General features: G+C 57.8%; 51 protein-coding genes and 7 pseudogenes (1 of these 58 cut by a window edge). 30 read left to right on the top strand and 28 right to left on the bottom strand.

The genetic code is table 11. The annotated features are described in order from the left end of the window. The 4 genes from NDI76_RS20545 to NDI76_RS20530 form a co-directional block, all read left to right on the top strand. On the top strand, positions 1-405 hold the end of the coding sequence (locus tag NDI76_RS20545) for a phage tail protein (protein WP_310926040.1). 1,986 nt of this gene lie to the left of the window's left edge; only the last 405 of its 2,391 coding nucleotides appear in the window; the start codon falls outside the window, past its left edge; the stop codon is at positions 403-405. A gap of 43 nt (positions 406-448) precedes the next feature. Beyond that, the gene (gene cis13, locus NDI76_RS20540) at positions 449-1,753 is read left to right on the top strand and encodes a CIS13 family contractile injection system protein (RefSeq protein ID WP_310926039.1); all 1,305 of its coding nucleotides are present in this window, start codon (positions 449-451) and stop codon (positions 1,751-1,753) included. 57 nt (positions 1,754-1,810) lie between these two features. After that, complete coding sequence (locus NDI76_RS20535) at positions 1,811-2,578, top strand: lamin tail domain-containing protein (protein WP_310926038.1); 768 nt, start codon at positions 1,811-1,813, stop codon at positions 2,576-2,578. A 168-nt stretch (positions 2,579-2,746) separates the two neighbouring features. Then, a complete protein-coding gene (locus NDI76_RS20530) occupies positions 2,747-4,867 on the top strand; it encodes a PKD domain-containing protein (protein ID WP_310926037.1) in 2,121 nt (706 codons plus the stop codon). Positions 4,868-5,653: 786 nt separating this feature from the next. On the opposite strand, the gene NDI76_RS20525 is transcribed toward NDI76_RS20530, so the two are convergent. Beyond that, the gene (locus NDI76_RS20525; RefSeq protein WP_310926036.1) at positions 5,654-6,490 is read right to left on the bottom strand and encodes a CPBP family intramembrane glutamic endopeptidase; all 837 of its coding nucleotides are present in this window, start codon (positions 6,488-6,490) and stop codon (positions 5,654-5,656) included. 664 nt (positions 6,491-7,154) lie between these two features. Between NDI76_RS20525 and NDI76_RS20520 the strand changes: the two genes are divergently transcribed. The 3 genes from NDI76_RS20520 (at position 7,155) to NDI76_RS20510 (ending at position 10,578) form a co-directional block, all read left to right on the top strand. Then, positions 7,155-8,768, top strand: coding sequence for a dockerin type I domain-containing protein (locus NDI76_RS20520; RefSeq protein WP_310926035.1), 1,614 nt, complete (start codon positions 7,155-7,157; stop codon positions 8,766-8,768). A gap of 558 nt (positions 8,769-9,326) precedes the next feature. Next, complete coding sequence (locus NDI76_RS20515) at positions 9,327-9,944, top strand: plastocyanin/azurin family copper-binding protein (RefSeq protein ID WP_310926033.1); 618 nt, start codon at positions 9,327-9,329, stop codon at positions 9,942-9,944. A 256-nt stretch (positions 9,945-10,200) separates the two neighbouring features. Continuing rightward, the gene (locus NDI76_RS20510) at positions 10,201-10,578 is read left to right on the top strand and encodes a CBS domain-containing protein (protein ID WP_310926032.1); all 378 of its coding nucleotides are present in this window, start codon (positions 10,201-10,203) and stop codon (positions 10,576-10,578) included. Between the two features lie 192 nt (positions 10,579-10,770). Here NDI76_RS20510 and NDI76_RS20505 read toward each other — a convergent pair whose 3' ends face one another. From NDI76_RS20505 to NDI76_RS20490, 4 genes are all read right to left on the bottom strand, one after another. Beyond that, on the bottom strand, positions 10,771-11,145 hold the full coding sequence (locus NDI76_RS20505; RefSeq protein ID WP_310926110.1) for a PIN domain-containing protein: 375 nt from the start codon (positions 11,143-11,145) through the stop codon (positions 10,771-10,773). A gap of 24 nt (positions 11,146-11,169) precedes the next feature. Further along, positions 11,170-11,385 carry a hypothetical protein gene (locus NDI76_RS20500; RefSeq protein WP_310926030.1) on the bottom strand — a complete coding sequence of 72 codons (216 nt, stop codon included), beginning with the start codon at positions 11,383-11,385 and terminating at the stop codon, positions 11,170-11,172. Between the two features lie 391 nt (positions 11,386-11,776). Then, entirely contained in the window at positions 11,777-12,400 is a 624-nt protein-coding gene (locus NDI76_RS20495) for a hypothetical protein (protein WP_310926029.1), read from the bottom strand. A 240-nt stretch (positions 12,401-12,640) separates the two neighbouring features. After that, positions 12,641-13,246 (bottom strand): monooxygenase family protein, encoded by a 606-nt coding sequence (locus NDI76_RS20490; RefSeq protein WP_310926028.1) that lies wholly within the window; start codon positions 13,244-13,246, stop codon positions 12,641-12,643. A 143-nt stretch (positions 13,247-13,389) separates the two neighbouring features. Here NDI76_RS20490 and NDI76_RS20485 point away from each other — a divergent pair, with 143 nt between their 5' ends. Both NDI76_RS20485 and NDI76_RS20480 read left to right on the top strand, forming a co-directional pair. Then, the gene (locus NDI76_RS20485) at positions 13,390-14,304 is read left to right on the top strand and encodes an alpha/beta fold hydrolase (RefSeq protein ID WP_310926027.1); all 915 of its coding nucleotides are present in this window, start codon (positions 13,390-13,392) and stop codon (positions 14,302-14,304) included. A gap of 112 nt (positions 14,305-14,416) precedes the next feature. After that, positions 14,417-15,664, top strand: a complete 1,248-nt coding sequence (locus NDI76_RS20480; RefSeq protein WP_310926026.1) for a serine hydrolase domain-containing protein — start codon at positions 14,417-14,419, stop codon at positions 15,662-15,664. 433 nt (positions 15,665-16,097) lie between these two features. Here NDI76_RS20480 and NDI76_RS20475 read toward each other — a convergent pair whose 3' ends face one another. Beyond that, entirely contained in the window at positions 16,098-18,035 is a 1,938-nt protein-coding gene (locus NDI76_RS20475; RefSeq protein WP_310926025.1) for a PKD domain-containing protein, read from the bottom strand. Between the two features lie 668 nt (positions 18,036-18,703). After that, positions 18,704-19,096, bottom strand: a pseudogene (locus tag NDI76_RS22730) (type II toxin-antitoxin system VapC family toxin). A gap of 423 nt (positions 19,097-19,519) precedes the next feature. On the opposite strand from NDI76_RS22730, the gene NDI76_RS20465 reads away from it, so the two are divergent. The 4 genes from NDI76_RS20465 (at position 19,520) to NDI76_RS20450 (ending at position 24,078) form a co-directional block, all read left to right on the top strand. Further along, positions 19,520-20,017, top strand: a complete 498-nt coding sequence (locus NDI76_RS20465; RefSeq protein WP_310926023.1) for a DUF6326 family protein — start codon at positions 19,520-19,522, stop codon at positions 20,015-20,017. Between the two features lie 872 nt (positions 20,018-20,889). After that, positions 20,890-21,174, top strand: coding sequence for a hypothetical protein (locus NDI76_RS20460; protein ID WP_310926022.1), 285 nt, complete (start codon positions 20,890-20,892; stop codon positions 21,172-21,174). 207 nt (positions 21,175-21,381) lie between these two features. Next, the gene (locus NDI76_RS20455; RefSeq protein WP_310926021.1) at positions 21,382-21,810 is read left to right on the top strand and encodes a DUF7539 family protein; all 429 of its coding nucleotides are present in this window, start codon (positions 21,382-21,384) and stop codon (positions 21,808-21,810) included. 489 nt (positions 21,811-22,299) lie between these two features. Next, positions 22,300-24,078 carry an eCIS core domain-containing protein gene (locus tag NDI76_RS20450; RefSeq protein WP_310926020.1) on the top strand — a complete coding sequence of 593 codons (1,779 nt, stop codon included), beginning with the start codon at positions 22,300-22,302 and terminating at the stop codon, positions 24,076-24,078. A gap of 216 nt (positions 24,079-24,294) precedes the next feature. Here the strand turns inward: NDI76_RS20450 and NDI76_RS20445 are convergent, their stop codons facing one another. The 3 genes from NDI76_RS20445 to NDI76_RS20435 all read right to left on the bottom strand — a co-directional run bounded on the left by NDI76_RS20445 (position 24,295) and on the right by NDI76_RS20435 (position 25,778). Continuing rightward, positions 24,295-24,417, bottom strand: coding sequence for a hypothetical protein (locus NDI76_RS20445; RefSeq protein WP_310926019.1), 123 nt, complete (start codon positions 24,415-24,417; stop codon positions 24,295-24,297). A gap of 173 nt (positions 24,418-24,590) precedes the next feature. Next, a complete protein-coding gene (locus NDI76_RS20440) occupies positions 24,591-24,764 on the bottom strand; it encodes a glycine zipper domain-containing protein (RefSeq protein ID WP_310926018.1) in 174 nt (57 codons plus the stop codon). A 348-nt stretch (positions 24,765-25,112) separates the two neighbouring features. Beyond that, positions 25,113-25,778, bottom strand: a complete 666-nt coding sequence (locus NDI76_RS20435; RefSeq protein ID WP_310926017.1) for a hypothetical protein — start codon at positions 25,776-25,778, stop codon at positions 25,113-25,115. Between the two features lie 491 nt (positions 25,779-26,269). On the opposite strand from NDI76_RS20435, the gene NDI76_RS20430 reads away from it, so the two are divergent. Next, positions 26,270-26,536 (top strand): tyrosine-type recombinase/integrase, encoded by a 267-nt coding sequence (locus NDI76_RS20430; RefSeq protein WP_310926016.1) that lies wholly within the window; start codon positions 26,270-26,272, stop codon positions 26,534-26,536. A gap of 154 nt (positions 26,537-26,690) precedes the next feature. Here the strand turns inward: NDI76_RS20430 and NDI76_RS20425 are convergent, their stop codons facing one another. The 4 genes from NDI76_RS20425 to NDI76_RS20410 form a co-directional block, all read right to left on the bottom strand. Next, positions 26,691-27,419 carry an alpha/beta fold hydrolase gene (locus tag NDI76_RS20425; protein ID WP_310926015.1) on the bottom strand — a complete coding sequence of 243 codons (729 nt, stop codon included), beginning with the start codon at positions 27,417-27,419 and terminating at the stop codon, positions 26,691-26,693. Between the two features lie 264 nt (positions 27,420-27,683). Continuing rightward, positions 27,684-28,610, bottom strand: a complete 927-nt coding sequence (locus NDI76_RS20420; RefSeq protein ID WP_310926014.1) for a DUF3267 domain-containing protein — start codon at positions 28,608-28,610, stop codon at positions 27,684-27,686. A 245-nt stretch (positions 28,611-28,855) separates the two neighbouring features. Beyond that, positions 28,856-29,650, bottom strand: a complete 795-nt coding sequence (locus tag NDI76_RS20415) for an alpha/beta fold hydrolase (RefSeq protein WP_310926013.1) — start codon at positions 29,648-29,650, stop codon at positions 28,856-28,858. A gap of 320 nt (positions 29,651-29,970) precedes the next feature. Then, complete coding sequence (locus NDI76_RS20410) at positions 29,971-31,146, bottom strand: MFS transporter (protein ID WP_310926012.1); 1,176 nt, start codon at positions 31,144-31,146, stop codon at positions 29,971-29,973. A gap of 309 nt (positions 31,147-31,455) precedes the next feature. Between NDI76_RS20410 and NDI76_RS20405 the strand changes: the two genes are divergently transcribed. The 4 genes from NDI76_RS20405 to NDI76_RS20390 all read left to right on the top strand — a co-directional run bounded on the left by NDI76_RS20405 (position 31,456) and on the right by NDI76_RS20390 (position 35,597). After that, complete coding sequence (locus NDI76_RS20405; protein ID WP_310926011.1) at positions 31,456-32,661, top strand: CBS domain-containing protein; 1,206 nt, start codon at positions 31,456-31,458, stop codon at positions 32,659-32,661. A gap of 264 nt (positions 32,662-32,925) precedes the next feature. Further along, positions 32,926-33,735 carry a mechanosensitive ion channel family protein gene (locus NDI76_RS20400; RefSeq protein WP_310926010.1) on the top strand — a complete coding sequence of 270 codons (810 nt, stop codon included), beginning with the start codon at positions 32,926-32,928 and terminating at the stop codon, positions 33,733-33,735. 274 nt (positions 33,736-34,009) lie between these two features. Next, positions 34,010-34,315 (top strand): DUF5789 family protein, encoded by a 306-nt coding sequence (locus NDI76_RS20395; protein ID WP_310926009.1) that lies wholly within the window; start codon positions 34,010-34,012, stop codon positions 34,313-34,315. Positions 34,316-34,502: 187 nt separating this feature from the next. Continuing rightward, positions 34,503-35,597: an SPFH domain-containing protein gene (locus NDI76_RS20390; RefSeq protein ID WP_310926008.1), complete on the top strand. Its 1,095-nt coding sequence runs from the start codon at positions 34,503-34,505 to the stop codon at positions 35,595-35,597. A gap of 45 nt (positions 35,598-35,642) precedes the next feature. On the opposite strand, the gene NDI76_RS20385 is transcribed toward NDI76_RS20390, so the two are convergent. Next, positions 35,643-35,957, bottom strand: a complete 315-nt coding sequence (locus NDI76_RS20385; RefSeq protein WP_310926007.1) for a DUF5789 family protein — start codon at positions 35,955-35,957, stop codon at positions 35,643-35,645. Positions 35,958-36,391: 434 nt separating this feature from the next. Further along, the gene (locus NDI76_RS20380; RefSeq protein ID WP_310926006.1) at positions 36,392-36,976 is read right to left on the bottom strand and encodes a diadenylate cyclase; all 585 of its coding nucleotides are present in this window, start codon (positions 36,974-36,976) and stop codon (positions 36,392-36,394) included. 296 nt (positions 36,977-37,272) lie between these two features. Between NDI76_RS20380 and NDI76_RS20375 the strand changes: the two genes are divergently transcribed. From NDI76_RS20375 to NDI76_RS20365, 3 genes are all read left to right on the top strand, one after another. Beyond that, the gene (locus tag NDI76_RS20375; RefSeq protein WP_310926005.1) at positions 37,273-37,452 is read left to right on the top strand and encodes a hypothetical protein; all 180 of its coding nucleotides are present in this window, start codon (positions 37,273-37,275) and stop codon (positions 37,450-37,452) included. A 295-nt stretch (positions 37,453-37,747) separates the two neighbouring features. Continuing rightward, positions 37,748-38,086 (top strand): DUF7344 domain-containing protein, encoded by a 339-nt coding sequence (locus NDI76_RS20370; protein ID WP_310926004.1) that lies wholly within the window; start codon positions 37,748-37,750, stop codon positions 38,084-38,086. 276 nt (positions 38,087-38,362) lie between these two features. After that, positions 38,363-39,166, top strand: a complete 804-nt coding sequence (locus NDI76_RS20365) for a TrmB family transcriptional regulator (protein ID WP_310926109.1) — start codon at positions 38,363-38,365, stop codon at positions 39,164-39,166. 15 nt (positions 39,167-39,181) lie between these two features. On the opposite strand, the gene NDI76_RS20360 is transcribed toward NDI76_RS20365, so the two are convergent. From NDI76_RS20360 to NDI76_RS20350, 4 genes are all read right to left on the bottom strand, one after another. Beyond that, positions 39,182-39,487 (bottom strand): HalOD1 output domain-containing protein, encoded by a 306-nt coding sequence (locus tag NDI76_RS20360; protein ID WP_310926003.1) that lies wholly within the window; start codon positions 39,485-39,487, stop codon positions 39,182-39,184. 500 nt (positions 39,488-39,987) lie between these two features. Next, entirely contained in the window at positions 39,988-40,356 is a 369-nt protein-coding gene (locus NDI76_RS20355) for a CAP domain-containing protein (protein WP_310926002.1), read from the bottom strand. 304 nt (positions 40,357-40,660) lie between these two features. Beyond that, entirely contained in the window at positions 40,661-41,101 is a 441-nt protein-coding gene (locus NDI76_RS22725) for an AN1-type zinc finger domain-containing protein (RefSeq protein WP_425498396.1), read from the bottom strand. A gap of 560 nt (positions 41,102-41,661) precedes the next feature. Beyond that, positions 41,662-42,174 (bottom strand): DUF7342 family protein, encoded by a 513-nt coding sequence (locus NDI76_RS20350; protein WP_310926001.1) that lies wholly within the window; start codon positions 42,172-42,174, stop codon positions 41,662-41,664. Between the two features lie 425 nt (positions 42,175-42,599). Here NDI76_RS20350 and NDI76_RS20345 point away from each other — a divergent pair, with 425 nt between their 5' ends. Together NDI76_RS20345 and NDI76_RS20340 are read left to right on the top strand one after the other, a co-directional pair. Then, positions 42,600-42,968: a hypothetical protein gene (locus NDI76_RS20345; RefSeq protein WP_310926000.1), complete on the top strand. Its 369-nt coding sequence runs from the start codon at positions 42,600-42,602 to the stop codon at positions 42,966-42,968. Further along, positions 42,965-43,534, top strand: coding sequence for a hypothetical protein (locus NDI76_RS20340; protein WP_310925999.1), 570 nt, complete (start codon positions 42,965-42,967; stop codon positions 43,532-43,534). The genes NDI76_RS20345 and NDI76_RS20340 overlap by 4 nt, the downstream gene beginning before the upstream one ends. 279 nt (positions 43,535-43,813) lie before the next feature. Here the strand turns inward: NDI76_RS20340 and NDI76_RS20335 are convergent. The 4 genes and pseudogenes from NDI76_RS20335 to NDI76_RS20315 all read right to left on the bottom strand — a co-directional run. Then, positions 43,814-43,909, bottom strand: a pseudogene (locus NDI76_RS20335) (IS6 family transposase); the annotation flags it as partial. 433 nt (positions 43,910-44,342) lie between these two features. Next, positions 44,343-45,539, bottom strand: a complete 1,197-nt coding sequence (locus NDI76_RS20330) for a Cdc6/Cdc18 family protein (protein ID WP_310925998.1) — start codon at positions 45,537-45,539, stop codon at positions 44,343-44,345. A gap of 707 nt (positions 45,540-46,246) precedes the next feature. Continuing rightward, positions 46,247-47,071: an RNA-guided endonuclease TnpB family protein gene (locus tag NDI76_RS20325; RefSeq protein ID WP_425498399.1), complete on the bottom strand. Its 825-nt coding sequence runs from the start codon at positions 47,069-47,071 to the stop codon at positions 46,247-46,249. Between the two features lie 95 nt (positions 47,072-47,166). Then, a pseudogene (locus tag NDI76_RS20315) lies at positions 47,167-48,780 on the bottom strand (BCCT family transporter). A 240-nt stretch (positions 48,781-49,020) separates the two neighbouring features. Between NDI76_RS20315 and NDI76_RS22720 the strand changes: the two are divergent. The 6 genes and pseudogenes from NDI76_RS22720 to NDI76_RS20290 all read left to right on the top strand — a co-directional run. Then, positions 49,021-49,286 (top strand): annotated as a pseudogene (locus NDI76_RS22720) (RNA-guided endonuclease TnpB family protein); the annotation flags it as partial. 480 nt (positions 49,287-49,766) lie between these two features. After that, positions 49,767-49,892 (top strand): hypothetical protein, encoded by a 126-nt coding sequence (locus tag NDI76_RS20310; RefSeq protein ID WP_310926108.1) that lies wholly within the window; start codon positions 49,767-49,769, stop codon positions 49,890-49,892. Then, positions 49,893-50,343, top strand: a pseudogene (locus tag NDI76_RS22715) (PIN domain-containing protein). Between the two features lie 709 nt (positions 50,344-51,052). Next, positions 51,053-52,435: an FAD-binding oxidoreductase gene (locus NDI76_RS20300; protein WP_310925994.1), complete on the top strand. Its 1,383-nt coding sequence runs from the start codon at positions 51,053-51,055 to the stop codon at positions 52,433-52,435. Between the two features lie 190 nt (positions 52,436-52,625). Further along, positions 52,626-52,811, top strand: a pseudogene (locus NDI76_RS20295) (DNA/RNA nuclease SfsA); the annotation flags it as partial. A gap of 512 nt (positions 52,812-53,323) precedes the next feature. Continuing rightward, positions 53,324-54,336 (top strand): annotated as a pseudogene (locus NDI76_RS20290) (heavy metal translocating P-type ATPase); the annotation flags it as partial. A 366-nt stretch (positions 54,337-54,702) separates the two neighbouring features. Here the strand turns inward: NDI76_RS20290 and NDI76_RS20285 are convergent. Both NDI76_RS20285 and NDI76_RS20280 read right to left on the bottom strand, forming a co-directional pair. After that, on the bottom strand, positions 54,703-54,990 hold the full coding sequence (locus tag NDI76_RS20285) for a DUF7521 family protein (RefSeq protein WP_310925991.1): 288 nt from the start codon (positions 54,988-54,990) through the stop codon (positions 54,703-54,705). Continuing rightward, positions 54,987-55,346: a helix-turn-helix domain-containing protein gene (locus NDI76_RS20280; RefSeq protein WP_310925990.1), complete on the bottom strand. Its 360-nt coding sequence runs from the start codon at positions 55,344-55,346 to the stop codon at positions 54,987-54,989. Before NDI76_RS20280 ends, NDI76_RS20285 begins: the two co-directional genes overlap by 4 nt. Before the next feature lie 169 nt (positions 55,347-55,515). Between NDI76_RS20280 and NDI76_RS20275 the strand changes: the two genes are divergently transcribed. Continuing rightward, complete coding sequence (locus tag NDI76_RS20275) at positions 55,516-55,968, top strand: hypothetical protein (protein ID WP_049916827.1); 453 nt, start codon at positions 55,516-55,518, stop codon at positions 55,966-55,968. Between the two features lie 295 nt (positions 55,969-56,263). On the opposite strand, the gene NDI76_RS20270 is transcribed toward NDI76_RS20275, so the two are convergent. Both NDI76_RS20270 and NDI76_RS20265 read right to left on the bottom strand, forming a co-directional pair. Next, positions 56,264-56,815 carry a hypothetical protein gene (locus NDI76_RS20270; RefSeq protein ID WP_310925989.1) on the bottom strand — a complete coding sequence of 184 codons (552 nt, stop codon included), beginning with the start codon at positions 56,813-56,815 and terminating at the stop codon, positions 56,264-56,266. Next, positions 56,812-57,549: a DsbA family protein gene (locus NDI76_RS20265; protein ID WP_310925988.1), complete on the bottom strand. Its 738-nt coding sequence runs from the start codon at positions 57,547-57,549 to the stop codon at positions 56,812-56,814. The genes NDI76_RS20270 and NDI76_RS20265 overlap by 4 nt, the downstream gene beginning before the upstream one ends. Positions 57,550-57,671: the final 122 nt, after the last annotated feature.

Genomic DNA, 57,671 nt, shown 5'->3' with positions numbered 1-57,671 from the left:
GGGGGGACCGACGACGGACGGGATGACGGTCCCTTGGCGCCTGCGGCCGTCGCGGCGGAACTGTCGAGAGTGCTCGCGCTCTGGGAACACGCGGACCTCGATCCTATCGAACGACCGGCCGCCCGCGAGCCGTACGGACGCCTCGTGAACTCGCCCGTCGGATTCGTGGTGCTGGTGGGACCGGACGTCACCGACGAGGAGGTGACCGCCCTCGACCGACTCGTCCGGGCGGAAACGCCGATTCACGCCGTCGGCCGGGTCGTACGACTGACGCCGTGGATACGGTTGGGCGGGCACTCCTACCTCGGGCTCAACACCTCGCTCGCAACCCGGGAGTTCGTCCTTGACCGCTCGCTCCTCGGCGTTGACTCCACAGTCTTGGACTATCCCGGTGTGGGGCGATGAGAGTTATCTTGATACGCTGAGAGGTCGTAGCTCGTGTAAGCCCATGAGTGCTAATGCCGAACGAGAGCGCACGGCGAGCCGTGGCGACCTGCCGTCGCTCGAACGGAACCGCTTCTTCTACGGGAAGCTGATGACGCCGCGCGACATGCACGACGAGCAGGAGTTCCATCGCGTCCGGTTCGATACGCTCGCCCGACACGTCGCGGGCGTGGGCATCGTCGACGGACTCGAGACGAACGAGATTCACGAGCGTCGCGACCGCGACGGCCAAGAGACCGAACTCGAAGTGACGGTCCAGCCGGGTGTCGCCATCGACGCCGCGGGTCGATTACTCGTCGTCGAAAACACCGTCCGTCAGGAGTTCACCGCACCTGATAACGACGACACCGTGGTTCACGTCTACCTCCGATACCGAGAGACCGAGACCGAGCGAGTTCCGACGCCGGACCTCGGGAGCGCCGTCACCGAGGGCTGTGAGTTCAACCGGATCGTGGAGTCACCCGAGATCGTCTGTCGGTACTACTCGGACGGCGCGACGGAGACTCAGGGGGTCTCCAAACCGGTACCGACGCTCGATGTCGATATCTCCCTCGACACCGGCGAGACGCTCGCCCCGACAGACACCCGACTGGGCGAACTGGCCCGCGGCTACCGTGCGGCGACCGCCGACCTGCCGTTTCCCGACGAATCGGCCGTTTTCCTCGGCGCGTTCGAACGGTCCGAGGGGGCGTGGCGGGCGACCGGAGCGGAGCGCCGACCGTTAGTGTACTCGAACGACATGCTCTACGGCGCACTGGTCCGCCACGTCTTCGACCACGACAACCCCCACCGCGTGACCGGCGGTGGCGGCGAGACGGGCGTGCCGACGGAACTCCGCGAGCGCGTCGCCGACCTCGAGACGGCGGTTTCGGAGCTTCGTGACCGCGTCGAACACGACGAGGCCACGATATCGACGCTCGAAGGCTACGTGATAGATCGGTCGCTCGAAGAGGCCGTACAGGCGTTCGAGGCGGTCACCGAGGAGTTCGAGAGCGAGGCCGCTCACGACATCGCTAAGACGCTCCGCGAACGGATTGAGGACGACCCGTTCGTCGGCCCCGAGAAGTACTTCGAACTCGTCGGCGAACTCGTGGAGCTGGCTACCGAATTGCGGAGCGAAATCCGCGACGAAGCGACCGAGGAGAGCCTCGAACGCTACCGGCGGGCCGTCGATCGACTTGACGAAGTCTGGAGCGAGGAGCGCGACAAGGAGGAGACTGACCGGGATATCCTCCGAGTCGTACTCGCGCAGGACCGGGTGAGCGAGACGGCATCCTGGCTTCTCATTAAACTCGCCGTCTACCGATAGGCTGACTCCGGCGCCGATACCGGTACAAATGTTTATGACGGCATGACACGTATCCACATGGTATCGGACGAACGCCGGCCCCACCGGGGTTTCGTGCGGCGTTTTCCCGAACAGAGGAATAAGAAACGTGTCAGCCAGAGATATCAGAGAGCAATGAGCCGCAGTGACCGATCGGACGACGGCGAGCGACCCGAGAAGCGCCGAGCTGGCGGTGGGTTCGCCGCCTCGCTACAGCGTGACCTGACCGAGCTAGTGATGCTCATCGTCAAGGGTGTGTTCACTTTCTTCGCGTTTCTTGTCCTCTTCTTCCTCGTCCGAGGATTCGTCAACAACTTCCTCTTTCTGGGTTTCGTCAGCAGGTTCTTTCTGACGGTGCTGCTCTCGCTGGTTATTCTCGTCGCTGGACGTCGGCTGTACCGTCGCATCCGCGGAAAGCCGGCGAACGATCCTGAGAGGCTAGAGTCCGACCCCGATCCGGAAGTGGACCCAGAGCCAGTCGAAAAGCCTGAACCGGAATCAGAACCGTGGCAGGACGTCGTCGTCGTCGAAGTCGAGGACCGTCGGAACCGCAAGGACCTCGTCTTGCAGAATACCAGCGACGACCCCTGGGATCTCTCGGGAGCTATCCTCGTTGACGACCGAGGAGAGGAGTTCACGTTCCGCGATGGGTTAGTCATCAATCCCGGGGACCGGGAGTCGCTGCCCGTCGAGAAGCATCTCGACGTCACCTACGGGGCGCCTGTCACGCTCCGGACGAAATCGGGAGAACAGTACGAACTGCCGTGGCTGAGCGTTGTCCGCGAGCGGCGGTCGAACGACCAGTGATGGCACAGACGTAGCTCAACGACGAAACGGCAGGTCCGACCGTCGGGAACGTATCGAGTACCAAATTCTTATATAACTAAAGTTTATGACATTTGGGAGCGTACATCACGTGAACTAGTCGGAGAGATGAGTCCGCGCTAGTGAGCGACCGGTTTCGGAGAGAGATCCATGTTCACGATATCCACACAAAGAAAAGAAACTCGACGCGGAACATCGACGCTCGGATCGAAAGCGAGACGGTTCACCGTACTGGCAGTGGTGTTCGTTACCATCGTCGCCGGTGCCGTTCCGTCCGTCGCGACGGCGACGGAGCAGACGGAGGTAACGTACGACTTCGAGGACGGCGACGTCGGTGAGACGGTCACCGAGTACGGCGAACGCGTTGAGTTCGACGGTGGTGTCGTGATAGCGTCCGCAACGGAGACGTCTCGCGGCGGCGGTGTCGTCGTCGAGAGTCGTTCGGACGGTGAGTCGATCGAGATTATGTTCTCGGAACCGCAGGAGGAGGTCAGGTTCTCGGTTCGCGGCGGTGATCAGGACCCGCCCCAGGTATCGCTCTTTGGTCCGACGTACATCGCTGAATACACTGATATCGAGGTTACTGCGTACGATAAGGGCAATGCGGTGGTCGCCTCGTACAGCGAGACGCAGCTACTGTACTACTGGAACGAAGTGACGCTAAACACGTCCGGCTCTGACCGTCTCTCGCGCGTCGTAGTATCGTACTCCGACGGAGAACCGGATTTCTGCTTCGATGGAGACGACTGCTCGTTCCCCATCGTCGCGCAACTCGACGATCTTTCGTTCACTGCTAGTGGTCCAGAGATAGGCCTCATCGATGTGTCTGACTCTGTCGGTGTCAACTCCGACGTTACGTTCGAGACCACCGGAACGCAAACGGCCGGAACGATCGTCAGCACGGAGTGGGACTTCGACGACGGAGAAACATCAACCGGCAGCTCGCCGACGCACCGGTTCGCCTCACCTGGTGAGAAAGTGGTCAGGCTCACCGTCACTGACGAACTGGGCCTCCAGGACACCGTGACGACCCGCGTAATCGTCGCAGGAGATCTGGATGCCGTCTTCACGTTCGATCCCAACATTCCCGACGAGAAAGAGATCGTCAGATTCGACGCGTCGGGGACGGATGCAGACGGAATCATCGAACGCTTCGAGTGGGAGTTCGGAGACGGGATGAAAGGCACGGGTGAGTTCCCTCAGCATGCCTATGAGGAGGGCGGAACGTACACGGTCGTTCTTACCGTCACCGACAGTTACGGACAGACCGGAACCGACAGCCGACCGATCATGGTGAACGCGCCCCCGGAGGGAAACTTCACCGCGAACTCCCCGTCCGAGCGGATATTCCTCGGGGATAGGGTCACCTTCGACGCCTCGGGGGCGACCGACGAATCCGCATCGAGGCTCACCTACGCGTGGAACTTCGGCGATGGAGGCGACGCATCGGGCGTCCGACCGACGCACGTGTACGACGAAGCTGGAACCTACGCGGTGACGCTCATCCTCACTGACGCTCGCGGTGCCTCGACCATCGTGACCGACGAGGTGCGAGTTCTCGCACCCCCGACGGCAGGTCTGGTCGCCTCGGGTGCTGACCTCGCGACCGACGAAGAGGTCACGTTCGATGCCTCCGGGTCGAACGACCCAGATGGACGAATCGCGGAGTACCGGTGGGATTTCGGCGATGAAACCACGACGGTGACCGACGGGCCGTCGGCGACGCACATCTACGATGAACCCGGAACGTACACGGCGACGGTGACCGTCGTTGACGACGACGGTCTCAGCGACTCGACCCAACTGACCGTTCAGATCGCTTCACCCTTCCCGCTGGAACTCCTGTTAGCTGCGGGCGGACTGCTCGTCGCGGCCGCTCTCGCCTACCTGCTGTACCGATGGTATAGCAACCGCGAGTCTGGAGAATCTAAGCCGGATCCCGGCTTAGGATCCGGCCTGGGGTCCGACGAGGAGGTCTGGCGGGACATCCTCATCGAGTCTGTCGACGAACGACGCGATAGCAAGCGGTTGGTATTACGGAACACCAGTGAGAAGACGTACGACCTGTCGGGTGCAGCCATCCTCGATGACGACGGTGAACGCTTCACCTTCAAGGAGGGACTGCGCCTTGAACCTAGCGAGCGCAAATCGCTCCCCGTCGCCGAGAGCATGACGCTCACGCCTGGGAGAGTGGTGCTACTGCAAACCGACGACGAGCGATACGAACTCCTCTGGCAGGACTTCCCCGGCGGCCGCGGGTCGGGCAGCTGAACCTCCGAAGTCTCGTTTTAGCTGAGTGTTTCTCTCTTCGGATGCGAACCGGTGGCTGACTGTCCTCATCTTCATATATCATACTAGATACTATCCCGGGCCTGAAAACGTGGGTATCTCTCTCCGTTATAAGAATAACGTCATACAGATGTCATCTGTTTTCATTGAATCTAAGAATCCATGAATCAGTGATTCACTAATTGGTATCTCGATCAGTGTGATTGCAGTACTAACTCTCAAAAATCGATAAAATGGAGGTTTAAACGAGGGAGATTCCACCAGAGGTCGTCAGTGGTGGGGCACCCGATTATTTTCATCGGTCCAAACCTTGCCCTGTGATGCTCTTTCGTACGAGAACAAATCGATAGGGGTGGCTCTTCATCCGGTCAATCGGAATACGAGCATCGGGATCTACACTGCACCAGCATCGATGCGTACGATTCTCGTGTCATAGATACGGGTCAAATTGAGCAGCAACTTCCGGTTAACCAACGGAAAGCTGTCTTTCGGAGGTGCCGTTGGTTAATCACGCTAGTTACAACTAGCGAGCTCGTGAGCTGCTTTGGCGATGACTTCCGTCTTCCCCGAACCCGGAGGCCCCACGACGAGCGAGAGGTCGCCAACGCCGAGACTGAGAATATCTGCAAGGACGGCTTGCTGTGAGTCGTCTAGCTTAAATCCGTCAAGGCTCCGGCTGTCGCTCAGTTCCGACGGGGTCGGACGGGAGAGCGACGATTGATCTAACGTGTCGAGCAGAAGATCGCGTTCGAGTCTGAGGGGAGAGAGTTAGTCAGATTGGGTGACCCTTCCCGTCTGTCCTAACCGTTTCGGCCCCGAATACGCTACCACGACGATGGTCGCGGCGACGAGGAACCCGACCATCGCGAGGCTCGCGGGATCGGAGTCGAGAATAGGGAACATTCCCTGGGCCCAGTTCCACGAGGTGTGCATGAGGAGCGCCGGGAGGAGGCTTCCGTTCGTACTATTGTACACCCACGTCATGAGCACGGAGAGCAAGGTGATGGAGACAACGAACCCGAGGAACGGATTGTCGTAGTAGATCGTCTCGCTCGGGATGTAGAACAACGGTAGATGCCAGACTGCCCAGACGAGTCCGACAGCGAGACCCCCACCGAGCGGCGTAAGCCGCTCTTGGAGCGGATCGAGGAGGTAGCCACGCCACCCGAACTCCTCTTGGATCGGTCCTCCCAGCACCAAGATCCAGCCGAACGCGATGAGGAGGACAATCGGTTGGCCCACCCAGGGGAACGTCGGTGTCGTGCCGGTGGCGACGGCCACCGCGAGCGCGCCGCCGACGATCGCCGGTGGGAGCAGCAGGGCCGCGAGAATCCATTGCTTGGGATAGTCGAGCTGGATCGCTCGACCAGCGAGCCGCCGCGCTCCCGCGAACCCATTCGCGTACGCGACGAGGAGAAACGCAGCGACTGTCGGACCGAACGCGCCGAGATTCGGCAGGACCGGAACACCCTCAACGACACCCATTTCGAGAAGGATCTTCGATCCCCAAAACCCCCATGACCACGCGAACGTCAGAACCAGGAACGCAACAATGCCGGCAATGCCGATGTCTTTGTCGCTCGATTTTGAGATCGCGTGAGTCATATTACCCGTATAGTATGTGTTTCAATGAGACCGACGTGAAATCGGTCAGTACAGGGTACGTCTCGGTCAGGCAGAATCGGGGCGCTCCGGGATGTCCGTATGGCCGAAGTGTCCCGTACGAGTGAAGATAACGCCTATAGCCGTCCCGAGCGCTGAGCCGAAACCGATTCTCATTCCCAACCAGAAGAGAAGGTCGCCAGTGATCGCCCCGATGGCAGTCCCCGCACCAGCCCCGAGTGCGTTTCCGAGACCTAAACCAAGAGCAATCGTACCGTTCGAATCGGAACCCATGCTCTCTATTGTCTCCGAGGGGCATAAAAATAGATCCTGGAGAACGAGAGGTATCCTGTTCACAGGCGTCTCGATGCCGATGTAACTGGCCGGTCGTGGTTGCTGAATACATCCTCTAAGTGTTGCACGTCGCTTCTGACAGCGTTTGGTGAGTTTCTGTGGCTGTGCTGAATAGAGGGCGCAAATCAGTCACTTACCAGTTCCTGTCTGGTGAAGGGTTAGGGTGCTAGTTACAGAGGATGGAGTCAGAAAGAGAACAATCGTCAATTCGGCACGGAGTTCGATATGGAATTATCATGCACAATACTATCTCCGGTCGGGTCAATTGATTCACATAGGGAAGTCACCGGGTGGCCTCTGAAGGAGAACGCACATGCAAAACAGAACCGACACAACGTCAATCGCCCCGTCAGTGAACCGCTCCCGTCGCCGGACACTCAAAGCACTCGGCGTCCTCGGTGTCGCGAGTATCGTCGGAAGCGGGACGGCCCTCGGCGCTCAACTCGATGCGCTCGTCACCGCCGGCCGCCTTACTGAGGTCCAGACCGCCCAGTTGTTCACCCAGGTCAAGAAGCTCACCGCCAGCGACGCTGCCGCCGGCGATAGCTTCGGTTATGCAGTGTCGGTGAGCGGCGACGGAAGTACGGCGCTCGTCGGAGCCCGTCAAGATGACGACGCTGGCCTTAGCTCGGGGTCAGCGTACGTTTACGACCTGACCCAGGACCCCCCAGTCGAGACGAAACTCGCCGCCAGCGACGCCGCCATGTTTGATTTCTTCGGTCATTCGGTGTCGATGAGCGACGACGGAACCACCGCCTTAGTGGGAGCTTATTTAGACGGCGACGCTGGACTCCAGTCAGGCTCGGTGTACGTCTACGACCTGACCCAAGACCCGCCGGCCGAGACGAAACTCACCGCCAGCGATGGTGCCGCCGGCGACATCTTCGGCTGGTCGGTGTCGGTGAGCGGCGACGGAAGAACAGCGCTCGTCGGAGCCCGTCAAGACGACGACGCTGGTTCTAGCTCGGGGTCGGCGTACGTTTACGACCTGACCCAGGACCCGCCGACCGAGACGAAACTCTCCGCCAGCGACGCTGCCGCCGGCGATTTTTTTGGTGACCCAGTGGCGATAAACTGCGACGGAAGTACAGCGCTCGTGGGGGCGTCTCACGACGACGACGCTGGTAGTGGCTCGGGAGCGGCATACGTCTACGACCTGACCCAGAATCCGCCGGTTGAGGCGAAACTCACTGCCAGCGACGCCACCAACGGCGAAAACTTCGGCCGGTCGGTTTCGATCAGCGGCGATGGAACCACCGCCCTCGTGGGGGCTCACTGGGGCGCCGCAGAGGGTTCTCGGTTGGGCTCGGCATACGTCTACGACCTCACCCAGGACCCGCCGACCGAGACGAAACTCTCCGCCAGTGATGCTGCCGCCAACGATTTCTTTGGCCATTCGGTGTCGATGAGCGACGACGGAAGAACAGCGCTCGTCGGAGCCTCTCTAGACGACGACGCTGGCCTTAGTTCGGGGTCAGCGTACGTGTTTGACCTGACCCAAGACCCGCCGGCCGAGACGAAACTCGCCGCCAGCGACGGCGCCGCCGGCGATAACTTCGGCCATTCGGTGTCGATAAGCGGCGACGGGAGCACGGCGCTCATCGGAGCTTATTTAGACGACGACGCTGGCCCTGACTCGGGGTCGGCGTACGTGTTCGAACTGGAACTGTTGGAGGTGTTCCCGGAGCCAATCGTTCTGAAGAGCGGGAAGGTGGTCGATCCCCAGGACCTCGACGGTGACGGGCTCTACGAGGACCTCGACGGCGATGACAACGTTGACGGCCAGGATGTATCGAATTTGACACAACTGGAGAACGCACAGCGGAAAGGAGAGATTCAGCTCACTGACGCGCAAGTGGCCGCATTAGACTTCAACGGCGACGGGGAGTTCACCAAGAAAGACATCGCCGCCTACAGCAAGCAGTAGGGCCCGTAGAACCGTCTGTTGAGGCAGGGGATCGGTGAAGTCCCTGCTACGTTTTGGACGCCCCAGCCGGTCAATTCGTCTATACGTCTCTCGACGGTTTCCCGGTCTGTACGAGTGTCCCCGCCGAAATCAGTATTTCACGATGTGGCCCCTTGTGCACTCTCTAATACGTGCAAACGGATGCACCAAGAACGAGAGGACAGCCCTCTGGAGTCGCCGACGCTTCGACCGACCTTCCTCGAATCCAGTAGCTCGCGGGAACGAGCTACTAGTCGTTTCGCTCAAACCGTTGCGAACTGAAGGCCGTCTAGTTGCTGAACTCACACTCTGAATCGGTCACGACGCTTCTGACAGCGTTCGGTGAAGTTTCTGTGGCCGTGCTGCATAGAGGGCGCGAGTCGGTCTTTGCTCAGTGGCCGTTTGAAAAATCCGATGAACCTCAGAGCGCGAGATGAGCATGATACGGGCCTGACACCGCGATATGACAAGTGTTGTCGTATATATGCTTATGCTGTTCTTTGGCTATCAGATAGTGACGACAGTTGATGTCGTAGCACCATGCAGGAATCACACTCTCCCACATCCAACCGCCGTACTGTACTGAAGACTGTCGGAACTCTCTCACTCCTCTCGACCGTCGGTGTAGGCACCGCGCTCGGAGCCAAGCCCGAACGGAAGGGGAACAACTTCGGCAACGGGAACGGCGTCGGGGCCTTTCTGAACGAGCCCGCCCTGTACAAGCCCTCACCCGTCTGGGCCGATGGTGTCGTCAATGCAACTGGACAGGACACCGTTGAGGTGGTCAACGGAGCGATGACGAACGTCACGCTTCCGGGCTTCCCCCCGATGCTCCCAGTCGCGTTCGACCCCGTGGCCGTCGAGGTGTCGCCCGGGACGGAGGTCGTCTGGACGTGGCAGGAATACCCTGAGGGGTTCCCACCGATTCCCCACAACGTCGTCTCATTGAAGCAAGACGGGAACGGCCCCCTATTCGAGAACCCCGACGGTGTCGTCTACCAGCCGGGGCTGACCTACGCGGTCACGTTCGACGAACCCGGCAACTACCTCTACTACTGTACGCCCCACGGCGCACCCTTCGAGGTACCGAACTTCGAAGGTGAGACGGTCTACAACGAGTTCGGAATGCGTGGTGCGGTCATCGTCACCGACGAGTAACGTCTCGGCCAACCCACCCCACTCTACCGCCGTCCACGTCGGTTCGCCGAACGGGCGCCTGCGGAATACATCCTCTAAGTCTTGCACGCACCTTCTGACAGCGTTCGGTGAAGTTTCTGTAGCCGTGCTGAATAGAGGGCGCGTATCTTACACCCCTGTCCCCGCTAGGAGCGTCCTCTTGCACTCCTTCGACTCCGAAGGGGGCTCGTTGCCGCTACAACAACATACCTTACTATTCGCATCCGTCTCTAGGGGTATGAGTCCCAGCGAGAGAGTCACTGCCGAAGAAGTGATGTCTTCCCCCCTAGAGACGACCTCGGCGGAAGCAACGGTCAAGGAAGCCGCACAACAGATGAGGGAGAAGGACGTCAACGCCCTCGTTGTCAGAACCACGCCACGAGGCATCATCAGCAGTACTGATGTACTTGCCGCCGTTGCTGAGGGGCGAAACGTCTCGGAGTTACAGGTGGCCGATATAATGACGACCAATGTCGAAACCGCTTCGCCGGACAATTACGTGGAGGAGGTGGCCGCGATGATGACCACATACGGTATCAAACACCTCCCGGTCGTTGATGACGATTACGTTGGGATGGTCTCCTCAAGCGACGTGACTGCCCACCTATCGAAATGAGGAGTATAGGCGCGCGCAACGAAACCGGTGGATACTCCCTCTGAGTGTTGCACACCTCTTCTGACAGAGTCTGAGGAGGTCTCTGCGGTCGTGCTGAACTCAGGGCCGTATCGGTCACGGAACTGTCTTGGGTCGGCATTAAGTACAGGGAAGCTACGAATCGTTCGGCAGAGGTGGGGTGGCTGTCGCAACTCAGTAGGTCTCTACGTCGAGATCTTCGACATCTTGAAAGTCGGAATCGTTCGAGACCACCGGCTCGTCGAGGAGTAGACCATGAGCAGCGACGACTGAGTCGGCACCGTCGAGTTCTCCCAGCACATCGGAGTTCATGTGTTCCCCGTTCAACTTGCCTGCCCGCCGGGCTACCTCCGGTGAGAGGTCAACAGTTGAACGGCTAGCGATCAGTCGCTCGTAGAGTGCGCGCAGTTTCTCCCCTCGCTCCGCCAGTGGAGCATTTCCAATACCAGTGTACACCTCCCAGAAGACTGCTGTCGGAACGAGAGTCGGAACGACTCTCTCATCAAGCTCTCGTGCCTTCTCGCGTGCAGCCTCGTCGCCGTCGGCCAGTGCACCCAGGCTGCGTGTCCAGAATCATTCCGACTCAGGCGGCGTCGCTTCGACCGACCCGTCAGTCGCCTCCTCGACGCTCACATCGAGATCAAGTTCCGCCGCGTCGTCGGCGAAGTCGGTGAGAGAATAGCCACCGACCAACCGGTCCAGTGTTTCGGCTAGCGTTTCCCCCTCCCAGTTCTCTGATTTCACCCGGGCGTGCAGGTCCTCGCTGACTCGCATCTGTTTCGTCCCCATACCCTCTTGTTTACGTCGTTGACAAAAAGAATCTGACACTGGTCCTGAAGCATAAGGATGGGCAAGAAATCCTTTGATCAGTTCGCACGGGCTTCCTATCGTGTGTTCAGGCTTCCTAACACGAAACACAGACCAACGAGTTGCTGCATACATCCTCTGTAGTCAGCACGTCGCTCCTGACAGCGCTCGGGGGGTTTCTGTGGCCATGCTAAGAGGGGGCCCGAATCTGCTATGGACCCGGCACCCGGTGAGGGTGAATCGAATCGCTCGGAACAGCGCGTATGTGTAACAGGTACCTGAACCAGTCGGCCGGACGAGAATCACGACGACGTCAAAGTAGGGGGCCGAATCGCCGGGCATTTCGATTCGCCGCCAACCACCGCAGCGAGATTCAGTCGCTCGTGACCTCAGCCGAGGCAGTCCTAGCCCAGTCCGCCGATCGGAGGTAGCGCCCGAAGACGACCCACGCGAGTCCGTACAACAGGAACGGCCCTGCCCACGGGTCGGCGCCCTCACCCATCACGTAGGTCGTGAAGGCGATGGCGAACGGCAGGCCGACGGGTAGTGCCGCGACCAGCAACCAAGCGCCGAGTCGTGGCGTCGTCGCAGCGTCGCTCCGAAGTACCGCGACACCGAAGACGAGTGCCCCGAGAAACGCGACGAGCCATCCGAGTAGGGTCGGGATAAAAGCCACCCCGGAGCCGTATTCCGCTATCGGGAGCGCCACTGTCGCGATGACCCACCCGACGGTCATCGTCCAGAACCCGGCAGTCGCGAGGCGACCGAACCATCGGTGTTCGCTCGCGTAGAGCGCCGGCAATCCGAGTGCGATAAGGATTGACGCGACGATGCCGATCGGACTGACGATCGCGAACTCGGCTTCGTTGAGAACGCTGAGCAGGGCGATCCCGGTGATCATGAGCAGGCCGCCGCCGACGAGCGCACTGATCGCACTCAGCCGCATCCGCTGTTGAGGGGTCGGTCGTTCTTCGAGCGCCGATTCGTACTGTGTCATAGTGTTTTCCGATCCCCGGTGAACTGCGCGAAAAGCGCCGGTCGTTCGAGAACCAGACGTTATATTGTCGGCGAGCCGAGATAAACACGTCGTACGTTGGCAAGAGACGAGGTAAATCGCAAGCCACTGAGGAAAGGTTGGAGAGTGTTGTCGTTCTTGAGGGCTGGATTTATCACTTGTCGAGAGACACAGAGCATCCATCTGTCGGTAGGCTCGGGTGGAAATTCATCACGTATTTCATCAAATAGGAGTAACAACACTGCAGTCGTGCTGAAAACAGGGAGTTCTGTTCGGCAATGAATCTGATAGCTCCAGAACCGAATCGGCGTCACTCTCGATTGGCTCGTCGGCTGCTGGTGCTTTCCGGGCGGCCCCATCGTGAGAGAGTCCGAATCGCCGGTCGTGTTCGCGCATCGGAACCATTTTCGCGAACTTTCCGATCCCGATCGGTGGGACGTTCCGGAAGAACGTCTCAAACGAGTCGCCGTCGATGACGTAGAGCTCTGCCCAGAACCCGAGTCCTCCGTCCGGGTCGGCCTTCTCGTTGTACCACTTCCACGCTGGGAGGTGAGAGCCGTTCGGATCAGTCGCGAACCGCTGGAGGTCCTCGAGTGACCGCCAGTACTGCATCGCAGCTCCTTTCCGAAATCCGAGGAAAATGGGCGTGTACCCGAGGAACCCGCTGTCCGGGTCCGCCTCCAGCTCCTTGAACATCTTCGCGACCTTCCAGTTCGCTAGCAGCCACTGTGGGAGCGCCCGGAGCTTGTTGAGCCGCATCCCGTTGATGTAGATGACGAATCCGTCATCCATCTCTGCGGCCATCCGTTCTCTGAATATCGGTGCCATTTGGTACTCTACGTCATCGCAGACGATAAACCAGAGAGACAGTTCGATGGCAGCACTGGGTTCGGAGTAGTCGCTGATTACCCCTGTGCTCTGTTCAGCACGGCCACTAACGGGGTTATGTCTATTGACATCGTACTAACTGGATGGAAGAACAGAATCCCGGCTCCAAGAAAGAACGTACAGAAAACCATCTAGTCGAGAGTGCTGAGACAAGCGAGTCTGGAACTGTCCAAACAACCGATATAAAGACGCACTACATACGTCGTGGGGACGGTCCCCCTATCGTTTTCATCCACGGTATGGCGATGAGCGCCATCCAGTGGGAATCGCAGATGGAGACTCTCAGCAACGAGTATACGACCGTCGCGTACGACGTGCGCGGTCACGGGTACACTGGTGGCTCAGATCGCGAGTCATATACCATGGAGTTATACGCAGCAGACCTTGATGCGCTTCTGACGACGCTAGACATCGAGGATCCCGTTCTCTGTGGGCTTTCGATGGGCGGATGCATTGCCCAGATGTACGCCGCGACGTATCCCGAAAAGGTGGCCGGCCTTGTGGTGTCCGATACGTTTACTGCAGCTCCGCTCCCCTTGACAGGCCGGCTGATCTTCGCCAACCTCCGGTTCTTCGGCCTACTTGACCGGTTTGTTCGGTACACGACGCTGAACCGGTTCCAAACCTGGGTAGGTAATCGTATGTCTCCGGGAGTTGCTGGTGACGGCGTGACTGTACAGCGACTCATGGAAAAAGCACCCAGGATTTCTCATAGAGAGTTCGTTAAGATTGCCAATTCAATGGCGCGCTTCCCGAGGAGTGACCTTGACGCTTCACAGATTACTACCCCAACGTTGGTTATGCACGGAGAGAATTTGCCAGCGGTGCTTCAGGATATGCACAGGAGGCTCGCGGAGGGCCTCATCAATGCCGACATAGAGTTCACCGTGGTTCCGGACGCTGGTCATGCTTCCAATATCGATAACCCCGATTTTTTCTCGGCGACGGTACAGGAATTTCTCTCCCGAATCACCTTGACGCGGTCACAACGCTTCTGACAGCGTTCGGTGAGGTTTCTATGGCCGTGCTGCAGAGAGGGCGCGAGTCGGTCAATCGCCCAGACAATTATCGACTGTCACAGTTATCATTTCAGAGGACGTGTCAAATGGTATGTCAAAAGTTAGCGTGCAGTCCGCGGACGCCGTAACAATCCACGGCACTGTCGAGCCCGGGTTCGAGCCTGTCCGTGAAGTGTTCGCGGAGAATTTTCACGACCGCAACGAATTGGGGGCGGCGATTGCCGTCTACTCTCGTGGCGAGCTCGTCGTCGACCTCTGGGGTGGCTACCGGGACACCGACCACGAGCATCCGTGGGAGGCCGACACGATGGTCCTCGTGGCCTCGGGGACGAAGGGGATGACGGCGGCAGCCATCGCTGTCGCGCTCTCGCGAGGGTTGTTCGCACTCGACGACCGCATCGCCGACTACTGGCCAGCGTTCGCCCAGCACGGGAAGGGTGAAGTCACGGTCCGACAGTTGCTGAGTCACCAGGCAGGGCTCGCGACGCTCGATGGGCGCCTTTCACCAGAGCAGATTGCCGACACGGAGTTCCTCTCGGGCCTGCTCGCGAGCGAGAAACTCGACTGGGTGCCCGGCACCCGCCACGGCTACCATGCGTTCACACTGGGCTGGTACGCAAGCGAACTGCTCCGACACACCGACGGACGGACGCTGGGCCAGTTCTTCGCCGACGAGGTGGCCGAGCCGCTCGACCTGGAATTCTACATCGGGCTTCCCGAGAAGATTCCAACCGACCGCGTGGCAGACCTCGATGCATTTGGGTATCTGGACATGCTCTTGAACCTCCGGACACTGTCGCCGCGGTTCGTCCTGTCGTTCTTCAACCCGTGGTCAGTGACGAATCGGGCGCTGAACGTGCTCGATACCCGGCGTCCGGCCGACCTGAACAGTCCGGCATTCCGTGCGGTGGAGATTCCCTCGGGCAACGGCATCGGGACCGCCCGCGCGATGGCACGGCTGTATGGTGAACTCGCAACGGGCGGCGAGGCGCTAGGTCTCGACAAGGACGTGTTCGCGGAATTGACCGCACCCCCGGTGCCGCCGTCAGGTGACCGGCGGGACGTCGTCATCGGCATGGAGACGGCGTACGCGATGGGGTACTCGAAACCGTCGCCCGACTTCCGGTTCGGGACTTCAGATGCCTCGTTCGGTACACCAGGCGCCGGCGGCTCGTTCGGGTTCGCGGACCCCGATGTGGAACTGGGCTTTGCCTACACACCCAACCGATTGGGCCTCCACCTGAAGGACGACCCCCGGGAGATGGCACTCAGAGAAGCCGTCTACGAGTGCATCGAACGACGGAGCCAAGAGACGGACTCACCCCGTACCCGATTCTGACGTTCTGAATAATTCGACAACGCCGCGAATACAGGTTCCCGGCAGATTGCTGTCGCCTACCTGGCTCTTGCTTTACTCGTGACGGTCGCGGCCGGGTTGAGAAATGTATACTCTGTAGTCAGCACACTACTTCTGGCAGTAGTTGGAGAGGTTTCTGCGAGTGTGCTGAATACGCGCTCTGTATTCAGCACAAAGTCTGTTCAGATCTGCTTCTCCGATCAAGGAGATATTGAAAATACGCCAAGTAGTGCGATGGAGGTGAAAGAGATACCATCTCTTTTGGAGAGTCCTTAGACTGATGGATCTTCGTATCGGGAGTCGCTGAGTTGGGTATTTCGGGTTGCGGATCAGTAGCAATGGGATAGGGAGCGGCTCTTGTACCGCCGTGATCCCAGACGATCGATTTGCCCGGGGTCCCGTCGAGCTGGCCTCCTCAGAGTAATTTCCTGAGGGCGTTCACGTCCTTTCTACTGAGGATACCATCGCCATTGAAGTCAAGCGCCGTGACTTGGTACTGGTTCAGCGCAAGGCTCCCGGACTCGTAGTCTGCAACGATGGCGTTCAGTGCATCAACGTCGTCGGTTTCGGGGTCTGGCGGTCCGGTAACGTCTTGTGCGACCCCATCGGCATTCACGTCTTCGTAGAGTCCATCGCCGTCCAGGTCTTGTGGCGGCCCAATCGAAAGCGAAATATTGCGAAACGTCACCACGAGCGGATCGGCGAAGACGACGACCGGCACAGTCTGGGTGGCCATGTCGGTCTCGCCGGCATCGTCGGTCACCGTCAGCGTCACCTCGTAGTCAGCCTCAGCAGTGTAGGTGTGGGTCGTCGTCTGGCCAGTTCCCGTCGTCCCGTCATCGAAGCTCCAGTCGTAGGAGACAATCGTCCCGTCACCGTCGGGGTCGGTCGACCCGCTGGCGTCGAAGGTGAGCTCCTCTCCGACTTCGGGATCGGTTGGGTCGTAGCTGAACGACGCCGTCGGTGGCTGGTTTTCGGGCTCGGTCGATCGCGTGAACACATATGCCGCCCCGGAACCGATGAGATCAGAAGGTTGCTGCTTGGGAGCGCCCGCGAGCGCCGTATTGCCGTCCGCACTCCCTGCGATTGAATCACCGAGTAGAGCGCCCCCGCTGCTATCGCTGACGGTGAACTTCGACTCGGTCGGTGGACTCACGCTCAGGTCGTAGACGTACACCGCACCCGTATCAGCGCTAGCACCATCGTCACCGGGGTTACCGACGAACGCCGTGTTTCCGTCACCGCTCACCGCCACCGATTGACCGAAGCGATCGGCACTAGAGATATCACTGGAGACGAGTTTCGTCTCAGTCGGTGGACTCACGCTCAGGTCGTAGACGTACGCTGAGCCCGAGTTTGTACTGGTCCCAGCGGTGTCGTCTCCAGGAGAACTGATGATAGCAGTGTTGCCGTTGCTGCTCACCGCCACTGATTCACCGAACCTATCGTCGGCGCTACCATCGCTGGCAACGAGTTTCGTCTCGGTCGGTGGACTCACGCTCAGGTCGTAGACGTAGGCCGCGCCCCAGTCACTACTGAACGCACTTCTGTCGACCCGGGGAGCCCCGACGAGTGCAGTGTTCCCGTCACTACTTACCGCGACTGCACTCCCAAACAGATCGGCATCGGCTGCGTCGCTGGCGGTAACTTTCGACTCGGTCGGTGGACTCACGCTCAGGTCGTAGATGTACACACCGCCCGAATTATCGCCAGCGTCATCATCTGTGCTATCACCGATGAGTGCCGTGTTCCCGTCTTTACTTAGCGCCGCCGAAACCCCGAAATAATCGCCGTCCACGTCGTCGCTGGCGGTGAGTTTCGTCTCGGTCGGTGGACTCACGCTCAGGTCGTAGACGTACGCCGAACCCGAACTATCGTCAAAGCCGAATACCGTGGGTGCGCTGACGAGAGCCGTGCTCCCATTACTGCTTATCCCTACCGACCAACCGAAGCGAGATCCAGCCTCGCCGTCGCTGGCGGTGAGTTTCGTCTCGGTCGGTGGGCTTGCGTTCAGGTCGTAGAGGTATGCCGCCTCTGTTCGTGCTGACCCGATGAGCGCGGTGGTACCATCCTCGCTCAACGCTACTGATCGACCGAACTCTGCGTTCGATGTGGCGTCGCTTGCAGTGAGCTTTATCTGTTCAAGCCACTCATCAACAACCTCTGCGGCCACGGGAGCTGGCAACCCCCCGAGTGCGCCGCCACCGAGTCCGAGCAGTGTCGCGGCCCCGATGAACGTCCGCCGGTCGAGTCCCCACTCCCTCGGCTGTTCTCTCTCTGAATCGGTCTCCGTGTCGGTGGTCGTTGTTTTATCCGCCCGGTACAGTCGTTTCTCTGGTTTCCTTTCGTCCATTATCTTCTGTTTCCAGTGATGTCTCTATTCGCTGCTCGACTCGCTTCGGCAGCACTCCTCACGAGACCTTTCCACGCAGCTGGCGTGCCTCGGCAGGGATTGTCCCCGGCGAAACGTCAATCCGACTTACGCTCAACTACGGCGGTTATAACGGTTCCACCGGTGGGATAGATCTATTTGTTTTCGACCTTCTCGTTCCGTCCTACTACCGTTACCCACGTGAACGTGTAACATTTTCACGCTGCGATGGTGTGATGAGCAACTGAGTGAATCACGACCAACCAGATGGGACGTGTGCTGCATCTATCCTCTGAATCGGTCACGACGCTTCTGACAGCGTTCGGTGAGGTTTCTGCGAGTGTGCTGAATACAGAGCGCGAATCGGTCACTCTCCGTGCCGGTCATAAAGACGATGCTGGACGCTTTCGATTCAGCCTCAAATTTAGATGAGCCCCATAACCCAAGAGATTACGATGAGGAGAGAGATGGCAATGCTGATTATGCCTACCACGTTCCCGAGACGTTTCTTTTGGGTTGCGTTCATACTTCTAACATTTTTTCTCCCCTTGAAAATATTGCGTTGGCCCGCCTCTGATCGAGGCATCTCTCTATGCAGCGTGCAGCATCTGTCACTACGTGTAGATTACACCGAGAATTAGTCCAAGCAGTTACTCGATCAAATCTTCCGGTGCAACACCACCGTGACTGAGCAACTCTCCGTCGAAGGTAACCATGGTCGTATCAACATCGTCCGCTAATGCGAGGAGCACACAGTCCATTGTGTAGAGCAGAGTATCTCGCTGTAATTCATACGCTGTAATCTGGTCACTGATTTCGGGTGCATAGATATCCACGCTACTGTAGATGTCCGACAACACCGCTTCGACGCGGTCCTACTCAACGCGCTTCTTCTTCGTCATGACTGACCGAATTTCCATGAGATTCAGAATAGATGTGCAGAACTCGTGGTCTCCGTTGAGCAACCGCGTCGCAATCTCACCACGACTCGGTTCGTCAGTCAAACTGGCGATGAAGACGTTCGTATCGATGAAGAGCTTCATTCCCGCTTTCGTTCGTCACGTACCGCCTCTACGGAATCAACAGTAACATCTGCAAGTCGGCCTGAAAGCAGGTCACCGAGTCGAGGCCGAGGTTCGTCGTCGTCTGACGATTCATCGGTCCAATTCGGTGGTGTTGCGTAGCTACCCATTATCGGTACTTGCAGACGTGCCTGTAAATCGTTTTCTCTGTTCGAGATTCGCCTCACCGGATTCACTGGGACGAGTAACGATGTGCTGCACTCTCCCTCTACAGTCAACACGTCGTTGTTGACAACGTTCGGTACGGTTTCTGTGGTTGTGCTGAATAGAGGGCGCGTATTCAGCACGCTTCCCGTCTGGTGGATCGTGAGTCACTCAGTTGCTCGTCACACCATCACAGCGTGAAATTGGTACCACTTTACACGGCTGGTGGTTCATGTCAGTATGGATATAAATAATATGAGTGAATCACGTACCGAAGTAAACGAGACAAACGTGTTGGAAGACATCGAGATAAATGTAAAACTGAAGCTCGCGGGGTTGTGGACATCATTTATGTTTTTATATGTATATGTAGACATTTTTGGGTTTTACAAGCCAGGGACTATTGAGGATATACTAATTGGAAAAGTATTCACGTTCGACATTACGCCAACATGGGCGCTGGTTGCACTAGTATTTGTGTCAATTCCGGGTTTGATGATTTTCCTGTCACTGTCATTGCCGGCAAAAGTGAATCGCTGGACGAATATCGTCGTGGCAATACTCTATATTCCTTTTACTTTATTCAATATAGTGGGTGAATCTTGGCCACATATGTATTTTGGTGTTATTGTAGAAGTCGTTCTTCTTGCACTAGTTCTCAGGTATGCCTGGAAATGGCCTCGGACTACAGGGAGTAGTTCAGATTCTGAGACTGGCTCAACCACTGCACATACATAGATCGAAGGCGGGACACCGTCTAGTGGTTTGTCAAGCATGGAGTTGCGGGCTCGCCTGTCCCTATTGAATAGTTCTCGTGGCGCGTGCAAGATACGCACGTCTCTACTGAACGACTGTTTTGCAATCAACGGTGTGAAAAGAACAGCAATGACGTGCTGAATACAACCCTCTATATCTCGCACACCGAGTTCAACACATCTGCGGTCTGCCACGTTGGAACGTATGAAGACTTGCGCTAATCGCTATGAGAAGTCCGTGACCACAGCCAACATCGCCACCATACTCTACTCAGCCATTCGGGAGGCGACATCCAGTCTAGCGTCCGTGGTTTGTGGGGATGAACTTCTCTTTTGCATCCGGGCGGGAAATCCGGGTGGCGAAGCCAGACAATGGTTGGGGTAAAACAGTTCGTTAGGCGGGTGCGTGTGGAGGTTGTTCCCGTACCCTGGTAGCGCGTTGATTTCGGTTACTGTGGGCGATCCGTCTGTTACGGTACTGTCCATAACGATGGTGATGATCGCCCCGAGGAATAGATAGTGTTCGGCTGAGTCACCGTCGAAACTGTAGTGACTGGTCGAATCGTCAGACAGGACTCTAACCGGGTTAGACGACTGGAGCCTAGATAAGTGTTCACATGCAGCAAAAGAACAGGCTAACGTCGTCACCATGTCGATATGATTGCGAATGATTGGTATTCACCGCGTACCGAAGAGTGAGTTACTGGGCAGCTCCGAGTGAGTTCAAACAGTATGTACGAGACTGGATTCTTGGTCCCTATCCGATATCCCCTGCGAGAAAGTAGCGTTCGAACCCTGAAACGAGCGATTGAACTTGCTCATGGACATGAAAACTCTCACCTGTATATTCTCTATGTGAATCTCCTCCACAAGGGCGAGCACGTCGAGCGGGAAGAACTCGTTCGCGCGGTCGGGCGTGAGTTCGGCTCACTCCCGAACGCGAGCTACCACGTCCGAAACGCGTTCTTGCTCGAAGAGGCCATCCTTTACGAGGCCATACAGCAAGACGTCGACTACGTCGTCATCGGAAAGGACACCAAAGCACGGTGGCGTCAGATACTCTCCGATCGCCTCGACATCGACACAGATCTCGAGGTGTTCTTGCAGCGCCATCTGAACACGAAACTGGTCGTCGTGTAGTTATCAACTCCTCTCTGTGGGTTCACGATCGAAAGCGTCCCGTCGTCGAATACAGGACTTCACTTCTCCCGAGCAGTCCGATACGCACACGAACCAAATGCGAATGTGAGCGACGAAGCCGGTGTTAAGTACGCCGCCACCACCGACACACTCACCATCCGTAGATGTTGTACAAACGTTCATTCGTCTTGCACCCCTTCTAGAACCATGGCCGAGTTTCCAGACGAACGACAGCTCGTACTACGGGCGCGTTCCCAGTTGGACCAGTGGACGAAAAGTGCCCGGATGGAGGCGTACACTGAACTGTTCGAAGGTGACGATCCTCTCCTCTCCACCAAAGAGGTACAGTTGCTCGATGCACTCGACTCCGAACTGGAGCGAGAGGGCGGCGATGGTGTCTGGGGAACCGATCAGTACGGAATCCACACGGCGGGGACCTTGAGTTCGGATACCCCACTCGGCGTCGTTTGTGTGTACCACCCGCAGATCACCAAAGACTCCGTCCTTCGTGGGGCAGACGACCTCGACGACGAGGCCGAAGAGCGACTCAACGCAGCACTCTGGCGATATAGTGAACGGGTTGCGACGCTCATCGAAGAAGCACTCGACGAATTCATCCGTCAAACACAGAGCTGACGATTCGTATCGCCTCTTCTGCCAGACCGCTCTCGGGGTGCAACTACCGTCTGGTTCTACTGCCTCCTGGATCCACTCGGGCAGCGGCCGGGGTTCATTCAACCCTGTAACTCCCAGAGGGTTTCAACAGAGCTTCTATTACCGTGTTCAGTGAAGATTTTCAAACATCCCGTTTGGACCAATTGACCGAGACGCGCCCTCTATGCAGCACGCCCACAGAAACCTCACCAAACGCTGTCAGAAGCGTCGTGACCGACTCAGTGGGTGAGTTCAGTAGTCTCCATTCGACGGCAGCCATAGACCATTATTTAGAATTGTGTTTCGCAACGTTCCCCTGGTACCCCGGGTTGCGGTCCGGGGTCGTCACCGCGCGTTTTTGAAAGTTGAGCGAACAGCTTATGTCCTCGTGAACCCTTCCTGACATATGATTGTTGGTGGCCCAGGCAGTACCGGTTGCGCCGAACTGGGCGCTCCCGTCCCGGCGATCCAATGCCGCGTTTCGGTTTGCTGATGCGCCGGAGCCGAGCGGGCGACAAGGAGACGAAGGCGGACGGTGACGGAAGAAGGCGTACCGAGGCGAGGCGGCAAGATCAGAAACCGAGGTGGCGAGTGGGGACACGCGAACGCCCGGGCCCGGTTCCGGGGGACCGAGACCGTCCGCTGTTGCGATTACAGCGGAGCCACGGTAACCAAGCGGTGCAACGGCTGGTGGCCGAATGGAGCGAACCGAAAACCCGGTCGGAGATGAGAGTCGGACAGCCAGACGACAAGTACGAGCAAGAGGCCGATCGGGTAACAGAGCAGGTCATGCGGATGCCGGATGGAACCGCCGTCCAGCCCGTGCGCGTTACGCAGCCCGGCCCACGCCAGATCACTCCATCGCCGGACTCTCTTTTGACACGGAAAGACGGGTATAGAAAGGTAGCCGCTAATCCCGAGCTACAGCGTGACGCCGCTGAGCCACCCTCCGGCACCGTCCCGCCAGAGGTACACAAGGTCCTGCGCACGCCCGGCCGACCACTCGAGCCGGTCACACGTGGTTTCATGGAACAACGCTTCGGCCACGACTTTTCTCGAGTGCGAGTACACACTGACGCACCCGCCGAGCGATCAGCGCGGGCGGTGAACGCCCGGGCGTACACGGTAGGGAACGACGTGATTTTCGATGAGGGTCGGTTTGCACCGAGGACACAGGAGGGACGGCGGTTAATTGCGCACGAGCTGGCGCATGTCGTACAGCAGTCCAACGTGGGCGGGATTCGTCCGGGCTCGGACGAGAGAGAGCATGGATTGTCATCCGTCTTACCGTACAGCGGGCAGTCCACTGGGAGAAAGCGGCTTCAGGGTCATGAGCAGCCCCACGTCGCGCATCGGATCAATAGCGTAATTCAACGACAACGAGACAGACCAAGTGTCAAAATAACTAATGTTCTCACGAGTGTTGATGAGAGGCAGGCTGAAGAGAAGGCGCGGGAGATCGCAGAACGTATCAGAGCTGGAAAGAGCGGGTCGGAGGACGACTGGCAACTAGTAAACCGCTACCTAGAATTCTTCGAGGGCAAGGCTTTGACATCGTTTGTTCTGACACTCCAGGATAGCCTTGGAGAGAAGTTGGATACTGAGCGAGAAACGACATACTATCCCGAAGTCCAAGAAGCGACGTCTGAAATGAGAACCATCGTCCCCACTTCGTCACCTAAAATCGTCCGTGGGGGATTGGAGGTCGTGTTCCAGCTCTCCATCTTCAAGCAAACCAGTGACAGCATCAGTATTGTATCATACACTGAGGGGAGTGGGAGTTTCAAAGGAGGGATTGGACTTTCGGCCAAAAAAGTGTTCAACTTCTCCGTGGGTGGAGAATGGAAAGCGGGGACAAGAAAATCGAAAGCGAACGAAAGGAAGAGCGGCAGTGCGAGTGGCGTAGCGACCAGACGGACGTTCACTGTTCAAAAGCTAGAGCGTGACGTCCTTCTCGCCAAGTATCTCAAGCGATATCACGGGGTAAATCCCCCAAAACCATGGGGGCTGAACGAAGGACAACTCGCTACAAAGACCGAATACATTAGTAAAGGGAATCAGTCCGAGACTCAAATAGGCTACAGGATCCTTCCAAAGTCGGGTGGTGAGCCGTGGGGGCCGTTTTGGAACGTCTTCAGAGGGTATCAGCAGGTCGAAGGAACGGCGCTTGACCAAGTGTGGGAAATCATCGCAACTGAACAGCGGAAGGCCGCTGAAATGTTGGCGTATGGCTTCAACAGAGGCGAGTGATCGTGAGGGTTCTACCTGTACAGAGTTCCGTCGACTAACCCGCAAAAAGGGTGAGTAATCCTATTACTGAGAGTTCATCGAGGAAACAGATCAGTGATTGGAGCTATCGATGAGGGAACCGCGGCCGAAGACGAACAGAGTCACACGCCACCACGTGTACGTCGTCGATCGACTCATACAAGACCATCCTCAGCCACCCGAGAGAGCCTCGTCCCTTCACTCCGTGAGCTTGCGCCGCTGGACCTTCCCGGTCACGGTGGTCGGGAACTCCTCGACGAACTCCACCTGTCGCGGGTACTTGTAGGCGGCCTCAATGGATGATGCCGATTGCGAATGCAAGATACGCGCCCTGAGTTCAGCACACCCACAGAAACCTCATCAAGCGCTGTCAGGAGCGACGTACTGAAGGGAGAGGGTGAGTTCAGCAAGACTTCGATGTTCGTGTCACACGACTATTGATGAAACAGCCGTTAGGCAGGTGTGCCTACTCCTCAATCGAGAATTACATATCTTTATTCTCGATTGCTCAGTCCAGCTCCAATTGCAGCACCAAGTGCCACTCCGATAGCGAGCCACAGTCCAAGATTATCTGTCGCAGAACCGATAGCGACCCCGATTGCAAGTCCAATCGCCATTCCTACCCCCACGTCTTTCCCGCTTGATGTTGTCTCGCTTTCCTCGCTCATGTACTCTCGTGGATTTTTGGAGGTAGTAAGTCCACCGTACACCTAACACCGAGACCGGCACAGTCGAGTGACCGACTCGCGCCCTGTATATAGCACGGCCGCTGAGTTCTACTCAGGTGCTGTCAGAAGCGTCGTGCAAGATCGAGAGGATATGTGCAGTACAAGGATTCCAGCAAGTTCACGGCAGACTCCGACACATCCCATCGTCGTGTTAGGAATCAAAGACATGTCCTCTACCGATTCACAACTAGAGTGGACGAGCCCGGAACACGTCGCAACCGTCGCTGTTACTCTTTATATAGGAGATGCCGGTAGTGTCCACTTGGATTATCGAGGTACGACCCCGCCTCACACTGCCTCACGCCGACTCGCGCGTAACAGGAGGATGCCGAGGCCGGCGAACCAGACAATCTGGGTAATCCCGAAGATGCCGCCGCCGACTTCGCCGAGTGCCGGGATGGCTGAAAGGATGCCTGCCGTACCGACCACGAGACCAACATAGTTCAGCGCCCGGTGTAGTGCCCGTGCCCGTAGTGCGACCACACTCACGAGAAGGGTCCAGATACCGCCGACGATCTCGTTGCCGCCACCAAGCCCGTCGATGACCGGACTGACCGCTAGCCAGACCGTCGTTGCTTGGGTCGGGTCCGTGCCGTACAGATCTACGACGACGCCCGTGGCGATGTTGGCGACCATCCCACTAGCGATGACAAGCCCGGCCCAAATCAGCCCGAACGCGGTCGTCGCCCCCATCAGCATCGGTGCGTCGGTCTTGAGGCGCGCGTGGAGTGACAAGACGAGCGCTACCAGAACGACGCCGAAGACCACGTAGATGAGTAGGTACATCGCGTACAGACTCGTCTGGTTCGTCACGAACAGTTCGACCTGCTGGAGCGGCGTGGTAACGTTCGCAAAGTCAAGGACGACGAGGAAGTACACGATGCCGGCCACGTAGATCGCCGCCTCGGTTAGCGCTGCCAGACCACCGACCCGCAGGTAGTTCCACCGACTCACACCGGCCGGCCGCTCAATACTCTCGACTGCTTGGTTAGTAGACGATGCCACTTTGTATCACTGATATTACAATAGCTGTCTGAGAAGATAACCGTGCCGCTGGTGCCGGCATTCGTCAATCATACTGTCCTCGTCTCTGTCCAGACGATCCAGATGAGCTCGCCATCTTGCCCGGCAGTCGAGAAACAAGATTGTCCACAGCCGACCAGGTGTGTCTGGGCTGTGGACTACCTGATCGGATTCCGACCGAGCATTGTCGAAATCCTGGCGAACATGCCCAAGAGGGGGCGCTGCAGCCACCATGGGATCGCCGCGAGACGCACGTCCGCTCGGTAGTGGGAGAGCACCGCCACCACCGCAAATAAGTCCGGCTCCCCGCCTGCACTAGCTTCATAGAGCGCCCGAATCGAACCTTCGAATTCGCCTGGCGGGCGTAGCGTCGTCCGAACGACAAGCGTGTCGCCGAAGACGACGACACACCACTCGTCAGCGTGACGAGCACGCGGAGTCTCCGGCGGTGGGCGACGTCGGCGGCTGAGATCGTGCGAGAGGAGACAGGCGACGACGGCTGGTCGTACCTCGCGTTTCACGACCTCCGGCGGACGTGGGCAACGGCGCTTGCGTCGGCTGACGTTGACCCGCTACTGGTCTGTGACTGGGGTGGGTGGAACGACCTCAATACGTTCCTTGAGCACTATCGCGGGTCGCACGCGCCGGAGGCTCAGAGGAGGGAACGGGAGAAAGTCAACTGGCTCTGAAGACGAACAGAGGAGCATCCTTCAACTATTATTCGAAACTGAGATGTTCGGCGTGCTGAATAGAGAGCATCAGTACAGCAGTCGCGAGGAGCGAGTAGTGGGCTGGCCGAAGTCGGGAGTCAGTCTGCGGTTCCAGTGAGCCTCCATTCGACAGTCATTCAATCCGGGTTCTGAACTCCTCAAGGACTGAGGCCAACTCGTCGGGGCGGCTCAGCATCGGGAGATGCCCGGTGTTGAGGGTGACGACGTCGTCGGTTTCGAGAGTAACAGCCATCTTCGCCTGCTGGTCCGGCGTTATCGACTCGTCCGTACCTGTCTGGATATATTGCCTCTCTACGTCAGGGATGATGCCGTCCACCGGATCGGTGTAGAGATAGCGCGATTCAGGAACGAACTCAGTAACGACACGGTCTGCTTGTTCGTCAGTCAATTCCGCACAGAGCGATCCACGGATAATTCGCTCCGGCGGCCGAGTTCCGGCGAACCGTAGTATGGCTTGTTGGACGACGCGCTGGTGGAAGGGGAAACACGACAGAAACGACTGTCCGGGTTCCGGAATCCCCGCACTCAGACCGACGAAGCCCGTGAGACGGTTTACGAGCCGAGAGGCAACCTCCATGCAGACTGCGCCACCAATCGAGTGGGCGACGAGAATCACACGAGACGTATCCCACTCCTCGACTTGCTCGGTGACTGCTTCCGAGTAATCCGCCAAGCGAAGGTCGTCTCGCGCCGATTGGTCGGCCTCCCGGGCAGGAAACCTGGCTGACAATGTCGGAGCCTGCATGCGCGAAACCAATTCCTCCCAGATCCACACGTCGAATCCTGCTCCGTGAACCAGTACGAATCCGACGTCCTCCGAAGAGTCAGTAGGTGCACTCATGTTCTGCTCGACCGAATTAGCGAGTATAAGTGTATCCCCGCCATAGCCGATTCGCGCACTGTATTCAGCACGACCATAGAGACCTCACCAAACGCTGTCAGAAAAGGCGTGACACAGACAGAGGATGTATTCAGTACAGAGGACTCGTTTATTCCGCCTCACCCACGCTGAACTAACTGATGGGTAGCGCGTGCGAACCCACCGATCACTCACTAATCGTGTCCGAGATGACAGTCGCGTTCAAATCCTGTGAGATGAGTCCAGTCAGTGCTTGTTTGCCGTGTCCGTGGTCGCCTCATTAATGGGCTCTCTCGCTCGTCGATAACTCCGGATGAACGCATAGATCAGTCCGAGTACTGCTCCGATACTCAGGACGCCTGGACCGACGGCAAGAGAGATTTCGGTCGGCGTTGAGACGAACGAGAAGAGGTACGTGAGCGTCCCCTCGGTTCCGACCGTCAGCGACTCGACACCGAGAACATCCAGGATAAGTGGCCCACCAATTGCAAGGAGGACGAACACCGCGACGGTAGTGACTGCCGCGCCCGAGAGGGCGTCCCACACGAGGGCAGTCACAGAAATTCGGCGTGGCCGATCGCTCGCCCGTCCGTAGATCCGGACGCCGGTTCGATGATCTTGGAGTCTGGCGTCGGCGGGCACACCGAGCAGCGTCAGCGTCATCCAGAGGTCAGCGATTGCCCCGCCGGCATTCGCCGATAGCGGCACGATGAGCCAGCCCCACTCGAAGATGAGCATTACCGGCACCCCGACGGCGGTCATCACGACCAGCGGTGTCAGGAGTAAGACGATGAACTGGTTACGGGTGAACTCGTGATCGGTCGTCGCGTAGGCGTACGGCAGGATGAAGTGGGCAACCCCGACGCCGTACTTCGGCTCACCGCCGTAGTAGCGGATGGCAAGCCCGTGCAGCCACTCGTGAGGAATGAGAATGACAGTACCGAGAACCAAAATGACGAGCACATCCAGTGCACTCGTCCACCATTCGACCCCGGCGGGTGCGAACTGAAAGGTCGCCGCCTGACCGGTAACAGTCTGATAGAGTCCACTGAGAAGAGCTGCCGCGACGAACAATCCGAGCGTGCCGAGGCACATCATCTGGATGGTAAGCCCTCGCGTCAGTTCAAGATCTGCGAGCAGCGTCTCTTGTTCGGATTGAGTAGCTGTGACCATAGTGACCAGAGTGTTGGGCTGCTGAAATAATTACTCCGAGTATTGAGCACATTGAGGGAGAGACATATTACAATACGACTCGTCCTGAGTGATTCAATTCACTCTCTCCGGGTGCTATGTCGGTGACCAATTCGCGCTCTCTAATCAGTACGACAACAGAAACCTCACCGAGCGCTGTCAGAAACGTCGTGATCGATTCAGAGGGTGTATGTAGCAAACTGACTTCATTTATGGCGACAAATCTGTTATTTACGGTTATGCCGAAAAGCGAGTATCTCCTCGACGCAGCGATCGGGCTTCGATATCAATCCGAAGTGATCTGCTCCGTCGATCCGTACAATCCGACTGTCCGGGAGCGTCTCGTCTAAAGTCTTCGTCGTATCGTTGGCACCCGGGGAACTCTCCTCGCCAACGAGTAACAAGGTCGGTATTGTCACGTCTCTGAACCGGTCATGTTCGAACTCGTATTCAATGAGCTGTTCGAACTCACGAGGGAGTGTATCCGCTGCGTCCACGAGCTCCTGCCAGTTCGCGCCTGATCGAAGCTCCTTAACGGATGGTTCGGGCATTCTCACGGTGTTGAGAAGGGTGAGAAGTGCTTGTTCCTTCTCACCGTCGGTTATCAGGGGCCGGATCGTTCCGAGCAGTTGTTCCATAACTGGGAAACCCTCTTCGAACGAGATCCCCGGTTCGTATAGGACGAGGCCCTGGAGAGTATCGATCCGATCAGCGGCATTCAGGGCAACGACAGCGCCAAAAGAGTGGCCGAGAAGCGTCACCGGTTCGTCGATCGACTCGACGACGGCAGCCACGTCTTCGAGCTCGCATTCTAGGTCGTATTCATCAGTGTCGCCGCTCCCGCCACGCCCACGCCGGTCAATGGCATAGACCGTGTAGTGTGCCGCAAGCGCAGAACGGACGCTGGAGAGATCCCAGAAAGTGTGATCGAAACCCATTCCATGGACGAGCACGACTGGCGGCCCACTCCCGGTTCGTTCGAACGCGATCAACGTGCCATCCGCTGAAGTGACTGTTTCCACGATTGCTCAGCCATAACGTACGCTGCCCGCGTATGTCATCTTGTCGCACACAATGTGTTCGAGAAATCTGAGCGGCAAGCACATTGATCAGGTCCCAGCCCTGCAAGATACGCGCCCTGAGTTCAGCACAGCCACAGAAACCTCATCAAGCACTGTCAGAAGCGTCGTGACCGACTCAGAGCGCGAATGCAGCACGGAGGGGCGTCAGGATCAGTGTATTCGAATCGGGTGCGGGAAGGAAATTCAGCATTAGATCACTCCCTCTCTTCTCAGTGCATACTGAAAGTGAGACTCAGGGAGGCCTCTGTTAAGCAGATGAATCACTCCAGAGCGAAAACCAGCACTCCGAATCCGAGCGCGATGATTCCCGCAGAGAGAAGCAGGCTACGGTACCCGAACTGAAGAGAGAGGGTGGTGAACGCGATAGGCCCGCCCGCCCGACCAATCGAACTCGCACTCCCTCGGAGACTCAGCGCCCCTGCCCGGTACTCTGTCCGTACGAGGTCACTCACTCCGGCATCTATCGATGGTAAGGTCAACCCCCACCCAGCACCGAAACCAACCGTCGAAATCGCAATCAACACAGGTGATGTGGCGAACCAGACACCACCCAGACCCAGAGCTGTAGCCACAAACCCAACTGCGATAATGCGGGGGTCTGTGGAGTGTTGGGAGAGTCGGCCATTCTGGGTGGCAGCCACAATAGATGCCACCTCTCCCATTGTAAGGACGAGGCCGATGAGAATGGCTGACAGGCCGAAGTTGGCTTTCAGTAGAAATGGAAGAGCGGTGAAGACAGCGCCAAACAGCAGTAGATCGATTATCAACGCCGAGCCATAGAAAATTATGGCCTCTCGGGCGGAAAGGGCCGAGATGACCCGACGGACATACAGCGAACTCTGTGTTTCCCGCTTCCCTGACGGTTCGTCCAGTACGATCAGTGCGAAGAGCGCCACCGGCAACCCGAGGAGAAACATGGCGAAGGGAGCGTTCCACGATACAGCGACGAGCGCACCCCCGACGACTGGAAATGCAGCTGCTCCCATCGAAAGAATCGCCGTATTAACACCGAACACGGCGTTTCGTTGGACACCTTCGAACACGTCGCTAATCAGCGTGATCGTGGTAATCCCGAGCCCCGCCAGTGCTATGCCCTGAACGAGCCGGAGTGTCAGAACGAGCCAGAACGGAGGCGCGAGGGCAATAAAACCGCCAGCAAGGCTCCACAGCACGAGACTCGACAGAAGGACACGCCGTCGCCCCACCCGATCAGTGAGTAGACCAACGAGTGGTGAGAGGAAAATTCCAGGAATTACTATCGTCGACAGCAGGAGGCTCGCTGCTGGATCGGTGAGGGAGAACGCATCCCGAAAAACGGGTAATCCCGGACTGATGAGTGCGATGCTGAACGGAGCGATGAACGTCGTCAGGAGGACTACCTGGAGGGTCGACGATCGCCAGGGAATTGAGGTCGTCAGAGAGTTTTTAGTGGACAATGATAGAACCTCTCAATTTGTTGGCTATTTTCCCTGCTTCTGATTCAGTGGGCTCCTTGAAAAAAGCACCCATGAATGTATTCTCTGTATCTCGTACCGGTATATCGACATATACTCAGCACGTCGCGTTGCGTCTGCTGTAGACGAAGCGAAAGTTGCGTCTTCCGCTTGAGACGGCACTGTCTAGTTAAGGAGTGAGCAGGTCGAAGACGTACATTGCGAAACCATCACTTCGCGCGTCCCTCCCTCTACAATGAGGGGAGGGACAGGCATAACCGGCCTGCGTCCCTCACACTAGAGAGTTCACCCATGGATATCTCCGAAATTCTCTCGCCGAAGTTCACCGAGTTCGACATCGGCACACCGCTCTCAAAGGTCACGGGGGCATTCGAAAATCAAGAACTCGATGCCGTCGTCGTAACAGACGGCGACGAGTATCGCGGCGTCGTCAGTCGCCGACAGTTGGCGTCCTCGTCCAACCAGCCGTCTGCGAAGGTCGGCTCACAGGTACAGCACGTCCCGACTGTCGACCGCACCGAGGACGTCCGTGAGGTCGCGCGGCTCATGATCGGGAGCGACGCCAAGACGCTCCCCGTACTCGACGACGACCGTGTCGTCGGTGTCGTGACCGCCGATGCCGTCCTCAAGGCGGTCCGTCCGTTCCTCGACGCGGCGACTGTCGACGACGCCTACACGGCGGAACTGGTCAGCGCGACCCCGGAAACCACGATCGGAAAAGCGCTCAATACGCTTCGGGAAGCCGGAATCGCCCACCTCCCGGTCGTCGACGGTGAGGATCTCGCGGGAATGGTGAGCTTGTACGACGTCATTGAGTTCACGACGCGGGGCGGCAGTAAGAGCCAAGGCGGGTCGTCGAGCGGCTTCGGTGGCAGTGGCGGGGGGCAGAACCGTGGTGGGTTCGGCGCGCGCGAGGGCGACGCCGACCGGATGCTCGACCTGCCGATACGGAACCTGATGTCCGATGCAGTCGCGACAATCGAACGGAGCGCACCGCTCGACGAGGTCGTCGAGGCGATGTTCGATCGTGAGATCTCCTCGCTCGTCGTCACGGCCGATGACTCGGGTGAGCCGGTCGGTATCATCACGAAAACGGACGTCATCGAGGCGCTCACCTGGGAGCGCGAGGACCGGAACGCCGTCCAAGTGTTCGGACTCGACCTGCTGGAAGAGATGGACTACGACGACGTCTCCGCGCTGATCGAGAAGATGACCTCGAAGTACGGAGAGATGAGCGTGATCAAAGCCAGCATTCAACTGCAGGAGCACAAGGAACGAAGCCGGGGTGTACCGCTGGTGCTGGCACGGATTCGACTGGTCACCGACCGCGGGTACTTCACGGCCGATGGGGAGGGGTTCGGCGCCACGCACGCCCTTCGACTCGCGACGAACGCGGTCGAGCGTCAACTCCTCAAGGGGAAGACCTACGGCCAATCGAAGAAGCGTTCGGACGCCGAGGAGCAGGCACCGCTGTACGGTTGGTGGCTCGGCGGCTGATCCGGTCGGTGCCGACGGACGGACGAATACTCGACTTCCGGCACGGGTACCGTCCGTCGACGCGGCCCTGAGCCCCGCATACCGTGCTGACGAAGAACCGACGAGAAGACCCGCTGAGACGAATTTTTTCTCTATCTCGCTCGGGAAGGTGAGTAAACTACGCCGGTGAACGCTTCTGCGCTCAGCATGTAACCCACATAATGAAAAACCCGCGAGATGTGAAAATGTCGTCCGTTCATGATGCTGACGGGTGACATCCGAGTTATGCTACAACCGAATGTACTACAGATAAATGTTCCCGCGTTCCTCGAGGAGACGGTTGCGGAGATCGTCTCGTTTCTCCCCCGTCTGGTCGGGGCTCTCCTCGTTCTCCTGATCGGCTGGGTCCTCGGCGTCGCGGCCGCCAAGGTGGTCCGGAAGGTAGCGGACCGGGTCGAGATCGACCGGATGGTGCTCGAAACGCCGATCGGACGCATCCTCGGAGGAACCGAAGACGCCGTCTCGAACGCGTTCGGGACGCTCGCGAAGTGGTTCGTCTACGCGCTGGCGATTCTCGCCGCCGCGAACGTGCTCGCGATTTCGCTGCTGTCGGAGTGGATCTCGACGGCGGTCTCGTATCTCCCGGCGTTCGTCGCCGGACTGTTGGTGATCGTCCTCGGATTCGTCGTTGCGGACTTCATCGGCGACGCCATCATGCAGACCCGGACGGCCACCCAGACCGGGTACACCTCGTGGTTCGCGAGAGGCACGCGGATGTTCCTCTACTTCACCGCGATCGTGATCGGACTTGACACGATGGGCGTCGACGTCGGCATCCTGTTCGTCTTCGCCAACGCGTTAGCGTGGGGACTCGCCGCTGCCGTCGCAATCGGCGTCGGTATCGCCGTGGGATGGGGCGGCCACACCTACGTCGCGGAGAACGTCGACCGCTGGATGGGACGCGCGTCCGCCGGGACGCCGACACCGTACAACTCGCCGCAGGCCGACGGCGGTGAGGCGAGCGAGGCGAGTCGAACCTCGTCGGACGTTCAGTCCGACGACGGTGAGCGGAACCCCTTCGATGGCGGAGAGTAATACGTAGCTATCCGCCCTACCGGCGTCCGGGGCGTCACCGTTCGGATCACTATTTTGTTGGCCTCTTCCTTCCGACCCTCGTTCGACGTTGCCGTCCTGCGCCGGAGCACGACGCCTTGGCTGACCGACACGGCAACGGCGATACGCGACCGTGCGGTGAGTCACGTCGTCGCCGGCGCCGTGGAGAACCGAGTAACTCGGTTAATCAAAACAGATGGCGACCATCAAAATGAGACCACTTGAAGTGACAGGAGGACGGTAGTTTAGCCATCCTATGAAGATAAGCAACGTACTCGCCTCTCTCGAAGACGAACTCACGTTTCCGATTGACCACGATTCGGTCATCAGACAGGTCGGAGCGGTCGAAATCGACGCCCCCGACGCACAGGAAACCGAGACTATCTCCACGATCATCGGTTCCGTCGGACAGGAGACGTACGCGTCGGCCGACGAGTTGTTCACGACCATCATCGGGAACGTGAACGACGAGTACATCGGACGCAAGTTCTACGACGACCGCGGCGGGAACTCCTCCGAAGCGGCGTTAGAACCCACGGACGAAGTCGACGTCTCGTTCTGAAGAGGTCGGAGGATGCGCACGCGGGACGGCTGAAAAGCTGCGGGTCGGAGGCACTCGGAGCGTCGACGGAACTCGCGCGCCGGTCGGACCGGTCGGGTGCCGCCAGTCGTGTCTCTCACATAATCAAAAACCCGACCCGCGTGAAAACGTCGACTCTTCATACAGTCGTGGAGCGAATGTGAAGCAGATGTACGATTTAGTTTCGCTGCAGGTTCCCGCTCTCGGACTCACGATAGGTGGGCTGCTCGTACTGGTGCTGGCAGTGGTAACGGTCTGGCAGATGGTGCGGTTCGTCGACGCCTACGACAAGCAGGCGCTCACGGTGTTCGGCGAGTACCGTGGCCTGCTCGAACCGGGCATCAACTTCATCCCCCCGTTCGTGTCGCGCACGTACACGTTCGACATGCGGACACAGACGATGGACGTCCCCCGACAAGAAGCGATCACGCGGGACAACTCGCCCGTGACGGCGGACGCCGTCGTCTATCTCCGCGTGATGGATGCGAAGAAGGCGTTCCTGGAGGTCGAAGACTACAAAACGGCCGTCTCGAACCTCGCCCAAACCACGCTCCGAGCGGTCCTCGGCGACATGGAACTCGACGACACGCTGAACAAACGCCAAGAAATAAACGCCCGTATCCGGAGGGAACTCGACGAACCGACCGACGAATGGGGAATCCGCGTCGAGTCCGTCGAAGTCCGAGAGGTCAATCCCAGCCAAGAGGTCCAACACGCGATGGAACAGCAGACCGGCGCGGAGCGGAGACGACGGGCCACGATCCTCGAAGCGCAGGGGGAGCGCCGGAGCGCAGTCGAACAAGCGGAAGGGGACAAGCAGTCGAACATCATCCGCGCGCAGGGCGAAAAACAGAGCCAAATCCTCGAGGCACAGGGTGACGCGATTTCGACCGTTCTGAGAGCCAAGTCCGCCGAATCGATGGGCGAACGCGCGATCATCGACAAAGGGATGGACACGCTCGAAGCCATCGGTCAAGGGGAGTCGACGACGTTCGTCCTCCCGCAGGAACTCACCTCGCTGGTCGGACGCTACGGCAAACACCTCACGGGGAGCGACGTCGCGACCGACGGACAGCGGTTGGACAGTCTGCAGTTCGACGAGGAGACGCGCGAACTCATCGGCCTCGATGACATCAAGGAGATACTCGGCGAGATAGAGGAGGCAGCCGAGATGAACGTCGAAGCGTTGGAACAACAGGCCAAGGCGGTCAAGGACGGTGAATCGAATGCGAAGAACGGCCCCGTACGGGAGAAAAACTCCTAAACGCGACACTCGGTGGGTGTCGAGAGAGGACCGAGACGACGACGGTTACCGATGTATCAGTCCCAACACCCGGCTTCGGACGTCGTCGGCGGAGTCGTACGTTTGGTTCTCGGTCGGAGCGAGCACTTCTTCGAGTGACTTCGTCCCGCTTTGGGCTTCGACCTCGTAGTCGCCGTACGCCTCGACCAACTCGTCCGTCGTGATCGGATAGGTCTGGGATTCGAGTGCTTCGTCGAGGCCCTCGAGCCGCCCCTCGGGGTCACCGCTCATCGCGCGATCTTCGCGGGTGCGGTCGCGTACGTCTTCTCGTTTCCGCTCCGACTGCTCTTGCTGGTCGTCGTTTACGTTCTCGTCGGGCATCCTTCGTCAAGATAGGCGCTCGATTCGGATAACTGTGCGGACGTTCGTCGGCGCGAAAATCTCGGGTACGGACAAACGACGCGGTCGCTTCGTCGAAACCGAGACGAACGCCGAGGAGGCCATCCAGAGCGACACTATTGAGAGCGAGTTCCACGAGGACAACATCCTTCGAACGTGTCTCAATCGACGGCGGGTGCTCAAGGGTAAAGTTCAACAGACCCAGATCGGGTGGTACGCCCGTCGAGACCGCACTCGTCGATAGTGAGACTCTCGACGGTGACGTAAGCCCCGTCAGTGCGACCGAAAACGAAGCGGAATTCGCAGAAGCGGAAACAGAGCACGCCGGAGACGTTCGAAGGGAGGTCACGGAAAACGATGAAGGGCGCAAGTACGAGGAACGCGGTAACGGCCGCGAGTGTTCTCACGCCGGTTGGTCAGTCCGTCACCCGGAATGCCGCCGGGGAATCCTCGAACGCGCCGTCGATGAAGACCGTTACCCGTCCGTTCTCCTCGCTGAGTGTGACCGCAGCGATCACCTCTTCGCGGACCGAGGTCTCCAGCGCACTCATGTGACGGGTACCCATCCACTCTGCATAGGGAAGGTCGTTAATCCGCCGATATTCGTCCGCAGAGAGTTGCTTGACTCGGACCATCTCCTCTCTGATCGTACCGTCGTTGCGAACGACGACTGCACCGTCGCAGGACAACGCGACCTTCTGTGCGGTTTCGAGAAACACGTCGGTCTCGGAGAAGACGCTTCCGCAGTCCTCAACCGGCCAACGGTTCGTCCCCATCGGAGCCGCGAACTCGGCCATGGAATCACGTTCGACGACGAAGTAGAGGCCCGGTCCACGAGCGTAGGGGTCGTCCCACCGTCCGAACCTGTGACTGATCTCTCCAACGCATTTCTCGATCCGTTCGAGCACCGCGTCGAGATCTGTACTAGTAGATTTCAGCTCTGATGCGACAGAGCTAGGGGACAGCTCACTCATCTCACTACTGCCGTGTAGGACTGACACGGTGATAGTAGCGCTGGATTTCCAAATGAGATTCTGTTTTGAGTAACCGGGTGAACGCACCCTCCGGGTCTCCCTTACCCGAACCCCGTCGTCGGCGGACGCGCACGCCGCGCAGTTGTGGAGAGATTCACTCGGGTAATCAGTACAACGCGTGTGATGAAAACGTTGCTCCTTGAAAAGGGTCGAGTTCGAGTACCTTCGTACTCGATTCGAGGAACGAGCGACTCAGAGGACCAAATCTGCTGCGGTCGACGTCCAGCGCGGGCCCGAATCGACCATCTGCGTCTACTAAATACATGCCTACGAACGACCGCGAATCCCGCTCCGCAGGGCTTCCCGATTTCACGCTTTGTTGGGCGTTCGACGACGAGGACTCTCCAACCGAAGTGACGGTCTTCGATCCGGAACGCGAACCCACGACACACTGGATCACCATCGAAAAAGAGTACGTATGGGACCTCGGGAGCATCGCTTGACGATTCCGAAGAAGGTGGTCGGAGTCTTCGAAGGACCGTTCCCGGAATCGCGCGAAGAGGGCGTACTCCTCGACAGATACCCGTCCACTCGACTCCGTTCGGTGAGGAACCGAACGCCGATAGCCTTCGTGGTTCACCGCTGGCATAGGACGTCGACCGCTCTCGGAGTGCGGAACCGGTTCTACCGACACCGTCCTCGGCTATCTCCTGACCGACCTGTAATTCACATAATAAAAAAAGTATCCTGGCGTGAAGAGGTTATCTGTTTATCAGACGAGTAGTCGATACGTCTACTATGAGGGGACAAGACCTCGACGACTGTCTGCAACTCGTCGCTGATCGTCACCGGCGACGGCTCATTCAGCAGTTACGGCACGAAACCGCTGGTAAAACGGTAATCGACGACCTCGTAGATCGAATGCACGGTGACGAACTGCAGTCCGACGACCGAAGTATGGACCGAGAACAACTCACAATCCATCTCTCCCACATCTCACTGCCGAAGTTAGCGGAGCAGGGTGTCGTCGAATACGATCGCGAACGCAGAATCGTCCGGTATCAGCCCGACAATCGGGTTGAGTCGATACTGGACTCACTACCCGCCGACAGACCGGTAACCGGGAAGCACATCTGAGGCGACTACATCGAACGTCTCGTAGCGCGAGAGTTCGTCGTCTGCACTCGCGGAGAACTCTACGACCCGTTCGATAGTAGTCGAAGCGGCACCCAGATATCACGATGACCATCGGAGCGGAGCAGAGGCGTCGGTCGGACACCGACGTCGGACCGTCAGAGGGGTCGTATCACGTTCTCCCGTCGATTCCCGTCACGAATTGGGTGACAATACCTATCCGTATTGGGGGTGAATCATCAGACAATCACTGGGGAGTACCCCGTGAGGTTGGGACACATAAATACTACTGATAGTTTGGACGAAGCGGTCGAGGTTCTCCAACAGCTCGGCTTGAAAGAATACGAGGCGCGCTGCTTCGTCGGCTTATCTCGCCTCCACGCGGGAACGGCAAAGCAGTTGAGTGAGGCGACGGAGGTTCCCCGAACGCGGGTGTACGATGCGATTCGGGTGCTGGAGGCGCAAGGTCTGGTCGAGATTCAGCATTCGAGCCCGCAGCAGTTCCGGGCTGTTCCGCTCGATGAGGCGACGGAGACCCTGCGCGACCAGTACGAGGCCCGCGTCGAGCGACTCCACGATGCGCTGGATACGATCGAAATCGTCGACGAAGACGACGAGACGCCCGTCCAGCAGGTCTGGGCGATGTCCGGGCGAGACGGGATAGAAAATCGGACGAATCAGCTCATCAAGGAGGCGTCCGAGGAGATCGTTCTGGTCGTCGGCGACGAGTCGCTCTTGACGAAGGATCTCGTTGCCAGCCTCAACGACGTTGGCAACGGAGTCGACCTTCTCATTGGAGCGTTGACGGAGTCGCTCCAAGACCAGATCCAAGCGACCGTACCGAACGCTAGAACGTTCATCTCCGGGTTGGAGTGGTTGCACGGCGAGAACGCCACTGAAAACGAGACGGCTATCGGCCGACTGCTCCTGACAGACCGGTCGACGATCCTCGTGAGTTCGATCATGCCCGGCAGCAAAGAGGAACAAGCGATCTTCGGGGAAGGGTTCGGGAACGGCCTCGTCGTAATCGCCCGGCGACTCATGGCTCAAGGGTTGTTGACCGTTCATGATCCCAAGCAGTAAGCCGCAGAGACGCAGTCATCGGCTCACCCGTCTGTCGGTAGGTTCTGGATCAGATTCGTCGTAGAGACGGTCTTCGAGCAGTTGAACAGTGAGATACTCGCCGTTGTCAACCGTGACGTAGCAGCCGCTGTAAACGAACGAGACGCGTCCACCCGTTCGAGATGTTCCGTCGTACTGCAGGGCACACAACGCATCTAACGCATCCGGGTCGAGAACGTCCGTCAGCGTTCGGAGGAAGCACGGTTTGCGACCTTCGACTGCGCTCACCGCGCGTACAACGGCCATACTGACAGATTCACCGCCCTCGATTTCGTACTCCACAGTGCTACGTGGGGTTAGGTGGTGAAAACCCGTGGAGTTTCTCACCAGTTTTATCACAACAAGTGTCCGGGATCGGTGGGAACTTGACGCGCGCAGTATAGATTCCCGGTTAGCTTGGGTTCTGACCCGCACGCGGGACAGCGATTGACCGTCGCCCGACCGCGGTACTACGGCTCGCGTCGGCTGGAAACCCGACCGACCCGTCGTTGTTGTCACCCTGTTAGATACACTGCCTTGGAAACGAGTGTCCTGTTACAAGTATATTCCTGTAATGCCTTCTGTTCCTCGTGAGTCGAATCTCCGGGGTCCGTTCCTGTCCCAACGCAGCGACCACGGCTCGTAACGCTCCGATGGCGCCTCATGGAACCGTCTGCCCCGAGCCGTGGTCGCACTCTCGCATCCCGATTGGGTCATATTTTATCTACTATTCCTGCCCTTGTGAATTAGTATCACTTACACTCCTCGCGTATTTCTGATTAACCGAGAGACATCAACCTCATCTATAGTTCAAGCCCCGGCGAGTTCATCCATTGCGTCAAGATCCCTTCAGCGAGGGCCTTGTTCGTATCGTAATACTGTTCGCCGTCGTCAGTTCGGACGCGTTCTTTGTACCACGTCTGCACGATGTTCTCCCCACTGAGTCGACAGTCGATACCGAACTGCTCGTACCGATCTTCCATTGTCTCACCACTTGGAGAGTCGTGCGCGAAATACTCCTCCTCAGCCAGATCCTCAGAATGGGAGACAGCGACCTCCTGCAAGTCTGCGCTGTACTGGAGGGTACTGACGCCTTCTTCGGACCGCCGTGCGTTCACGGCGTCGTGAACGAACTCTTGAACCCGTTGAGCGTCAAGGTCTTCCCCGAACAATCCCCACCACCACTGCCAGTTTCGCTTGTTTCGGTCGTCGACGTCGACGCACCACCACTGGTCTCACTGCCCTGTCCGCCAGTATTGAGATTCGGGATGTCGACACCAGGGAGGTCGACCGGGGAGTCGATCACGCCGGTTTGGACGGCGCCGATGGCACCGAGGAGTGTTGTGAAGAGACCACCGACGATCCGACGACGAGTCACCACTGGCGACTTTGAGCCCGCTTCGTCGAACGAGGGTTTTCTTGGGGTCTGGTGCGATCGGGGGTTGATACTTCCATCGGGATTAACATCAGGTCCCCTCATACCCGTTTTTTCGGAGTCTTCCCAGGTGCTCTTGACGACCCCGAGCCACGCTGTGTTCGGGAGGGCCGGCTCTGGCCTGTTTTCTTTGACTGCTCGAAAGTGGGTTTCGGAGGCGTCCGTGACCTGCTTGGTCGTCGCGAAGAGGATTTTCGAGTTGAGTCGGTGGATTGTTTTTGGTAGTAGAGGCCAGGGCAGTCGTGTTTTTCGGGGAGTCGGTGGTCGCCACAGACTCGTTCGCGACAGTAGTTACAGCGGGTGCTGAGTCCTTCTTCTTCGAGACTCGTCCCGCAGTAGTGGCATTCCCTTTCCCATATCGATACAGAGAATGTAGTCTTCTTTGATATGAAGGTTCGGTTGAGAGAGACCGCAATTAATCCTGACCTGTAGTACCGAAAGAGAAACGCAACAGATGCCGTTGGAATCGAGCAGAGACACATTATAGTAGTGTCTGCAACTGTGTACTCATCCGACCGTATGCCGTCGTGCGGTCGAGTATGTGATGGCTTGTAGACACTACTATAGGAGACGCTCTCGTTTCGAGGACTAGCGATTCTGACTGGAGATCAGTTCGGGGAGAGTCTCGGAGAAGAGGGTATCAAGTGTTTCCCACAGAATTTCTGAAGGGACGTTCGCCTCTATTTCCGCTGGTTTATGATGTGTCTCCTCGGAGTCTGCCAGAGAGTATTGAAAGTGGACTGGGCCGAGGTCTGGGTGGTCATCGTCACGATATCACCCACAACTGAGTCCTGTATTCGGATCTGCGTAGTGAATGCGATACTGTTGTCCCTCTTTATCGAATCGCCACTCGACATCGAGAGTTGGTGACTCTGGGCCGGTCGGAGAGCTAACCCGGTTGGAGTCTATTGTTGCACGTATCGAGGTCTTGATTATGCTATCGGGTTCGTATGTGACTGCAGTGACGGTGGGGTATCGTTGGAGGATGTCTTTTAATTCCCGGTAGACTTGCCTATCGATGTCGCCTGAGAGCCCCATGTGTTCACGTCGAGATGGGGTCTGGGTCGTCAGCCCAGTCGTATTCGTTGAGTGCGGCTCTCACTACTGGGATACGGTTGGTGAGGTGTTCCCATTCTTTCGCGATGTCACGCCGGGTCTCACTCTCTGCTGCATCCTTGACGTCTGCGATGCTTGCTCTGAGTTCCCCGGGTGCCTCCACGCCGTACGTTTGTTTCCAGTCTGTGATTTTATTCCGCATGGTCTCGAGGGCATCGGTGAGTTCTTCGCGGGAATGAGCTCGCTGGAGTTCTGCTACCTCTCGGTATTTCGCCATGAGTTGATCGATACAGTACAGCGTTTGGTCTCCTCGGTCGGTTTTTCGAAGGACATTGTCTTCGACGAGCTGGTCAAGGTATTTCTGAGCGGTTTTCGTGGAGACACCGGTTTCGTCGGCCACCCATGACGCTGACCGAGGGTGGTGGAGTGTCCGACCGGCACTCCGGACTCGTTCTCCTCGTGTCCGATTGTCGCGGTTCTCTTCTTCGTTGGCTGGCATACCAAGATCTACAAGCTGCTGGAACATATATTCACTAGGTCGGAGAAATAGTCTAAAATGGAGATTGATAGTTGATAGGACCTGTGCGACGCCGAGAGGCTCAAACTTCTTTAGTCGGTCTCGTCTTCCAGTTCTTCTAACATATCTCTGTAGACTTGAATCGGCCTACTATCTACCTCGGTAGTCTCAACGGCGCTTTTGAGGAAACCCCGGCGTTCACGTCGGGGAGGATGTCATACCTATGTGTCCGCTGTAGTCTTGGTGGGCTCACAACGTACCGAAGGCAAGATATCGACGAGTGTCTTGTTCGTGACGCCACATAGTAGCGCAGAATGGCCCGTTCAAAGATCGTTCTTGCATCTATGTGCAAGTCAGGTGCATATGCCGAAATCGTTATCCGTCTGTGTGCAGAACTTGCACATAGAATGAGCGCGAATGACAAACCCCGGCGGGTCCACTTCCAGTCCCCAGAGTACCTCGTCGAGCGTCTCGATGCAATTGCGGACCTCTTCGACAAAGACCGGACGGACGTCCTCGTCGAGGCGATTCGCGAGTACATCGACGAGACAGCCGACAGCGAAACGTTCCAAGAGCTGGTGGCAACGAAGTACTACGACGACCAACTCGAGTTCGAGACAGTCAAGCAGCTGGTTGGCGCCGAGACCGCCCAGCGGCTCCGACTCCTCAAAGCTGATTTCGAGAGCGAACCGTTCGATCTCGCTGCGCCCACTGACGTCGACATCTACGGTGACGACGTGACGACGGTAGATACGACGGACAGCGACGAACGATGAGTAGACCGCGGCTGCGGACAGTCGTCGCCGACACGAGTACGCTGGTCAGTCTCGCCGTCCCACGAGCCGACGCAGCCGACGACACTGACACCGCTCCGGATCCCCTCCAGTATCTCCTCACCTCGTGTGACGTCTCCGTTCCACCGGAAGTCGTTACAGAGCTCCGTAACATGGCCCAATATCAGGACATCCACGGCGCTGCAGCATCCAACGTTCTCGCCGCTCGCACCCACTACACAGTGGACGACCCCTATGAGCGAGTCGACACACCCGAGTCGCGACCGACATTCGGCCTTGATGACGGCGAAACCGACGGCATCGTGCTCGCGAACGCGCTCGGTGTCGACGGATTTCTCACCGATGAGTTCGGCGGAACGAACTTTGCGCTCATCCATGCAGTCCTACAGGGCCCGCGTATCGTCCCGACACCACGGTTGCTCTGTGATTACGCCCGCAACGACCACATGACCTACGAAGAGGCACGGACGCTCATCGAGACGATCAGCCCGCATCGGAGTTGGGAGAACAGCCCCTACGTCACTCAATTGCTGGCGCTTCTAGAGTAGAACTGCGTTCGGTGAAACGCGCCCGTCTCCCACTGGTCAGCATTCTCCGATGGCTGTGTGGTGAATGACTCGGACACCATATATTGAAAATAGCGCCGACCGTCCGAACAGCTATGGAATGTCCGGCGTGGAACATTTTTTCTCGCGGTCTCGAAGAAGTAGGACCGGGATGTTCCGAATCAGCGTCCCCAGAAATCGAAGATGTTTGGTGTGCGAACGAGGCGCAACGCGTCTCGTTAACGTTCGAAAGATGCATCGCGGCTTTCGAGCCCACAAACTCGCGAAGCGAGTTTGGGACGTCGCCGTCCGCTCACGCTCCCAACATTCATAATTCGCCGTTTCCAACGACTCTGTGAGCAGTTCTAGGTCGAGCAAAGCACTAGATCTACGAACTGCTCGCTTCTCAAACTGGCCTAACTAGACAGTGCCAGAAGACCCGTCTTCTGACACGCCGGCCCACGGTTTGTCCGGTGTTCGACCCTAAAGAGATATTTGCGGAGACACGAGTGACGGAGTTGACAGCGTTCGCGAATAGGGAGTAAGATTAACCAACAGAAGAGTCGCTTAGAGTGAGCTGTTGGTTAAAATGATTCACAAAAAGTCGAACCCCACACCCCGTGTCGATATGAAATTGGGAAGACGAGGGTGGGGAAAGTCGAAGAGAGAGACAGCAAAACAGCGAAAATCCACAATTTCACGGAAGAGAAACCTCAAGCATGGCAATCCCGAGACAACCGCGAAAGCGTATCAATCTCAGATTATTTCAACAGGTCAGATTGAACAGATAACATACTTGTTATTTTCAAATTCACGCTGATTTACACGCTTCGACGACAAGTTCGGGCGCATCGACAAGCTGGTTCACTGTATGAGCGCCCTTCCCCTTCCCCCGACCCTTCCGGTCCTGCTCGATCAGTGAGAGAAACGCCAACTCGGAGAGGAGGTCGCGGACACGACGGATTTTGAGCGGGTCAGTCCCCTCGCGTTCACAGACGACTTTATACGCTGAATAGACCTGCTTCGAGGGGATCATAGCGTTGGGTTCACTCGATTGTTGCATCTGGAGAGCGAGTGCTTGAAGCAGATACTTCGAGTGTTCGGGTTGCTTCCCGATGAGTTCGGCGAGCCGTGCCTCTTCTTCGCGTTCGTGGGCTTCATCGACGTACTCGGCGCGGACGTGGTCGTCACCGTGTTCGTCGGCGATCTCCCCAGCGTACCGAAGAATGTCGATTGCCTTCCGGGCGTCACCGTGTTCTTTCGCTGCGAGGGCGGCCACCTTCGGGATCACCTCGTCATCCAGAACACCCTCTCGGAACGCGTCCGCCCGCGATGAGAGAATCTCGCGGAGTTGATTCGCGTCGTACGGCGGGAACACGAAATCGCGCTCGGAGAGGCTTGATTTGACGCGCTCGTTGAGCGATTCCTTGTAGCGGATTTTGTTGCTGATCCCGATGATGCCGAGCGTGCTGTCGTCCACCTTCCCGGCTTCGGCCGCGCGCGAGAGTTGCATGAGGACGTTATCGTCTTCGAGCTTGTCGATTTCGTCGAGGATGATGATCCCGACGTCCAGGCGGGCGTCGAGAATTTTCCAGAGCCGACGGTAGTAGTCGGACGTCGAGACACCAGATGCCGGGACTGTTATGTCCGTCTCATCGGGATCGTTGAACGACTCGGCGATCGTGCGGACGGTCTGTGTCTCGGTGGAATCTTGAAAACAATCGACGTACGCGACGTAGACGTTAACGTCATTCTCAGTGGCGGCTTCGGTCAAATCCTGCGTGATGTACTTTGAACAGAGACTCTTTCCGGTGCCTGTCTTCCCGTAGATCAACACGTTGTTCGGCGTCCCTCCGCGTTGGGCGTCCTTGATCGCGTTCGCGAGGTTGCTGAGTTCCTCTTTCCGACCAATAATACGGTCACCTTCGGGGAGATGACTCACACGGAGGAGTTCCTTATCTGCAAAGATCGGATCGGGGTCCCCGAAGAATGACTCCGTATCGCTCATGGGACGTTCCACTCGGGCAATCTATATCAATCTTCGGCACCGGCTTGCCGCTGTAAACGTCGCTTATTCCAGTTCACCCGATGAATTTCGGCAATATGGCCGGGGTTTGCCCACGATTTGGGAATCCCAGCCTGATATCAGACCCCTCATTGCCGCTGTAAACCCGGGATCGACGGCTGTCCCACACCCCACGTTGCCGCTGTAAACACGAATCCCGTATGACCTCGACATGAAGGAAAGGATGCTGTTGATAATTGTCTCGGAACCATCGTCTACCGGGCGATATCACAGGAGAGACAGTAAAGAGATAAGTAGCAGTTCATGTCTTCGACGCCAAAATGCTATGGCGTCTTAGTATGCCAAAAGTGTAGTACGGTAACGAACGACACATAGGTTAATAAAGTTATTGATGGGACCACAGACGATATTGACCCGAGTTATTCGGAACCACGTGATTTCTTGGGTCTGAGGCTGCTTCCCGAGGTCTTACAGCGGCAACGTGGGGTGTGGCGCGGACCCGTTGGAACGACTCTCGGACAGACGTTTACAGCGGCACTCCGGGGTGATCCATCCAGCGTTCGTTACCTCTCGTCTCAACAACGGGCACGGTTCTTTCCCACTCTCACCACGCCTCAGACTGAAGATTGACATCCTCCCGCGCCTGAAGACGCGGGAATCCCACGGCACCGCGCCGCTGGATTGGGATATTAGGGTTTGGAGTCTACCACCTCTGACCGAGGTTGGAATCCTCGGGAGAGGTCATGAAGGTAGACTCCGGGCTGTGCCAACCAGCCGGTACTCCTATCCTCGTCCAAACTGGCCGAAGACTCGGAGTTACTTTCGTCGATGTCGAGACGGATGTTCTCCGCCCCGTTCACGTCAGCGTTGAACACATCGTCGTGTTCCTCACACACGTATAGGCCACGCTCAACACGCTGACCCTCATCCTTCGTACCGCACACGCAACACGTCTTACTCGTGTCACGCTCTGACACTTCTACGACTTCGATGCCCTCAACCTTCGCCTTGTATTCGAGGATGTTCGAGAACCTGTCGAACGCCCATCCATGCAAGTCGAGGTTGCCGTGTTTACCCCAGTTCTTCGAGTCGCCGTTTTCGTCCTCGCGGACACCAGCGAGTTTCCCGATGTTGATTTGGCCAACTTCTTGCTCGACACACCGTTCTACGATGTGCTTCGCTAAGGAGTGGAAGAAGTGGGTTCGGCGCTCCGACCACTTCTTGTGAAGACGAGTGGCCCGTTCACCACCAGAATCGTCGCACTTAGCGATTTCCTTTGGGAAGTAGTACCCGTCCTGTTTCAGACGGTTTCCGGGGTACAGGTCAGCTTCCTCGGTGCTGTATGCGACCGCCGCGAAGTTACAAATACCGAGGTCAACACCCGCCGTCTCGTTGCCGGGGACGGCGGGAGTCTCAACTTCGTGTTTGCACACCAAGTGCAGTTCCCATCGTCCCTTTGCTTTATCGTAGACGTAGAGACGGCTGATAATCCGTTCTAGGATTCGTAGAGTTATCTAAATCACAAGAATAGCAAGACGGAAGCCTACGGTTTTAGCCGTGGGAGGAAGCTGACACACTCAGGCCCACTGAGCATCATCTTCGACTGCCCTCAGTCGTCGTCTACGCTCACGCTTGTTCGAGTAGGAGTAGCCGAACCGGTTTCCTCGGCGACGGCCGAGTCGTCGTTGCCGGAGAGCAACGGAGCGACCTGCTGGAACTCCCGTCCCATCCCAATAATTGCGACGACCGAGATGATGGCGAACGGAAAGCCGGTGATGATAGCCGATGAGCGGAGGGCGTCGATTCCGCCACCAACGATGAGTAGCGACGCAAGTCCGCCCATTAGCCCGCCTCAGATGACGCGGTTGACGGTCGAGGGATGCTGTTTGCCGCCCGTTGTGAGCATCCCGAGTGCAAGCGTTGAGGAGTCGGCCGACGTAATAAAGAACGTCACGACGAGAAGCATAAACACTACCGAGAGCACTCCGCCAAGCGGGAGCGCGCCGAACAGTGGGAAGCCAGAGACAGAGACGCCGTATTCAGCGACCATCGATAGCATCGGCGCGATGCCGTTTCGCTCGAAGAAGATAGCGCTGCCGCCCATCGTCAAGAACCACGGAGTAGTCGACGCGGTGGCACCGATTACCGCTGTTGCGACCACCTGACGAACCGTCCGACCGCGTGAGATACGAGCGACGAACAGTCCACCGAACGGAGCCCAAGAAAACACCCAGGCCCAGTAGAAGACGGTCCAGTTACCGACCCATTCTCCGGTACCCGTCGCGTTCGTGTACAGTGCCATTCGGAGGAACTCGACGAAGTAGTTCCCTACCGCCTGAAGACCGGTGTTCATGATGTAGTTGGTCGGTCCTAGGAGGAATGTCACGACCGTCAGGACGGCGAACACAGCCATGTTGAATCGTGAAATCCGGGCGATTCCCTCCTTCACACCGAGTGCAACCGAGACGGTAAACGCGACCGTCAGCCCTGTGATCACGAGTACCGTTCCAGTATCCCCGAGCGACATGCCGAAATTGTAAGTTAGTCCGGTCAGGAACTGCCTGCCTACGAACCCGAGGGTCGTTGCGATGCCGCCGATGGTCGCGAATACCGCCATCACGTCGATCGCTTTGGCCAGCAACCCATCGAGATTGTCGATGCCGATGAATGGCGCAATGAGCGTCGAGACCCGCATCGGGGCGTCCTCGCGGAATGCGTAGTACGCGATGGGAATTGCCACGATGAGATATGGCACCCAGTACGCAATCCCCCAATGGAAGAGAGTGTACTGGATTGCGCCCACTGCCGCCGCCGCAGACTGTGGTTCCGCTCCGACGAGCGGTGGGACCGTTGTGTAGTGTTCTAGCGCCTCTGCAGGACCCCAAAACACAATACCTGCCGCGATTCCGGCTGAGAACATCATTGAAAAGTACGAAATCAACCCGAACTCGGGATCCTCGTGAGGTTTGCCGAGTTTGAGACGCCCCCAAGGCCCGACCATGAGCCAGAGACTGAAGATGATCATCAGGAACATCGTCCCGACGTACACCCACATATACTCTGTCCAGAGGAATTCGTTGATTCGTCCCATTGTCTCTGCGGACTCTTCAGGCTGCAGGAAAAACACCACAATCGCGAGCAACGATACACTGAACCCGATTCCGAAGACACTGAAGTCGAGTTCGTCCACGAACCGTTCGGCCGCCGTGCGAATCTCTACCATCTATCATACCCCAATTTCCCGGAGGACATTCAATTCCGATGCGGAATATATCCTACTTTCAAGTATAGATTGGTTCGAGGATGAAGAAGAGCGATCAGACATCCGAAAACCGAACAATTCTGCCTATTGAGTTTGAGATCACCGAGCAGTTGATTCGCCCCAGATTGGCTAGTAGAAAGAGTAGTAGGGAGCGGTATACACCCTCTGTATCAGCTAACCGCGCTCCACGGTTTATGTTTCGTAAAATACCACGACGACTACAATCTCTAGTTGCCTACGTCGCCGAATCCCGAACAGTGGGAGTGGTTGGAAGCGTTGCACGCAGGAGACGCACAAACGGGTGAGTGTCGACTGTTCGACCGTGACGAGTACGGCTCCCCGCCCGCGCCCTCTATAACGACGAAAGCAAAACAGTTCGATAGCTCCCTGAGACATATTTTACGGCGACTTGACGCCTTCAGAAACGCTGAAGCGAACGTATCACTGAATCCTACGACGACGAGTTGTGACGACAGATCGATCATATCGTTCACACGGTCACGCCGGAGGTCGGAAATTCCATGGTGGAATTCCCGTGACTTTAGACGCGGGGGAAAATCAAAATTTGTCGCCACTCATTCCGTAAGTTCACTGCAACAAGTTGTTAGTACGGCTGTGGCGAGATGTGGACATCTTTCTGCTCCGGCTCATAGCACGCATCGTGGTCATAGTACCAGACGCGTGCAAATCGCCGCTTACAGACACTTCATTCTCCGTTTGCAGGTGTTCTTCTTCCCTGATATACGAAGTCGGAAATGTCATCGAAGGTCACAGTTCCTTCCCGCGCACAGACCTCTGGAGAGCTATGGGAGATCTGCTCGGAATTATTTGATTTCATTACAATATCTGTTTTTTGTTGGTTTGGTTTAACTCTTCGTCAGATCGTTCTGGTGAATTACTGATACAGATAGCAAGGACGAGCACTCGACAAGCTCGAAGCAGGCACTATCACATTTAGCAAAGCGGCTGAACTCGCAGAGATGTCCGTCTGGGATTTTGCTCAACTCGCCAAGCAGCATGACATTACCTGGGTTGCGGGCGACCACCTCGACTCGGATCTCAAGGCGCTGTGAATGTGGGTCCTTGACGCCACACCGCTCATCTACCTCGCGAAAGTCGATCGTCTCGATCTCGTCCAGCATCTCGACGGGTCGTGTGTAATTCCCGACCGTGTCTACGAGGAGGTCATCGAAACCGGTATCGAACAGGGGAATCCGGACGCTGTCGTATCGAGCGTGGTGTTGGGGATGATTTGTTCAATGTAGTGTCGGTTGAGCCCACAGCACTCGTATCACGGCTCCAGCGAAACGATAACCTCAGCGATGCTGATGTCGCTGTTCTCGCTTGCGCCGCCGATCACAATGGTGTGGCCGTAATGGATGGGAATACGGTCGTGACGTCGCTGCAACCGAGGGAATCACGACTTGAGGCACAGCATATCTCGTATTGGTACCTGCCAGCAACGGACCGATCAGTGTCAGCGAAGCCCGAACCGTGATTGATACAATGGTTGAAGAAGGGTGATACTGTGCACCTGATATCTACGCGAAAATTGTTCAGAAGCTCGAATCACTTGCGGAGTGATCCTCGGTAGTCGGTACAAACTCCTGGAGTTACTCGCTCTCATTTCGACAGAGCTCAGTGGTAAGATATTGAGGATGTCTATCAGGCACCGATGATATCGAATGAGTTGTGCGCCATACGTCCACTGTATCTTGCACGCCGCTACTGGCGGTGACTGTTGAGGTTTCTGTGAGCGTGCTGAATACAGAGCGTGTATCGGTCACCGTGTCTCCATAAACATACTCTTCGGATGAGACTTCAGAGATCGCTCGACTGTGAAATCCACGAGCTATTGCGAATGTAGCGATCGGTGTGTTCGGAGTGTTACAGATTCATTTAAACAAAGTGATGCCCACCGGGAACGGCGAGCAGCAGAATGGGGTGGCTCACAACTAGGTAACAGTCAGCGGCCTGCCAGACTTTCGAGTCGTCGGCGGTCATATAGTTCGCTGTGGCATTGGAGGGATGTTTGGGGTCGTAACCGCTGGATTCTGCGGTTGGCATCGGACGCGATGAGTATACAGCGCCGACCCTATCCCTCACGCTTTGTTTTGGGCTGCGAATAAAATTTCATGTACGCGGCTCGCCGCTGTGTGCTCGTCCGTCGAGTGGGCGACAATCGATATCGTCCGGGAGAACAGCAAAGGCGTTCGCCACCGATAGCCGAGACATGTCTCACGCTGATTACGCCTTCCTCTCGGAACTCGCGCTCGACGGCCGCGTCGAGTTCGAGGCCGGCGAGCGGGGGCAGTACGCCGAGGACGCGAGCCCGCACGCCGCGTCCGAACCGGACGCCGTCGTCCACGCGGCGTCCACCGACGACGTGTCAGCGGTGCTGTCGGCCGCCGACCGTCGAGGAGTCCCAGTCACGCCGCGGGGCGGTGGCTCCGGTTTGGAAGGGGGTTCTGTTCCCGTAGAGGGCGGTATCGTGCTCACGACGACTGGGATAGCCCACGTGGACGCGCATCCGTCCGACCTCGTCGTCGACGTGGGACCCGGGGTCGTCTACGACGACCTGAACGACCGACTCGCCCGACACGGCCTTCGGTTCGCCCCCGGGATCTCCAGCGGCGACCTCGCAACTATCGGTGGCATGATCGCCACGAACGCCTCCGGATTCAACGCGGTCCGGTACGGCGAGACTCGGGACCACATCCGCCGGCTGGAATTCGTCCTCGCCGACGGAACCGTCCTCAACTGCGGGACCAGAGGTGTCAAGACGTCGTCGGGCTACAGCCTGAAGGACCTGTTCGTGGGGAGCGAAGGGACGCTCGGCGTCGTGACTGAGGCGACGCTGGGTCTCGTTGGCATCCCGCAGGAGAAACGCGCCGCACTCGTCACGTTCCCGGACGACGCGTCGGCCGCGAGGGCCGTCGCTGAGGTCATCCGGTACGGCGTCCGTCCGGGCGCGCTGGAGTACATCGACGCGACGCAGGCCGAGCTCATCGACGCCTACAGCGACGCGACCGACCTCCCGGCGAAACCGACGCTCGTAGTCGAACTCCACGGCAACTCCGCGGCGGGCGTTGAGGCGGACCTCGCGTTCGTGGAGGAGATGTTCGAGGAGAACGGGATGGAACAGTGGACGGAGGCGGAACGCGGAGAGATGGACGACGTCTGGGCGGCCCGCCGGGACGCCCTCCCCGCCGCTCGCGCCCACCGCGAGGCGTGGGACGTAGGCGTCGTCGGTGACGTCGTCGTCCCCATCTCCGCGTACCCCGACATCGTCGCGACCGTTCGGTCGGCTGCGGAGGAACTCGACCTCCTCACGCCCTGTGTCGGCCACGCTGGTGACGGGAATCTCCACTACACGCCCCTCGTTGACCCCACCGACGAGGAGATGGTCGCGCGCGCACACGAACTCAACGAACGCGCCGTGCGCGCCGCGGTGGAACTGGGCGGCACCGCAACCGGGGAACACGGCGTTGGCCTCGGAAAACGGTCCTACATGCGGCGCGAACACGGCGCGGCCGTGGGCGTGATGCGGCGCATCAAGCGCGCCTTCGACCCCAACGGCACACTCAATCCCGGGAAAGTGCTGCCCTCGGAGTAGTTAGAGGGCGACGGGTGGCAGCGGGTACGGGCATCCGTCGGATGACGTCAGCGCAGAGGAACCGCCTCGGCCCCCCCGAGGGGCGACTGCTGGCGATTCTTCGTCGGAGCGAAGCGGTGCGACTGGTACGTCGCCGTTTCCGGACTGCGGTACAAGTACTGCCAACAAACCGAGCAAGGGCGACGTCACCTCCGAAGCTCTAAGCGCTCTGTACAGACGGCACCGAGACGCACGCATGTTCGTCGTCAAGCGACCCGACGTCGAACGGTTCCTGCCTCACCGAGCGGTCGACTCGGAGTTCGCCGAGTTACTCGCTCGGGTACGAGACACTGGAGTGGGCGTGTACGCAGCCACCACCTCGTTCGAGCGCCGCTGAAGCGCGGTTGACTCCTGGACCTGCGGAGACGACTGGAAAACGGTGAGATCAAAGCAATGGAGACGTTCGGACGCGCAATGACGAAGGAGTTAGAGAACGCTCGATTCGATCCGACGAACGAGGAGGCGGTTTGGATCGAGGAGGACTACTGTTCTCCGCCGCTCGCGATGGAGCGACCCGAAGTGCTCGACAACTTATACACCCTCCCTCTCCGTATTTCACGAGAATCCTTCCACGAACCCGTCGTACCCTGCTTCTACACCGGGCATCAGGCTACAACCCATAGAAAATAGTTCGCTAACTAGAGTTCTAGATAAACTTTAAACTATAAAAAGATTTAACTACTATTGCTGTGAGTTAGTCCGTAAGCTAGCTAACTGGTCAGCAAACAGCTGCCCTAACTAGGCTAGATCGGGTTACTCCCCCCGTCTCGAGAGATTAGAGCTCGTGAAAAGTGGTGTGTCAGACACACCGACGTCCATCGATTCACCGGTAGGTTTAACCAACGATAGGGTGGCGAACACGTCGAGACCGCAGCGAAGATCGACGCGGTCGCGTTCGACAAGACCGGTACGCTCACCCAGGGCGACACGCAGTTGACCGACGTGTGCGTCCGTGACGGGACGGCAGACCAGACACTGACCGAGGACGGGCCGCTCTCCATTGCGGCCGCAGTACAGGCCCGCTCGGAACACCACCTCGCTCGTGCGACCGTGACGGCGGCAGAAATCCGGTTGCTCGACGTCGTTGATGCGGAGCGGTTTCAGTCGGTCGCCGGGAAAGGGGTCAAAGCAGACGTCGACGGCACGACGACGCACATCGGGAATCGCAGTTACTTCCAGACCGTTCTCGGAGACGCGGCGATCGACGGTCTCGAACTAGGCCTTGACCGCCTCCAGACGTTAGAGGCAGAGGGAAAAACGAGCGTCCTCGTCGCCCGAGAGCGTCACGGCGAAGTCAGCGTGTGGGGGTGGCTCGCCTTCACCGACACCGTTCGCCCTAACGCGGCCGAGATGATCGACGACCTCCGCTCGCTGGGCGTGGAGCACATCGTCATGCTGACGGGCGACAACGAGCGCGTCGCACAGCGTATCGCCGATGAGGTCGGTATCGACGAAGTCCAGGCGGAACTGCTACCGGAAGAAAAAGTGGCGACGATCGAAGACCTGGTCGAGCGACATGAGAACGTGGCGATGGTCGGCGACGGCGTCAACGACGCGCCAGCACTCGCCACAGCAACTCTCGGTATCGCCATGGGCGGCGCGAGAACCGACGTCGCGCTCAACACTGCCGATGTGGTACTGATGAGCGATGATCTCAGCAAGATTCCCTACGTGCTCGGCCTCGGACGTAAGACCCGTCGAACGCTCACCATCAATCTCGCCATCGCCTTCGGCGTGATTGCACTCATGGTCGGCACGATCCTCCTCTGGGGGATCCCCTCCCGCTCGCAGTGGTCGGTCACGAGGGCTCGACAGTTCTCGTCTCGCTGAACGGCCTTCGGTTGCTCGGCTTTCGCGGGTGAGCACGTTATAGAGGGTGATGGTCCATGGTCAATACAGAGAACGAGTAATCCGTCGATAACAACCGTGCACGACGGACAGAAATTATGGAGACATATGACGACGACTGAGTGAGGCGCGGACGAATAGCCAGCCATCAACTGGTAGATGAGGTAATGGCCCCACTAGGTTCAGCCATGAGAAAGTCGAAGACCGTATGCACCGAGATGGCTAGTCTCAAACTACTGCGACCTCGTCGGCCTTGATCTCCGTCGATATGAACTCTGTGTTACTGGTTACGTCCCTTGCTAATCCGTTTCAACTATTGAGAGTGTATTTGGCGAGCGACAATTACCGACTAGTCTACTATCGGCGAACGCTTTCTCTACCTATTGTACTTCTTGACTTGGCCCGATCATAATTGAACGTAGAATGAATATCATTCCAATCGAAACGAGTCCCGCTTGAACGACTGCCGCTGAGAGAAGCGACGTATTGAGGACGCTGTAGATGAGGCCTTCACAGATTGCACCAACACCGATGAAGATGAACCCGATGGAGACGTAGACCATCGGATACATCCTGCTTCGCTGGTAGGCGTAAAAGGCGAGATAGGCGACTGCGAGGCTGAGGATCAGTACAAACAGCTTCACGAGCACGATTGGGAGACTGATCATGTGCTGTCTCTGAAGTTCTCCCAGAGGGCGCGGAAGTTGTCGGCCAGTTCGTCACGTCTCTCGACGGACAACTCGAAATTCCCCTCCGTGATGGAGACGTGAAACGCCTCGAGCGTCGTCTCGAAGCGCTGTTTGTGTTCTCCACCGGACCCAATCGTCGAGTGGACCTTAATCAGGTCGTGCTCTTGCAGTGTCGAAACGCGACGATAGATCGTCGCTAGCGACGCATCACAGATTTCACTGAGGTCTTTCGCCGTTCGCGGGTGTTCGTCGGCAGCTAGCAAGATTTCCCGTGAGTAGTCGTCGGCGAAGACGCGGAAGAGGACCGTCGATTGGTTGGTCTCTCCTGGTGCCATACGACACGTTGCGAGCACGTCATCATAGGAGCGACGGTTCGCACTAGAAGTCGTCGTCCGTCTACCCATTCCGGGATCGAGATAGGTAACCGTACGTAGAGAGGCTTTTCCACGAACAAGCAAAAGGCCACCTCGCTTTACATCCTGAGAGCAGGAACAACAGTTCAGAATGAATCCGCTCTCGAAGCGGCACCTCAAAGCGGCGGTAGCGAGCGTCGGTTCGTTCGTGCTCTTTGGGGTAGTCACCGGCCTCGTTCCCAATCCGATCTACGTTCGGATGGTCCCACGAACGGTACTGGACTACTTGTTTCTCACACTCACAGCCGCGTTCATCGGCTTCTACGTACTACAACGAACGTCCATTCAGCGCGATGATGAGAAGACGGCAACGGCGGGTACCGTACTTGGATTTCTTGCGTTCGGCTGTCCGACCTGTAACGTCCTTCTGCTAAGCCTGTTCGGTAGTTCGGCTTTGCTGACGTACTTCGACCCGCTGCGGCCACTACTCGGCGGCGTGAGCGTCGTCCTCTTCGTCGCACTTCTTTACGTTCGCTCTCGCCCTCTATCCTCCTGTGAATCGTGCGGTGCTGGATCAGAAACTCATACGGAGAACACCCCATGACGACGGCGGCCACAGAACCAACCGAAGATACGAGTTTGATGAGCCGATGGTCGCTTCTCGCGGTCGGAGGGGCTGTGAGTCTCTGCTGTCTCTTCGCGGCTCCGGCGACGATGAGCGCCGTCGGAACGTCCGCCGCAGGGGGGTCGACGGTAGCGCCGACGGATGGACTCGTTCAGATTCTTGTCTCCATGGCGGCCGTCGGAGTACTCGGACTCGCAGTCCGTCTTCGGACTGGACTACGGTCCTTCTCGAAGTAGCTCGAACAGACGTTCTCGACCTCTCGAAAAGGACTCGATTACTGCTCAATGCCGCTGTCGGGAACGACCGTACAGTAACGCGGATCCCCAACTCGGGCGAGGTATCCGACGAGGAGTAACAGTCCACCCACTCGCAGGAGGTTTCCGTGAAACGGAAGCAGTGCGACCGCACCAGCGAATCCCAAGAACCCGAGTATCCCTGCTCCACAGCTTGCACAACCCGCCGCGAGGAATCCCGGAACCGCACTCGAGAGACCGCCCGATTCAGCAACACCGACGCGCTTGACTCGATTCGCGACGTTCGTAATCGCGATACCGGTCAGCATCGCGTACGAAACGATCAAACCGAGACCGACCGGTCCGGCAGTCGCGTACGAATTCGCCGTCAACTCGACGATGGCGTCGTCAAGATATCCGATATTCGCGCTGACCATCTGAACCGAGTACTCCGGAAAGGAACTCAGAACGAGAAGAACGTAACTGATCATGGCACCCCCGACGCACAGAACCAGCCGGGTCCACGTAGTGAGTGGGAACCCCAGAGCGGCGAGGAACCGTTCGGCGTGACGTTCCAGAGACGGTGAATTCATGTGTTTTGTACTCGCGTAATCGCCTCGTCGAATCGCTCGTAGGGTTGCGCTCCGATGATCTTCCCCGCTGCGTCCGTATCTCGGTTGTAAAGAACGAACGCCGGTGTCGCTTGAATCCCGAACTGCGATGCCTGATCCACATCCCGAGCTATCGACTGCTTGATGTCGGGCCGGTGTTGGCTCACACACGATTCAACCGCACTCGCGTCGATTCCGTCGATGTTGGAGGCGATATCGAACAGATTCTCTTTAGAAATCCACTCCGAGTTCCCACGCTCCTGTTTCTCAAATAATGTCGAGTGCCACCGCCAGTACGCTTGCGGCGAGCTGTTCCGTACCTGCCGCCAGACGCACCGATCCAGCACCGCGGCGGTCATCGACGACGATCCGAGATACGGGAACTCGATGAACACGACGCGGACGGTCCCTGACCGAACGTGGTTTTCGATGAGTTTCGGGAACGCGTTTCGTTCGAAGCGACGGCAGAACGGGCACTGGTAGTCGCTCCAATAGTACATGTCGACCGGCGCATCCAACGAACCCATGATCGCATGGCCCTGTAGATCGACTCCGAGGCCCGTCGTTTCGGAACTGACGTGAACTGGTGCCGTTCTCGAAACAGTCTGATCTGACTCGAGTGTGGAAGCGCCGTAGACGATACCGCTCCCGGCGACAACTGAACCGACACCCGTGACCACGGCCCGCCGTCTCGTGAGCGAGTCGGGGAGGTCCATACGGCGTACTATAGGCAACTCGGTTAAGTCGTGTGCGGCAATGTGCTGAGCCTGCAAAAAAGTCGAAGTGCAGTAGTTCGACTGTTGCGACGTACTTGCTGGCTCGGAGAAAGGTCAATCCT

It is taken from the genome of Halogeometricum sp. S1BR25-6, from assembly GCF_031624495.1.
In the GTDB taxonomy this organism is placed as follows: Archaea; Halobacteriota; Halobacteria; order Halobacteriales; family Haloferacaceae; genus Halogeometricum; species Halogeometricum salsisoli.
This window is presented reverse-complemented; position numbering and strand designations above follow the sequence as displayed.

Bases quoted from the DNA above. Each gene is read 5' to 3' on its own strand.
- cis13 (WP_310926039.1), top strand. From the start codon at position 449: ATGAGTGCTAATGCCGAACGAGAGCGCACGGCGAGCCGTGGCGACCTG.
- NDI76_RS20535 (WP_310926038.1), top strand. From the start codon at position 1,811: ATGGTATCGGACGAACGCCGGCCCCACCGGGGTTTCGTGCGGCGTTTT.
- NDI76_RS20530 (WP_310926037.1), top strand. From the start codon at position 2,747: ATGTTCACGATATCCACACAAAGAAAAGAAACTCGACGCGGAACATCG.
- NDI76_RS20525 (WP_310926036.1), bottom strand. From the start codon at position 6,490: ATGACTCACGCGATCTCAAAATCGAGCGACAAAGACATCGGCATTGCC.
- NDI76_RS20520 (WP_310926035.1), top strand. From the start codon at position 7,155: ATGCAAAACAGAACCGACACAACGTCAATCGCCCCGTCAGTGAACCGC.
- NDI76_RS20515 (WP_310926033.1), top strand. From the start codon at position 9,327: ATGCAGGAATCACACTCTCCCACATCCAACCGCCGTACTGTACTGAAG.
- NDI76_RS20510 (WP_310926032.1), top strand. From the start codon at position 10,201: ATGAGTCCCAGCGAGAGAGTCACTGCCGAAGAAGTGATGTCTTCCCCC.
- NDI76_RS20500 (WP_310926030.1), bottom strand. From the start codon at position 11,385: ATGGGGACGAAACAGATGCGAGTCAGCGAGGACCTGCACGCCCGGGTG.
- NDI76_RS20495 (WP_310926029.1), bottom strand. From the start codon at position 12,400: ATGACACAGTACGAATCGGCGCTCGAAGAACGACCGACCCCTCAACAG.
- NDI76_RS20490 (WP_310926028.1), bottom strand. From the start codon at position 13,246: ATGGCACCGATATTCAGAGAACGGATGGCCGCAGAGATGGATGACGGA.
- NDI76_RS20485 (WP_310926027.1), top strand. From the start codon at position 13,390: ATGGAAGAACAGAATCCCGGCTCCAAGAAAGAACGTACAGAAAACCAT.
- NDI76_RS20480 (WP_310926026.1), top strand. From the start codon at position 14,417: ATGTCAAAAGTTAGCGTGCAGTCCGCGGACGCCGTAACAATCCACGGC.
- NDI76_RS20475 (WP_310926025.1), bottom strand. From the start codon at position 18,035: ATGGACGAAAGGAAACCAGAGAAACGACTGTACCGGGCGGATAAAACA.
- NDI76_RS20465 (WP_310926023.1), top strand. From the start codon at position 19,520: ATGGATATAAATAATATGAGTGAATCACGTACCGAAGTAAACGAGACA.
- NDI76_RS20455 (WP_310926021.1), top strand. From the start codon at position 21,382: ATGGCCGAGTTTCCAGACGAACGACAGCTCGTACTACGGGCGCGTTCC.
- NDI76_RS20450 (WP_310926020.1), top strand. From the start codon at position 22,300: ATGCCGCGTTTCGGTTTGCTGATGCGCCGGAGCCGAGCGGGCGACAAG.
- NDI76_RS20440 (WP_310926018.1), bottom strand. From the start codon at position 24,764: ATGAGCGAGGAAAGCGAGACAACATCAAGCGGGAAAGACGTGGGGGTA.
- NDI76_RS20425 (WP_310926015.1), bottom strand. From the start codon at position 27,419: ATGAGTGCACCTACTGACTCTTCGGAGGACGTCGGATTCGTACTGGTT.
- NDI76_RS20420 (WP_310926014.1), bottom strand. From the start codon at position 28,610: ATGGTCACAGCTACTCAATCCGAACAAGAGACGCTGCTCGCAGATCTT.
- NDI76_RS20405 (WP_310926011.1), top strand. From the start codon at position 31,456: ATGGATATCTCCGAAATTCTCTCGCCGAAGTTCACCGAGTTCGACATC.
- NDI76_RS20400 (WP_310926010.1), top strand. From the start codon at position 32,926: ATGCTACAACCGAATGTACTACAGATAAATGTTCCCGCGTTCCTCGAG.
- NDI76_RS20395 (WP_310926009.1), top strand. From the start codon at position 34,010: ATGAAGATAAGCAACGTACTCGCCTCTCTCGAAGACGAACTCACGTTT.
- NDI76_RS20390 (WP_310926008.1), top strand. From the start codon at position 34,503: ATGTACGATTTAGTTTCGCTGCAGGTTCCCGCTCTCGGACTCACGATA.
- NDI76_RS20385 (WP_310926007.1), bottom strand. From the start codon at position 35,957: ATGCCCGACGAGAACGTAAACGACGACCAGCAAGAGCAGTCGGAGCGG.
- NDI76_RS20375 (WP_310926005.1), top strand. From the start codon at position 37,273: ATGCCTACGAACGACCGCGAATCCCGCTCCGCAGGGCTTCCCGATTTC.
- NDI76_RS20370 (WP_310926004.1), top strand. From the start codon at position 37,748: ATGAGGGGACAAGACCTCGACGACTGTCTGCAACTCGTCGCTGATCGT.
- NDI76_RS22725 (WP_425498396.1), bottom strand. From the start codon at position 41,101: ATGTGTCTCTGCTCGATTCCAACGGCATCTGTTGCGTTTCTCTTTCGG.
- NDI76_RS20350 (WP_310926001.1), bottom strand. From the start codon at position 42,174: ATGCCAGCCAACGAAGAAGAGAACCGCGACAATCGGACACGAGGAGAA.
- NDI76_RS20345 (WP_310926000.1), top strand. From the start codon at position 42,600: ATGAGCGCGAATGACAAACCCCGGCGGGTCCACTTCCAGTCCCCAGAG.
- NDI76_RS20340 (WP_310925999.1), top strand. From the start codon at position 42,965: ATGAGTAGACCGCGGCTGCGGACAGTCGTCGCCGACACGAGTACGCTG.
- NDI76_RS20330 (WP_310925998.1), bottom strand. From the start codon at position 45,539: ATGAGCGATACGGAGTCATTCTTCGGGGACCCCGATCCGATCTTTGCA.
- NDI76_RS20300 (WP_310925994.1), top strand. From the start codon at position 51,053: ATGTCTCACGCTGATTACGCCTTCCTCTCGGAACTCGCGCTCGACGGC.
- NDI76_RS20285 (WP_310925991.1), bottom strand. From the start codon at position 54,990: ATGATCAGTCTCCCAATCGTGCTCGTGAAGCTGTTTGTACTGATCCTC.
- NDI76_RS20280 (WP_310925990.1), bottom strand. From the start codon at position 55,346: ATGGCACCAGGAGAGACCAACCAATCGACGGTCCTCTTCCGCGTCTTC.
- NDI76_RS20275 (WP_049916827.1), top strand. From the start codon at position 55,516: ATGAATCCGCTCTCGAAGCGGCACCTCAAAGCGGCGGTAGCGAGCGTC.
- NDI76_RS20270 (WP_310925989.1), bottom strand. From the start codon at position 56,815: ATGAATTCACCGTCTCTGGAACGTCACGCCGAACGGTTCCTCGCCGCT.
- NDI76_RS20265 (WP_310925988.1), bottom strand. From the start codon at position 57,549: ATGGACCTCCCCGACTCGCTCACGAGACGGCGGGCCGTGGTCACGGGT.